The organism is Oceanobacillus sp. AG (genome assembly GCF_009746545.1).
Taxonomy (GTDB): Bacteria; Bacillota; Bacilli; order Bacillales; family Amphibacillaceae; genus Oceanobacillus; species Oceanobacillus indicireducens.
The window spans coordinates 1-42,295 of record NZ_WOWT01000036.1; the positions used below are offsets into that span (position 1 = coordinate 1).

The following is a 42,295-nucleotide window of genomic DNA, read 5'->3' on the forward strand; positions in this document are numbered from 1 at the left end:
GCCCGGCGGACGGTGACTCCTACGGGAAAAGCACGAGTCCGAAGACCCCGCAGGAAGCGGTTTTCTTCCGAGGAGGCTGAGGCCGTGCCCGTGGAAAGCATCCGTCCGCCGGGCAACTGAACGGTAATTAGAACGCCAATAAAATAAATGCACAAAATACTTACGCTGAGTGAAAGTGTTCTATTTTGATTTTTTGTGTAGAAGTTGATTATAGAAGAATAAGCAATGCTTCTCTTCATTAGAAAAACATTGCTTATCACTTTAATTACAGTACGCTTGCATGGCCATCATAAATATCGCCTTTTGTACCATCGATTGTTACGTCTTGACCGTCTTTTAGTAATTCTAAAGCATTTTCCACTCCAACGATGACTGGAATGCCAAGACTTAGACCGACTACTGCAGCATGTGAAGTTAATCCACCTTCTACTGTAATAATTCCGCCGGCTTTTTCAATTGCTGGCATCATGTCACGATCTGTACCATAAGTAACGAGAATATCGCCGGAAGAAACCTTTTGAATAGCTTCTTCTTTGTTAAGCGCAATTACTGCTTTACCGTAAGCACTTTGACGGCCGATTCCTTGACCTTTTGCAAGTACATCTCCAATGATATGGACTTTCAGTAAGTTCGTCGTACCACTTTCACCTACTGGAACACCAGCTGTAATAATTACACGGTTACCATGACTGCAAATACCGGCTGATAATGCACGTTCAATCGCAACATCTAGCATTTCGTCAGTGGAATCTGTCTTCTCCCCTTGAACCGGGTGTACACCCCATACAAGTGCGAGCTGGCGATTTACACGTTCATTAAACGTAACAGCTAAAATCGTCTGTTTCGGACGATACTTGGAAATCATACGTGCGGTATGACCGCTTTCTGTTGGAGTAATAATTGTTTGGACATCTAAGTTCATCGCCGTATGAGTTACCGACTGGCTAATTGCCTCTGTAATTGTCATTTCAACAAGCTTCGAGCGCTCGCTTAAAATATTTTTATGCTGGAGTGCAGATTCTGTTTTCAGTGCGATATTGTTCATCGTTTGGACTGATTCAACAGGATACATACCTGCTGCAGTCTCACCAGATAACATGATTGCATCCGTTCCGTCAAAGATAGCATTTGCTACGTCTGAAGCTTCTGCACGGGTAGGGCGCGGGTTACGCTGCATTGAATCGAGCATTTGTGTAGCAGTGATAACTGGTTTACCAACAAGATTACATCTTTTAATTAATTCCTTCTGTACAAGTGGCACATCCTCAGCAGGAATCTCTACACCAAGGTCCCCACGCGCAACCATGAGGCCGTCACTTACTTCTAAAATTTCTTCAATCCGGTCTACACCTTCTTGGTTCTCAATCTTAGGAATGATGTTGATCCTGTTGCCAAGATGTTCTTCCAGCACTTGACGAATTTCCAGTACATCAGATGCTCGGCGGATAAAGGATGGCGCAATGAAATCGACATTGTTTTTAATACCGAAAATAATATCTTCTTTATCTTTTTCCGTCATACCCGGAAGGTTCAACGATACGTTTGGTACGTTCACACCTTTTGTATTTTTAATTTCTCCCGAGTTTAGAGCTTTTGTTGCAATTTCATTATTTTCTTTATCGATTGAAACAACTTCTAGCTCGATCAGACCGTCATCTAGTAAAATCTTCGAACCAACTGAAACGTCATTGATCAATCCTGGATAAGAAACAGAAAACCGTTCCGCATTTCCTTCGACCTCATCCATTGCAATATAAACAGTGCTGCCAGATTGTATTTCCGCCTTACCACCTTTGAAGCGGTTTGTACGGATTTCTGGCCCCTTCGTATCTAATAGAATTGCAACATTTTTATTTCGATTCGCTGCTGCTTCACGGATGTTTTTAATACGGGCACCATGTTCCTCATAGTCACCGTGGGAGAAGTTTAATCTTGCAACGTTCATACCTGCATCCATCAATTGCTCTAATGTTTCCACCGATTCAGAAGCAGGACCAATAGTACATACTATCTTTGTATTTCTCAATGTAATTCCTCCTTGTATATGCTAAATCGACAACTCTTTCGATAAAGTGTACATTTCTTCATGAACTGTACTTGGCTTGTCAAAGATATCATGAATGGCATAGTCAACGAGATGATTATTCTCTATGCCAACCATTCTACCCGCTTTTCCATTCATTAAAAGCTCCATTGCGCGAGCTCCTAGTCTACTTGCAAGCACACGATCTGCTCCGGTAGGCGAGCCTCCACGTTGAATATAGCCAAGAACCGTTACCCGTGTTTCGAGTTGTGTCGCCTTTTCAATTCTTTTACCGTAATCAAAAGCGCTACCTACTCCTTCAGCGAGGAGAATGATACTATGACGCTTCCCGCGTTGGTGGCCGCGTTTCAAACGATCAACGATACTATCGAAGTCCTCCCTATTTTCAGGAATAAGGATACTTTCTGCTCCACCAGCTAGCCCTGCCCATAATGCAAGGTCGCCCGCGTCTCTACCCATTACCTCAATTATGTAGGTACGTTCATGCGAAGTAGCTGTATCACGGATTTTATCAATTGCTTCAATAACGGTATTCAGTGCTGTATCAAAACCGATTGTAAAATCTGTACCCTTTATATCATTATCAATCGTCGCAGGGACTCCAATACAAGGGAAGCCTTTTTTAGTAAGTGCCTCCGCACCAAGGAAGCTTCCATCTCCGCCAATAATAACGAGGCCATCAATTTCGAATTTCTTCAGCTGCTCAATTGCCTTTTCCTGGCCTGCATCAGTTTTAAATTCATCGCTTCTGGCTGAATAAAGCATCGTCCCACCCCGCTGGATAATATCTCCAACCGAGCCGATTTCCATTTTTTCGATTCGTCCCTCCATCAATCCCTGGTAACCGTACTTAATGCCGTACAATTCCAGTCCATGATAAATACCTTTACGTACGACTGCCCGGATTGCTGCATTCATTCCCGGAGCGTCGCCTCCACTTGTTAATATTCCAATTCGTTTCATCTTCTTCACCTCGAATATAGGTTTTATGAGTACAAGCATGAGTTCAACTTTTACATCTATTCTCAAGCAAGGAAAAACTGTACTATTAATTTTGTATACCCTGTATCATTTTACCTCACTACATTAAAGATAAATAAAAAACGGCAAAATAGCAATTATTTCACCGCCAAAATAACAAAAAACGCGGCGCTTGTCACTAAAAAGACAAAGCACCGCCTATTTTTTATCGATTCATGTAGTCACCAATTTGTTTATATTTTTCCCATCTTTTTTCTAATAATTCCTCTTCATCGTATGTAGCTAGTGTCTTGAGGGATTTTGATAGGACTGTATCGATAAATTTTGCCTGTTCATCGACATCACGATGTGCACCACCCCGCGGTTCCGGAATAATCTCATCTATGACATGAAGTTTCTTCAAATCGTAGGAAGTAATTCCCATCGTTTCCGCCGCGTGTTTAGCTAAACTAGCATCCTTCCAAAGGAGCGCCGCTGCTCCCTCAGGCGAGATAACGGAATAGGTTGAGTTCTCAAGCATGTGAATGTAATCTCCAACACCAAGAGCAAGGGCTCCTCCACTACCGCCTTCCCCGATGACAATACATACAATCGGGACGGTTAGACCTGCCATTTCCATTAGATTTCTTGCGATTGCCTCACTTTGCCCACGTTCTTCTGCTGCTTTTCCAGGGTAAGCCCCCTTCGTATCGATAAAACAAATAATTGGCCGATTAAATTTCTCGGCTTGTTTCATATGGCGTAATGCCTTCCGGTACCCTTCTGGATGTGGCATCCCAAAGTTACGACGGATATTTTCCTTCGTATCCTTACCACGTTGGTGTCCGATGATGGTAACTGGCTTGTCTTTATAAAAAGCAATACCAGAGACAATAGCGGCATCATCTCCAAATAAACGGTCTCCATGGAATTCGATGAAATCAGTGAATAAACGTTCGATATAATCAAGTGTCGTCGGACGCTCGCCATGTCTTGCCATCTGCACCCGTTCCCACGGTTTCAAATTCCCATATATATCATCTTCCAACACCTTTAATCTTTCTTCAAGGGTTGAGATTTCATCCGTTAAATCCATTTCGCTATCTTGTGTGATCTTTTTCAACTCGGCAATTTTTTCTCTTAAATTGACTACCGGTTTTTCAAAATCCAATACGTGCTTCATTTCTTATTCTCCACCCTTCTCATGCAACTTCAGCAACTGGGCAAGCGTATTACGCATTTCTTTCCGGTGGATTACTTTATCCAATTGTCCGTGCTTCAGCTGGAATTCGGCGGTCTGGAAATCCTGGGGAAGCTTTTCCCTGATTGTTTGTTCAATAATTCTTCTGCCTGCAAAGCCAATTAATGCACCTGGTTCAGCGAAATTATAATCACCGATAGATGCGAAACTTGCTGACACTCCTCCTGTAGTCGGATGGGTCATAACAGAAATCATTAATCCTCCTGCATCACTGAATCGCTTGATAGCAATCGACGTCTTAGCCATTTGCATAAGGCTTAGAACACCTTCCTGCATTCTTGCGCCTCCTGATGCTGAGAAAATAATGAACGGAATTTCTTCTTTTCTTGCATTTTCAACCGCGCGGGCAATTTTCTCACCAATTGCTGAACCCATACTTCCCATTCGGAAGTTCGAGTCCATTACGGCAAAGGCAGTTGGATGGCTGTCAATTAAACCTTTTCCAGTTACTACCCCTTCATTTAAGCCCGTTTTCTTTTGGTCTTTTTCTATTTTTTCTATATAATCCGGGAAGTTTAGCGGATTGGCAGAAGAGATCTCTGCATCCCATTCAACAAATGTGTCTACATCAAAGAGGCTATCAATCCGCTCCCAAGCGGTAAGTGGATGATGGTAGCCGCAGTTCGTACAGACATGCAGGGATTTCTTCACTTCTTTTCTGTAAAAGATTTTATTACATCCTTTACATTTCTGCATGAGACCTTCCGGAACATCCATCTTCCCTTGTTCACTGGGTATCGATGCATATCGTCTGCGCTTGCCAAATATATCTTTTAGCAAGATCATACCTCCTTCTTTCTAACAGCGTGCTTTGCATATCTCTTCCACATCATAGCTTATCCAAGAAGAAAATACTGTCATAATTTGTAAGCTATTCGGATTTAGTCATATAATTGATGATCTTGCTGTTTATATAACTCTTCTATGGCATCGTAATCCTTTTTTGCCAAGAGTTCCATTAATTGGTTATAAAAATGCTCATCATAATGAGCTTTTGTGATGGAACTTGAGAATTCTTCCAACAGCATCCAGATTTTTAGCAATAATTGATTATTCGCTTTTTTAAGTAAATAAGTGAAAAAAATTGTATGTTTTTCCTCAAGTACAGTTGTCTGGTTGATCGAAGCGTTCAACTTGGACCTTGCAACTTCATCCATATTCGGGCATGCTAACTTCACCGCTTCTTTTTCAATCATAGTTTTTACTTGAAGGAGTTCATCTCTTGTCCTATCTGCTAATAAAATAAATGAAGATAATAATTCCACAGACTGTAACGATTGATAGGATCTTAAAAATGTACCTTCACCGCGACGGGTTTCAATCAGCCCTAATAATTCGAGTGCACGTAATGCTTCTCTGACGGAAGATCTGCCTGCCTGTAATTTATCGGCTAATTCTCGTTCCGAAGGCAGTTTATCACCAGGTGATAGATGATTGTCTTTAATATAGACCCGTAATTCCTCTAGCACACCTTGATATACTTTTGGTTTGGAAGGATTTGACACCTTAAACATCTATCCCTTCTCAAGCTTCTTCATCTCTTATTCATAATTCCCTGTTAGTTCTCTCGTCTTCTCTGCTACTTCTTCCGGATCGACCTGAATACGGGCAACACCCGATTCCATTGCAGCTTTCGCAACACTTTTTGCTACAATTGGAGCAACACGTGCATCAAATGGTGCAGGAATCACATAGTCCTCATTCAAATCTTCGTCCGATATCAGAGAAGCAATTGCTTCTGCCGCAGCTACTTTCATCTCTTCATTAATTCTTGTTGCACGTACTTCTAGTGCCCCGCGAAAAATTCCCGGAAATGCCAATACGTTGTTCACCTGGTTCGGGAAATCAGAGCGACCAGTGCCAATCACTTTCGCGCCTGCTTTCTTTGCCTCCTCTGGCATTATTTCCGGTTCTGGATTTGCCATAGCAAAGATGATTGGATTCTTATTCATCTTCGCAATCATTCCTTCTGTAAGAGCACCCGCAACAGAAACGCCAATAAATACGTCGGCATCTTTCAGCATGTCTTCAAGCGTGCCTTCCTTCTTGTCAAGGTTTGTAAATTGGGCAACCATTTCTTTAATCTCATTCATTCCATAGCTTCTGCCGTCATAAATTGCCCCACGGGAATCTGTCATTACCATATTGCGTACACCAAAGCTCTCTAATAATCGGGCAATCGCAATCCCCGCGGCTCCTGCTCCGCTTAATACGACTTTAATGTCTTTAAATTTCTTATCGACAAGTTTAAGTGCATTAATTAAGCCTGCAACCGTAACAATTGCTGTTCCATGTTGATCATCATGGAAAATCGGAATATTCGTTTCATCCTTCAAGCGCTCCTCAATGATGAAGCAGTTTGGTGCAGCAATATCTTCCAAGTTCACACCACCGAAAGTCGGCTCCAGCAGTTTTACTGTATTTACAATCTGATCCACATCTTGAGTTGCTAAACAAAGCGGAAACGCATCAACCCCTGCGAAGCTCTTAAACAAGACAGCTTTCCCTTCCATAACAGGAAGTGCTGCTTCCGGTCCGATATTACCAAGCCCCAACACTGCTGAGCCATCACTAACGACAGCAACCATATTTCCTTTCATCGTGTAGTCGTATACACGAGACGTACGATCGTAAATTTCTTTACAAGGCTCTGCTACACCTGGTGAATAGGCGAGACTTAAATCTTTTGCATCGTTCACCTGAACTTTCGACTCAACCGATAACTTACCCTGATTCACTTTGTGCATATGTAATGCTTCATCTCTTAGGCTTGCCATGATTATAATCTCCCCTTTAAATATTCCCATATTTAGACGGTTAACGGTTCGCTTTAGTGGTCAGACCACCTGCAACTTCTATATTATATCAAATGAGAAACTTCTGTAAAGCTTCGTACAAGACTAGACTTTTCTCATGACGACATTGTCTTTTCCGAAATAAGTCCGTAACTTGTTCAAGGTAGCGCTAGATGGATGGAGGAAATAATTTTCCTTTAATTTATATGATTGATTCTGTGCTTCATTATATAAAATAATCGCTGTACCCCCTGGATGCTCTTTAGCAACTCGATCAATGACTTTAAGTGCATCCGGATTCGTTTCTTTCGTCGATTTGATGAAAATAATTTTTTCTGACTTTTGTTCAAGGTTCTCTTCATTGAAAAGTTCCATATTCTGCACAACAAATTGTAAGCGACCATTTCTTTCTTCCGCTCTACCCGTAATGGCTACAAGCTGCTCCTCCTCAAGCCAGCGCTTTACTTCCCTATACGTATCAGGGAAGATGACAGCATCCAGTGTATCCTGTTCATCCGCAATCACAAGAAATGCCATCTGTTCACCGCGCTTCGTTCGAATTTGCTTTATCTCCTGAATGATCACAACAATCTTCGTATCATTCTTTCTTAAGAGATGCTTTAGTGCAGCGAGTTGCATGTAACCACTCGCACGAAGCCTGGTACGATAATTTTTCAGCGGGTGACTGGAAATATACATCCCAACCAATTCCTTCTCATCTTGAAGCTTCTTCGCGACAGTGAAATCTTCTATGTCTACATAATTTCCTTCTAGACTAAGCTGGTTTTCAAAAAGATTGGGCTGGTCATAAAATTCACGGAATAATTCTCCTTGCTCCATCGCCTGATCAATGGAGGCAAGTAAACTTGCACGGTTGCCATACAAGTCATCAAAGGCGCCGGCAAGGATCAAGTTTTCAATCGTGGAACGCTTCACTGTTTCGCTTGGCACCCTTAGGCAAAAGTCAAACAAATCTTTAAAACGTGCCTTTCTCCTCGTCTCGATAATAGCCCTAATTGCATCCCCACCTATTCCTTTAATCGAGCGCAGTCCCATCCGGATCCGCCCCTTTTCCACTGAATACTTACCGAAACTCTGATTAATCGATGGTGGCAAAAGTTCCAGACCTATCTCATGCATCTCTTTTAAGTAAAGCTGAATTTTATCCTGCTGATTCCGAGCTGCACTTAGAATTTCGGCAAAAAAGCTTGCAGGATAATTTGCTTTTAAGTAGCTTAATTGATATGAAATCTTACTGTAAGCAACCGCATGACTACGCGGGAATCCGTAATTGGAAAAACGGACAATCCAACTGAATATTTCCTCAGCCACTTGCTTTGTATAACCATTGTTCAAGCAACCTTCAATAAATGCCTGGCGCTCTTCTTCCATGACTGCATAAATTTTCTTACTGACGGCCCGCCGTAGAATATCTGCCTCCCCTAGATTGAAACCAGCGATTCTGCTTGCGATTTGCATAATCTGCTCCTGATAAACGAGCACACCATAGGTCGATTCCAAGATTGGCTCTAAGTCTTGGTGGGGATACTCGACAGTCTGCTGTCCATTTTTCCTTGCGATATAAGTCGGGATGAAATCCATTGGACCTGGCCGGTAAAGGGCATTAACCGCAACAATATCTTCAAAATCGGTCGGCTGTAACTCTTTTAATACTCGCTTCATCCCAGCTGACTCCAATTGGAAAACTCCATTCGTCCGACCTTCCTGCAGGAGTTTAAACGTTTCTGCATCTTCGACAGGGATTTCTTCTAAACGGAGTGGTTCTTTCCGCGTATAGTTGACCGATTGAATGACTTTTTCAAGTAAAGACAGATTCCTTAGACCGAGAAAGTCCATCTTCAATAGACCAACTGCTTCGAGATCATTCATGGCAAACTGAGTTAAATAAGTTTCACCTGATCCAGTTGTAAGTGGGACGTGGTCACGTAATGGCCGTTCACTTATAACAACACCTGCCGCATGGGTTGAGATGTGACGTGGCAAACCTTCCAAACGGACAGCTATAGAAAATAATAGCTTCAACTTAGTGGATTGCTTAATATAATCCGTTAATTCCGGGAGACCTTTCATCATCTCTACTATAGAATTCGACGGCTGGGTGGCAATTTCCTTTAAAATAAATCTTGCATCTTGTTGTTCCACGTCAAGCGTCTTTATCAATTCCCTAATTAATGATCTTGCTGCAAATGTACCAAACGTAATAATTTGGGCAACATGCTCCTTACCATACTTTTCCCTGACATACGCAATGACCTCATCACGTCTCTCATCGGAAAAGTCGATATCAATGTCTGGCATCGTCTGCCTTTCCGGATTTAAGAAACGTTCAAACAGTAAATCATATTTTATAGGATCGACAGCCGTAATCCCGAGCGTATAAGCAACAAGGGAGCCAGCTGAAGAACCCCGCCCTGGACCGACAACGATTCCTTTTTCTTTGGCATAAGCAATAATATCAGCTGTAATTAAGAAATAATCACTAAAATCCATCGCCTTAATGATAGCTAGTTCATAATTTAAACGCTCTTTAATTTCTGGCGTCGTTTTCTCGTACTTTTCCTCTAGTTTCAAATAGCATTGTTCTTTTAAATAGGTATGTACATCTACCCCTTCTTTGAGCGGATAAGTTGGAAGGAATCGTTTCGTAAAATCAATTTCAACCGAACATTTCTCTGCAATTTTTACCGATTCACGAATTGCTTCAGGGAAAATTTCTCCAAGTTCTAGCTCTACTTCCTGCACAGTGCGTAAATGCTTATTCTGTAAAGCCGGAGTTGACAATTGCATATCCCACTGCCTGCTGCTTCTCATAGCAAGGAGACAATCATAACTGTATACATCCTTTTCCTCGAGATAATGGACATCGGTGATAGCTGTAATGTTGGTTGGATATGTATCAGCATAAGCCTTGAGTAGCGTAGTGGATCTCCCACCTTCTTCGATACCAATGTAAAAGTCTTCCGGTCCAAATAACCCTTCAAATGCATGCAAATACTCTTTTACATCCTGGAAACTATTCTCACTCAATTTAGAAGAAAGTTCCGTATCCTTAAGTGGTAGGATACCTATAAGTTCTGCCGAATGATTTGCTAAATCTTCCAAGGAGAGTGCCGCTCTATCTTCCGTTTGCAGAAATGTACTCAAACGCATCAGCTGATGATACCCATTATTATCCTTTGCAAGTAAGGTAAGCTTCGAAACCGATCCTTGTTCATCCGTTGCAACCGGTACAATCAAGCCAATGATCGGCTTAATTCCTGCCTTCTGACATGCCCGGTAAAAAGGAATCGTGCCGTAAAGTACTCCTTCATCCGTTAGGGCAAGTGCCGGAAATTGTAGCTCTTTCGCTTTATTTAGTAACTTTTCAATGGTAATTGTACTGTTCATCAGGCTATAGCCGCTTCTAACTTGTAAATGTATGTAAGACATACAATCCCACCTTCTTTTCACTGACTTCTATTATAACAATAATATAAGAACAAGCATACGCTTACGTATTTTTCTCCCGTTATTCTCAGGAGGCTCATAAACGCAACAATCGGCACATAAAATATTAAAGGACATGCTAAAAGGAGTGAAGCGCATCATGGAGGAACGGTTTTTCGCAGCATTTATCCATTGTTTTTTCATCGCACTTGGCGTAATCCTTGGCGGTTCGGTTATCGGGAGTATCGGCGACTTTGCAACCGGGGAAGCCCCGTTATCATCCATGACAAGAATCGCGGACCGGCTGCGCATTTGGGCGATTGTAGCAGCAATCGGTGGAACGTTCGATGCGATTGCGAATGTAGAGAGAGGTTTACTCGACGGTTCAACTTTTGATCTAGTGAAACAGGTTCTCCTCATCATCTCGGCAATGGGAGGAGTAAAGTTTGGCATCACAATTATTGAATGGCTTACCGAGAAAGGGATGTCATAAATGCACTTCCCCCCTTATTATAGACGCCCGGAATGGCAACGATTCTTCATTGGTGTTCTTGTCGGCGGCCTTATTAGTTATTTCGTTTTAATTTATATGTACGGTGTCATGTACGAAGACTTACTAGCAGAGAATTATCAGTTAGGCGAGGAAATCATTGACTTAAGGCAACAGAATAAAGTATTGCTTGAGAGCCAGGAAGATCAAGACACCGAACTAGCGATAGAAGAAATTGAAATTACGATTTCCAATCCGGATGTGTTGAAAAATGACAGCTTGCTCGTCTCCCAGTTGAAAACATTAATCAAGGAAGAAATCAGCCACCTAATTGGTACTGATATTCTTATTGTATCTTCTAATGAAGAATTACTCATCTCGGCAATTGAGAATAAAGCGTTCACAGTAGATAATGTCACGTACCATTTCTCCATTACCCGTTTGATCTTTGCTCCGAAGCTAGGAATCGTTGCTAACGCTAGTATAGCGAATTGAACATTTTTCGAGATGAATAGGAACCTATTTGTCAAAAGCCCATACGATGGAATGATAAAGTGAAACTCATTCAGTGTGGAATCCTTACCCCCACTGAATGTTAGTTGAACAGAATCAGGGATTTACGGACTTTTTATCCCCCACCTTCACATGTTGGGCTTCCTTCATGTTTAGATGTGGGGGGTATTACAGACCGTTAATGCGTGATAAAGGAGGATAAGCGCAATGGTCATACCTACAAAGTCATTATTAAATCAAAAAATTGAACAGTTGAAAAACGGGGAAAATGCATTTGCTGAATCCCCAGAACTTATTCGGTTACTCGAACGGGATGTTGCAAAGGAAAATTTGAATGTGGTGTTTGATAAGACTCCTGCTGGCTGTTGGATTATCCCCCAGCGTGAGGATCCAAAGAATTGGAAATAACCCAGACAATAAAGAAGTCTGGGTTACTTCGGATAATTTTTACAAGCTTCATCTAGATCATGGATGACCCGATCAGCATCTTCCCAATTGTAAATAGTTGCACCAGACGCCATCGGATGCCCTCCACCTTCATACTTAGCTGCGATATCATTAATGATCGGTCCTTTCGAACGGAGACGAATCCGAATCAATTCATCTTCTTCAACAAAAATGACCCATGCTTTAATCCCTTTTACATCTCCAAAGACTTGAACAAGCTGCCCAGTCTCATCTGGTGAAACTTGGAACGCTTCAAGCAACTCCTTCGTTAATTTCACTGCACAAAGGCCTGAATCATACATTTCAAATTCCTTTAAAATATATCCTTTCAAGCGGAGAATATGCGTCTCTACACTATAGAGATTCTCATATAATTCCGAACGATCGAAATGATACGTCACGAGTTCCGCAGCATATTGAAATGTTTTCTTCGTCGTACTTGGAAAAAGGAATCTGCCCGTATCTCCGACAATCCCTGCATACAGAAGTCGCGCTCCTTCATCATTTAAAACAAGCCCTTCCTCTTTCCCTGCTTCGTATAACGCATAAATCATCTCACTCGTTGAACTTGCTGTTGTATCTACCCACTGAATATCACCATAATAGTCAACATTCGGATGATGATCGATTTTTATTATTTTTTCCCCTTTCACGTACCGCCCGTCATCAACTCGCGGTGTATTCGCTGTGTCACAAACAATAACAAGTGCCCCTTCATATGTCGCATCAAGAACAGTATCCATTTTCACAAGATAGTCGAATTCAGGATCATTTTCCCCGACGATATAAACCTCTTTCTCCGGGAAAGAAGATTGAATGATTTCTTTCAACCCCGCCTGCGAACCTAAAGCATCCGGATCCGGTCGAACATGCCGGTGGATAATTATCGTGTCATTTTGTTTAATTTCTTTAATAATTGCTTGCTTCTCCATACTACAGCTCCAATCTTATTTTAGAAAATAATCATCTTATTAAGCATTCTTCTCTCTTTTAATCGGAACGAACTGGCATTATAAATGAAAACAAGTTAAAATAGACTTGTGATCGCAATGTATGGTTTCATAGAATGCATATATAGGAGAGATTGAATGATTATATTCCCTATCGGTATTGTTATTTCCATTGTCTTATATGTTTATTATAAGGTTGCAATTGTGAAAAGCAAAGATATCTTAACGCAGAAATATTTTAATGGAAGATCCCGCCTCTGTCTCGGTGCGTTCATTCTTCTTTTCGGTATCAACCAATATTTCTTTTACGAAAGTGTACTTTCCATAATCATCGGAATCGTCTTCGCCATCTTGGGCGGTATGCAAATAGTCCGCGGGTATAACGAATCGAAACATTACAAGAATGAATATCGCAGACTCCATCCATCTGAATGAAAAGTGCACCCAACAAGTGGGTGCATTTTTCATTCAGGAATTTATATAATTAAGGTGCTATGGTTAACTAAAGTTGCCTGTACTAGCCACGTCCAATCTGCACCTGGCATAGCCCAAATGGCTTACTGCTTGCGTAAGCTTCTTGCGGAATTGTTTTATCGACTGATGAGTTGAGCCATCAAAAGCCCTTTACCAATCAATATACGATCATCATATACCTCGACATCAATCTTCGCATACAATCGGCCGATTTCAAGGATTTTTGGGTGGATACTTAAATCACTATCGATTTGTACCGGTTTGGTAAAGTAAACCGTAATATTCTCAATGGTAAGATCTGCTTTCCGAGTATCCATCAATAGCCGGCTGCTCGCTTCAATAATTAGAGCGGTAAATACACCGTGCCCCAATGTACCGAGATGATTCGTCATCTGTGGAACAACTTTTGAAATAAACACATGGGGATTATCTTCACTAGCGACGATATTACTATTAATAATATCACTGATCGTCTCCCCAACTTGCGGCTGCCGCTGAATCTGCTGCATCGCTTTTAACACATCCTGCCGTGATACAACACCGGTCAACTCCCTTGATTCATCCACTACAGGCAATAGCTCAATTCCTTCCCAGACCATCGTATGGGATGCTGAAGCAAGCGATGTCTTGGGCTGGACAACATGGGGTTTCTTGCTCATCAATTTATTAATCCCCAAGTTCTCGTCTTGTCCAACAATATCTTTAGACGAAACCATACCAACAACTTGCTTTTTGCTATCAATGACAGGGAAACGTGTATGCGTTGACTCTTTATTCAGCTTATACCAATCTTTCACTTTGTCACTCGTTTTAAGATAAAATGTTTCTTCCAAAGGTGTCGCAATATCACCAACAAAAATAATTTCTTTCTTAATGAGCTGGTCATATATTGCTCGGTTGATCATCGATGCTACGGTAAACGTATCATAGCTTGTTGAGATGATTGGTAAATCCGTTTCATCCGCAAGCCTTTTATTTTTCTCGTCTGTATCAAATCCTCCAGTTATTAATACAGCTGCTCCAGCTTTTAGCGCACTATAATGCGCTTCCACTCGGTTCCCGATAATAAGTAAGGAACCTGCGTCGGTATAACGCATCATGTCCTCCAGCTGCATGGCACCGATTATAAACTTACTAAGTGTTTTATGCAGCCCTTCCCTGCCCCCTAAAACTTGTCCATCAATTATATTAACAACCTCTGCAAACGTCAGTCGCTCGAAATTTTCTTTTCTCTTCTTTTCAATACGGATAGTTCCTACCCGCTCAATTGTGCTTACGAGTCCTTGATTTTCCGCTTCTTTAATTGCCCGATATGCGGTTCCATCACTAACATCCAAATCTTTCGCTATTTGACGTACGGAGATTTTCTGGCCAACTTCCAACGATAAAATGTGTTGTAAAATCATTTCGTGCTTTGTAGCCATTGTTAACACCGCCTCATCTGTACTATACCAAAGTTTTAATTCAATTATACAGTTTAAGGCGTAATAACTCAATGTTTGTCACGAACTTTGTTTTCCTCTACAGTCTGTTCCATTACCGGTGGTTGTATCATTTGTAAAAGATTTGCAAAATTAGCTCCAACTACTGCAAGAAAGAACAACAGCCACATCGCCCAATAAGTCATCTCAAGGGTTGATGTCGCTTGTGGGATTTTCGGCCAGGCAAAATAAAGCATGAAACCAGCAAGCAGAAGTCGGAGGATTGGTTGGTTTTTCATGTGTGGCCCCTCCTTTCGTTGCTATTAGTTTATGAGGTTTAAGTATTTAAAAGAACAGAAGCAAGAATTTAGTATATTTTATGAATGCACTTGTTATAGGGATCCATCTACTAGAAAAAGCTGGTATATAGTTGAATAATTTCTTCCCCATAAAAATAAGCAATCAAAGCTCCCACCACAATATAAGGTCCAAAAGGAATCGGTTGTTTTCGCTTTACAATCTTTAAAGCGATCAATAAACTTCCAACGATCGCTCCAATCAGACAGGCTAAAAAGAAAGCGAGCAGCACATTATGTAAGCCTAAAACAATCCCGAGTACCCCAAATAACTTCATATCCCCTGCTCCCATTCCGCCCCTGCTAACTAAAATAATCAATGCTAGGAGTACACTAGCAACAACTGCTCCTGCAATCGGTGACCACCAAGGGTCGAGTGGCACAATAAAGCGCAAAATAATAAACAGCGGAAGAAAAAACAACAAAATTTTATTTTGAATGATCATATAATGGATATCTGAGACGAAGATAATCATCAGCATCGAGACGAGTAACAGTGCGGTTACAAGCTCAGCGTTCCATCCTATCGTTAGGTAACTAAGTACAAACAGAGCACCAGTAAGACTCTCTACAACAGGATAAATTACGGATATCTTTTCATTACAATTTCGGCATTTCCCTCGTTGTAATAGGTAAGATATAATTGGGATTAGTTCATACCACGTCAAGGTTTTCTTACATTTCGGACAGTAAGACCGATCATTAACGAACGTTTCACTTTTTGGTGAGCGAATCCCTACCACATTAAAAAACGACCCGAAAGTCGCACCAAACAGAAAAAATATAATTGATAAGAATAACTCCATTATGTGCACTCCCCTAAATCATAAAAAAAATAAACCTTTATGCCTGTGATTATAGCACCAATCCATAGAAATAGTTAGCTTAATTAGTAAATTTAGCAAAAAACATAAAGTGTAACTTCATTCAGTGGGGGTTTCCTTACCTCCGCCAATGAATGTTAGTTGAACAGAATCAGGGATTTGCGGACTATATATCCCCCACCTTCACATGTTAGGCTTACCTCCTGTTTAGGGGTAGGGGTATTGTAGATCGTTAATGCGTGATAAAAAAAGACTATATAAACGCATGCTGAGCATTTATATAGTCTTTATGTTTACTATTTTTCAGAAGTTTACAGTTCTATAGACTCTCCAACCTTCAAGGCTCGTCCTTCTCCAGTGTTCACCTTGCTTGCCCAAGCGTCCGCGTCTTGTTCAATCACCGGGAACGTATTGTAATGGACTGGCACACTTACTTTTGCATTGATCCAATCCGCTGCAATAAGTGCATCCTCCGGCCCCATCGTAAAGTTATCACCGATTGGAATAAATGCAACTTCAATATCATTCATTTCACCATACATCTTCAAATCGGTAAATAGCGCTGTATCTCCAACATGATAAATTGTTTTCCCGTTTGCGGTGAATAGAATTCCTCCTGGCATTCCGCCATAAATGATAGAACCATCATTGTCAGTGTAAGACGAACCGTGGAATGCTTGCGTGAATTTCACCTTACCGAAGTCAAATTCCCGGGATCCACCGATATGCATAGGATGGGTTTCAATTCCTTTTGTCCCTAAGTATACGGCGAGTTCATTCGGGGCAACAACTAACGCTCCCGTCCGTTTTGCAATTTCAAGCGTGTCCCCTACATGATCGTTATGCGCGTGAGTTAGTAAAATAGCATCTGCTTCTACAGTATTTGGATCTAAGTCACAAGCTTCATTTCCCGTAATAAATGGATCGATTAATAGCGTATGTTTTCCAGTTTCGACTTTAACGACGGAATGACCATGATAAGATACTTTCATTTACTATCTCTCCCTTTTAGAAAAAATTCTATCTATACTAAAATTAAAACATACTGTCTAAAGAATGTTAAGCGATAACAAGTTATCCATAAGAAAAGCACCGCATTAAACGGTGCCTTCTATTCCTTATTCACCTTTATCGCTGTCGCCCTTACCCATTTTCTGCTTCAGCGCTGCAAGTTCATCATCTACATCATTCGTTACTAAATCCCTGAAATCATCATCCAATGTACGGCTTGCTTGAGAAAGGTCTTCAGACGTTTCTGCTTCCGCTTCGAAACGTAATACTTTCTCTTCCATACGCTCAAAGCCTTGACGGGAATCATCACTGCTGATGGATGACATTGTACGATTCATTTTTGTTCTTGTTTTCGCAGATTCAGCACGGGCTTTCAGGGAATCCTTCTTCAATCGCATTTCATTATATTCCCGCTTCATTTCGTCAAGCTTATCACGTAGAGACTCTACATCTGCTTGGGCTTTTTCCCAAGACTCCGTGAGCGTTGCGAGTGTTCCTTCATGCTCCCGCCTATCCTGAAGTGCACGGCGGGCCAAATCGTCATTCCCCGCTTCTACTGCTTTTTCCGCTTGTTCCTGACGACGGTCCACTAATGCTTGTGTATCATTTACTTTCCGCTTTAGCATCTTTTCGTTCGCAATCTGCTTGGCAACAGCTTGCTCTGCTTCTCTGATATCTTCGCCCATATCACGCAGGAACTGATCGAGCATTTTAACGGGATCCTCTGCCCGGTCAATCATCGCATTCAGTTCTGAACTTACTACCGTCTTCATTCGCTTAAAAAATTGAAACATGTAATCTCCTCCTTGAAATATTGTTAAAATTGAATAGACAAATTGGGTCAACATCCATCTGGAACTGTTTGCTTATTAATACGAGTTTGAAATAAAAAAGGTTTCAAGAAAAATATAAAATGCTAAAAATAATTCAGAGTGCTATACTAGAAAGTACTATATATTACTTGAGGTGATTTACTTGAATACACGCATAGAAGAATTGATAAAAGAACTAAAACGGAATAACTTTGATAGTGCTTTGGTAACTTCTACAGCTAACTTCTATTATTTAAGCAATTATTATACGGATCCCCATGAGCGGGTCATTGCGGTATATGTCAGTGAAACAATTGACCCAATTATCGTTGTTCCTGCCATGGAAGTAGAAGACGCAAAAGCGGCTGGCTGGAACGATACGATCATCGGTTATCATGACCATGAAAACCCTTGGCAGTTATTAAATGATTTCCTCCGCGGCCAGGAAAAATTACCGGCATCGATGGCCATCGAACATAACCATTTCACGTTGGAACGATACAATAATCTAACGTCTTGCTTCCAAAATGTAGAATTCTTCGATTTGGAAAACATACTTGCCGATATTCGGGTTATTAAAAGTAAAAAAGAATATACACTGTTGAAGCAAGCTGCACAATATGCCGATCTCGCCATTAAAACGGGTGTAGAAGCTATTACAGAGGGTGCTACGGAACTGGATATCATCGCTTTGATTGAATATGAAATGAAAAAGCAAGGTATCCAGGAGATGTCATTTACTACGACATGCCTCTCCGGTGCGAAAACCGCTTCCCCTCACGGAACACCTGGCCAAAAGAAAATAACTGCAGGTGACATGGTTTTATTCGACCTCGGCGTTATTTTTGATGGATATTGTTCAGACATTACACGTACGGTTGCCTATAAGTCTGTTACACCGGAACAAGAAGAAATTTATCAGACAGTACTCCAAGCAAATGAAAAAGCTATTGAAGCTTCGAAGCTCGGGACGCCAGTAAATAAAGTCGATCAAGCGGCACGTGAATATATTGAATCGAAAGGATACGGTAAATATTTCAATCACCGGGTTGGTCACGGACTCGGAATTGAAGTCCATGAATATCCTTCGATGAGCAGTGATAATACGCTCGCTTTGAGAGAAGGAATGTGCTTCACCATCGAACCAGGAATCTATATTCCAGGTACTGGCGGTGTTCGTATTGAAGATATGATGTTCATGACGAAAAACGGTGCCGAGATATTAACAGCATACCCGAAAAATTTACAGATTATCGATTAAAGAAAAAGCACTGGATCCCCCAGTGCTTTTTCTTTAATTATCTAAAACCTCTTGAACATCTTTATATTCCATACCATGGGCTTTGGCAACAGCTTCGTGCGTGATATAGCCGCCGAGTGTGTTTACTCCCCTACGAAGAGCTTCATTATCCTGCACCGCTTGTTTGTATCCTTTATTGGCAATCTGCAGTACATAGGGCGAAGTCGCGTTCGTAAGACCTACTGTCGCTGTTTGCGGAACAGCTCCTGGCATGTTTGCAACTGTATAATGAACGACTCCATGTTTTACAAAGGTTGGGGCGTCATGTGTCGTAATTCGGTCACTCGTTTCAAAGTTCCCACCTTGATCAATTGCGACGTCAACCATGACCGAACCCGGTGTCATTTCCTTCACCATCTGCTCTGTGACAAGAACCGGAGCTTTTGCACCTGGAATAAGTACGGAGCCAATGACCAGATCTGCTTCTTTCACTGCTTCTTGGATATTATGTGGATTGGAAATTAAGGTCGTAATGGAATTTCCAAAAATATCATCCAGCTGGCGTAATCGATCCGGGTTTAAATCAATAATTGTAACTTTTGCACCTAAGCCAGTCGCAATTTTAGCAGCATTCGTACCCACTACCCCACCACCGATAATTGCAACTTTCCCTCGAGCAACTCCAGGAATCCCGGAAAGGAGAATCCCTTTTCCGCCTTTAATTTTTTCTAAGAATTGCATCCCGACTTGGGTAACCATTCGTCCAGCAACTTCACTCATCGGAGTAAGTAATGGTAACGAACCATTTGAGAGCTGTACAGTTTCATATGCGAGCGCGGTCACTTTCTTCTCTGTAAGTGCTTTTGTTAATTCAGGTTCATTTGCTAAATGTAAGTAAGTAAATAAAATGAGTCCTTCACGGAAGTATTGAAATTCATTTTCTTGGGGTTCTTTTACCTTGAGCACCATGTCCTGTGTCCAAGCCTCTTCCGCAGTATTCACAATTACTGCTCCTACTTCTTTGTAAGCTTCATCCGTGAAGCTTGAACCTTCTCCTGCACCTTGTTGAATAAATACTTGGTGTCCTGCCTGAATTAAGGAATAGACGCCGGATGGTGCCATAGCGACTCTGTTTTCATTATTAAGTACTTCTTTCGGTATACCGATTCTCATTCCCCGCAACCTCCTGCGTAAGCTTATTCAATACAATTTAATTGTATCAAAAAGATTGTTTTAAAGCATTAACATAATCAAACAGACAGAAAATAATTTGAAAATGACTGCGACAAAACCTCCTAGAAAAGTAATCCAAACCAAATTCATACATCGCCCCGAGAATATACGGGGCTGGTTAGGGATTTAATCCTTGCTAGAATAGATATATCGCAGTCATTTTCGTTTAGTTTTAATTAATTTATCCATGCTTATCTGCTTTTATTATTGAAATGGTGTATTCCCCGATTGTTTTCAAGCTGGTCTTCGATGACACCACTTTGGTAACTTTCATTCAACTGGTTCTTGACCGTTTCGATACCTTTTGGATCGGTGTACAGCTTCGGATGTTTATTTTTTTTATCCAAAAAGATCACCTCCTTACTGCTAGCTTGCCCAAAAGAATGTTACAATGTTGTAATTTTTATTGGCAATTATTGATTGTTTCATTACGAGAAAGGGTATATAATTAAAGTAGAGAGGAGAGATAACTATGAAATATCAAAATATTGTAATCGCTGTAGATGGTTCTGAAGCTGCTGAGAAAGCATTCAAGAAAGCAATCAAAATCGCTAAAAACAATGATGCACGCCTTGTTATCGCACACGTTATCGATTCCCGCACTTTTGCAACAGCTGAGGCATATGACCGTACACTTTCAGAGCGTGCGGAGGAATATGCGAAGGAATTATTGGATAATTACATTGAAACAGCGAGAAATGAAGGGCTTACTGATTTAGTAAGATGTATCGAATACGGCTCTCCAAAAGTAAAAGTCCCGCGTGATATTGCAGAGAATTTCAAAGCAGATTTAATCATCTGCGGCGCTACAGGAATGAACGCGGTCGAACGTTTCCTCATCGGTAGCGTTTCAGAAAGCATCACAAGACATGCAAAATGTGACGTATTAGTAATTAGATAATTTAAAAAAACAAAGAAACAAAAACAGTATTTTCATTCTATAATTTCTTAGACGTAAAAAATAGGACGAAAGGATTTTTACATCCTCTCGTCCCATTTTTTTTAGTTGCCGCTTAATCTGATTGTATCGCGGGCAATCATTACTTCTTCGTTCGTCGGTATTACGATTACTTTTACCGGGGAATGCGGGTAGTTGATGAACTGTTCTTTACCACGCACATCATTCCGCTTCGGATCCCAGTAAACACCCATGAATTCAAGTCCTGTTAAGATCTTCTCTCTGATTGTGTCACTATTTTCCCCGACTCCTGCTGTAAAGATGATCGCGTCGACACCAGACATTTTCGCAGCATATGAACCAAGATATTTGTGGATACGTTCCGCAAAAACGGTAAGCGCAAGTGCTGCCCGTTCATTTGTCTCTGACTGCTCCTCAATATCACGTAAGTCACTAGAGAAGCCGGATAATGCTAACATTCCACTTTCTTTATTTAAAACATTAATCACTTCATCCGCTGATTTCCCGGTTTTTTCCATAATATATGGGATCAAAGCAGGATCAATATCTCCTGAGCGGGTTCCCATTGTCACACCTGCAAGTGGCGTGAATCCCATTGATGTATCAATCGACTCTCCACCTTGGATTGCAGTAACACTCGCTCCATTACCAATATGGCAAGAAATTAACCGCAAGCTTTCAAGTGGTGCACCGATTAATTCAGCTGCCCGTTCAGAAACATATTTATGGGATGTACCATGGAATCCATATTTACGGATGCCGTAATCTGTATAATAATTCTCCGGCAGGCTATATAAATAAGATGATTTCGGCATTGTTTGATGGAAGGCTGTATCAAATACAGCAACCATCGGCACATTTGGTAAGATTTCCTTAAATGCACGGATTCCGGTTAAATTCGCCGGGTTATGCAGTGGTGCAAGTTCAGATACCTTTTCAATCGTTTCAATCACTTCATCTGTAATAAGTACAGAATCACTGAAATATTCTCCGCCATGCACAACACGGTGTCCGACCGCATCGATTTCATCGTATGATTGGATAACTCCTTTTTTGATGAGCGCTTCTAAAAGCATTTTAACTGCAATTTCGTGATTTGCAATATCTTGAACCGTTTTGTCTTTTTTTCCATTGGCTTCTATTTGGAAAATAGAATCAGGCAAGCCGATTCTTTCGACAACTCCTATTGCAGATACTTTTTCTTCAGGCATCTCAATCAATTGAAATTTAAGAGATGAGCTTCCAGCGTTAATAGCCAATACGTTTTTCATACCATCACTCCACCATATAAAGTTTAATTTTTATAAGTTTGAAACCAACGATTTATTTGTCCAAGTATGTCTGCCATGGCATTATGACTGGTTAACGACGGCAGCTGTACTAATAACGGCTGCTTCGGACTATTAGTCTTTACCCCTTTTTTCTGAAGAACTAAAATGCTTTTTACATTCCGTGATGATTTGAAACTTGATTCCGGTAAACGAAGAAAACTGACAATATGTGCATGCTCTTTCAAATAGCGGTTCAATTGTTCGGATTGATCACTCTCAAATACGAAATCAGGCACAACAAAAATAAGATATCCAGCTTCTTTCGTATACTTCATACTTTGCTCAATGAATAAATGATGAGCATAGGAATGTCCTTCTTCCGCTTTTAACTCATAATCTCCTGCCCGGATATCATCTGGATAAAATCCAACCGGGAGATCAGCAACGACCAAATCGACTGGATCGAGGAGTAATGGTGCGAGGCTGTCCTGATGGAAAAATTCAACTTCCTGCTGGAGAAGATTTGCGCTGCCCACTGCAAGCTGAATAAGCGTCGGATCCACTTCACTAGCATAAACTTTCAACTCTTGCTCTAATTGTTCCATGACGGTAAGGAGCAAATTCCCTGTACCACTTGCCGGATCAAAGAGACGAATTTTCTCTTTGTTCTTCATCAATTGACTTGCCAAATAAGCGACAATCATACCGATGGATTCTGGGGTCATCACATGTTGCTCCTGAACCGATCCTTTCATTCCGTTCAAGATTGTAAGCTGGATTGCTTTTTTCAAATCTTGCTTGGAATGATTGATATCCTTGAATTCATCTATTTTCTTGTCCAACTTTTTACGTAAAATATCATCAAAATCTTCATGCGGCGTTTCATAAAAAATAGTATCCATTGTTTCAGTGAGACTGTTCAAATACGGTTCATCCACATGAGCTTGAATGATTTCGGTTGTCTCGTCGAACCATTCAAAAAGTTTCTCTACGGTTGACTTTTCCATTCCCTTCCTCCATACATGTATAGTATATATTTCACACGAAAAATCTCTCCCGGGCTCCCGCCAGAGAGAGATATCGATTAATTCGCTTGTTTCACAGCTTCTAAAGCAGCGTCGTAGTCAGGATGGCTTGAAACTTCATCAACATATTCTACATAGGTCACTTTGTCGTTTGAATCGACAACAAAGATCGATCTTGCTAGTAAACGCAGTTCTTTAATCAAGACACCGTACTTCTCACCGAAGTCAGCATCTCGGTGATCGGATAAAGTGTCCAAGTTCTTAACACCTTCTGCAGCGCACCAGCGTGTTTGAGCGAAAGGTAAGTCCATGCTAATCGTTAACACGTGTACATTATCAAGCTTAGACGCTTCTTCATTAAATCGTTTCGTCTGATCGGAGCATACTCCTGTATCAATGGAAGGCACTACACTTATCAATTTGATTTTCCCTTTATAATCATCTAAGGAAACTTCTTTCAAATCATTAGCTAGAACTGTAAAGTTTGGTGCCTCGTCCCCAACTTTCACTTCTGTTCCTAATAAAGTTACTGGATCATTATGGAATGTAATTTGCTTCACTATTATCCTTCCTCCCAATTTAGTTCTCTTGTCTCTATTATGAATAATCCTCGTTCGCTTGTCCAATCTTTCACTTGGGAAAAAGCGATAAAAATTGTCGTTACCGTTTTCATTCCTTTCCATGGTGCAACCGTCCGTTAACCTCCCGCTCCCAAATAGTTTCAAATACAATTAGGCTGGAGATAACGGACGCTAGCACCCTGATCATTCAACCCAAGGATAGCAAAAGAAACCCGCGGAATGAATTTTCGTTTTATATGTCAAAATTTAGCGGATTGGTCTTTTTCACTTTTTCCTTTTTATCTTTTTTAGATCCCTTATCTTTCATGATTTTTTCTACCTTGTCGATGACTTGCGGTGTCATTTCGAGGAACTTTTCATAAAGCTGTGTATGTTGATCGAGACGCACCATTTTTATCTCATCATTCTTCACAACAAGAAAGGCGATCGGAGTTAAGGAAACTCCCCCACCACTACCGCCACCAAACGGTAGTGTTGCATCCCCTTCCGTCGACTGGGGACTAAATTCACTTCCTCCAGCCGCAAAGCCAAATCCTACTTTCGATACAGGGATAATTGTACTCCCATCAGGTGTTTCAATTGAATCTCCGATGATTGTATTTGTTTCCACTAAAGATTGCAGGCTTTCCATTGCCGTCGTCATTAAACCCTGAATTGGATGTTCTTCCATAACAAGTCCCTCCAAATTATTTACTTTTGATTATTGATCACCCGATAAATTTTTAAAAAGGTGTGTAAGCGCAATCGGAAAATACAGTCGAGTCGTGAATATAACCCTTCTCCTTGATAATTGGTTTGTACGGAAACGATTGGCTCGGAATTGAGCTTGCAATACCGCTCCAACACTTTTACCACAAGTTCCTGTCCTACCCAAAGCCATCCGGCAACCATCCCGGTAATATGAGCTTCCCCAGTACCTATCCCCGTCTCCCAGTCAACTTTTTTCACCTCTATCTTTTTTATAAATGGAAAGATTCGTTTCCAATCGACTATTTCTAACGAATGCACCTTAGCCGATTCTGTAGTGTCATTTAGATCTAGACGAGGCAGGTCAATCGTTCGCTGCCAGATGCGGATGTTCATGACAGACAGAAATAGATCGAGTTTGTGAACAACTGCCAACTCGAATCGATAGGAAAATGCAATATTTACTTTTGAACATGTGATAAAGAGTAAAAAAAGAGTAAATAGCAACAATAGCAAGGAGAATAGTATAATCCAGAACATAAGGATGCTTCCTTTTTCATTTCCAGTGATTACTCTTTAGCTTGTTCGATTATTATTTTTTTAATCATCATTCGGAATATAATTGGATTATACGATTGCCTGATGATATTATAAAATTATGAAGATAGAACGGGAGGCGCATACATTGGTGCAACGAAATCAATTATATTTCTTCTATTTAAAAGATGACGAAACAGATGCAAAAGTAGATGTGTTAGGAAAGATTGCCAGGGATAATGGCTTTGAGATTGCAGGTCATCCGAATAACGCAAGTATTATTGTAAGCGTCGGTGGTGATGGCGCTTTTCTCCAAGCTGTAAGAAAAAGCGGTTTCCGCCAGGATGCTATCTATGTCGGAATTACGCGGACCGGGGAATCTGGCCTATATTGTGATTTTGACCTCGATAATTTCGATGAAATGCTACATAGTTTGATGCATGAAGAATTGGAAGTTCGCAGATTTCCAGTAATTAAAGCACGAATCAATGATGGAACGGAGTATCATTGTTTGAACGAAGTAAGTATCCGTTCCACAATTGTTAAAACGATTGTCATTGATGTTTTGATTGATGATGTATATTTTGAGACATTCCGTGGAGATGGACTAATCGTCTCTACGCCGACCGGAAGTACGGGATATAATAAATCTGCCTATGGTGCAGTTATTGATCCACTCATTTCAAGTTATCAAGTCTCAGAAGTTGCTTCGTTAAATAATAATCAATATCGTACACTAGGCTCTTCCTTTGTTCTAAGTAAAGACCGGAAGCTAACCCTAAATGTTCAGCCGACCGGCAATGACCATCCGATTATTAGTCTAGATAATGAAGCGCATCCAATAACAAAAATTTCTTCACTCGAAGTTGATATGGACGAGACGGTCATCAAAACGGTGAAGTTAAAAAATAATTCCTTCTGGGACCGGGTAAGACGGACATTCTTGTAATCTTATCCTTAATAAAAACAGGACGCATGCAAGAAATTGCGTCCTGTTTTTGCCTTTTTACAGGCCTTGTTTTTCACGTAACTATATAATTATTGACCGCCAAATTGCTGTTGTGCTATTGTTACGAGACGTTTTGTAATTTCGCCTCCAACTGAACCGTTAGCACGGGAAGTCGTGTCTGCACCAAGTGAAACACCAAACTCCTGAGCAATTTCAAATTTCATTTGATCTAACGCTTGTTGTGCACCAGGGACTACTAATTGATTTGAATTATTGTTAGCCATGTTAGCTCACCTCCTCGGTAACTATAGATTGTGTTACTTGGAGAATTATCATACACAACTAAAATTAACAGTTCCTGGTAAATGCCCTAGTTCTTCCCTCCGAACAGTCGGAGACGGCACTTACGCTAAAATGATAACAATGTTCGGTTTCTCTTAAATTTTTACAGAGGTATACCCAGCTATTTCATGCTTTCAAAATCGCATTATAATAAATCTTCAAACTCTGTATCTTCACTTTTAGCAGTAATATAGATCGTTTCAATACCTGCGATTGCTTCTTCAATGGACGGCCCGAAATCATGGCGCGCTTCCAGTGCATTAATTTTATCACGGCGAGGTCTCGTCTTTGGTGATTTCGGTACAAAAATTGTACAGCAATCTTCATACGGAAGAATTGAAATCTCATAGGTATCAATCTCTTTTGATATGTCCACAACTTCTGCCTTATCCATCGCAATCAATGGACGGATAACTGGATAATTGGTTACTTCATTAATTGCATGCATGCTCTCCATTGTTTGACTCGCAACTTGTCCAAGATTCTCCCCTGTCGTAAGGGATAGAATATTTTCTTGTTCACAAACTGCCTCAGCTATTCGGAACATCATCCGGCGCATGATCGTCATCGCATAGCTATCCGGCATTTCACGGAAAATTTCCTGTTGTAATTTTGTAAATGGTACGATATGGACCTTGATCGACTTCCCGTAACCAACTAACTTCTTCGTAAGGTCAAGCACTTTTTGTCTTGCTCGTTCACTCGTATAAGGAGGAGAATGGAAATGGATGGCTTCAAGTTGAACCCCCCGCTTCATGGCGAGATATCCTGCAACCGGACTATCTATTCCCCCTGAGAGCAGCAGTAGCGATTTCCCAGCAGTTCCTACAGGCAATCCACCAGCTCCGGAAATATTTTCCGATGTAATGTATGTCGCTTCCTGACGTATTTCAACCTTTATCTCCACATCCGGTTCGTGAACATCAACGGTATAACCTTCTGTATTCACTAACAGATGTCCGCCTACGATCTGATTCATTTCTAAAGAACCATGCGGGAAACTTTTATCCACTCGTTTTGCTGCTACTTTAAATGTACGAGCCTCCGCTTTCTTTAATGCTTCAAGCGCCGCTTCTTTAATCTGCTCCACATCATTCTCCACTTTAAGAGCAAGCGATAAGCTGTGAATCCCAAATACTTTTCTGCAAATCTCAATAATCGGTTCCGGCTCATGGCCATTTAGGAGGACAAACATTCTACCTTGTGTTCGTTTTACTTTTACATTAGGGAAATCTTTCAGTTTGACTTGAAGGTTTTCCTGAAGTGCTTGGATAAAGCTCCGAATGTTCTTTCCTTTTAATGCCATTTCTCCGTAACGTATTAATATATGATCATATTGCATTGTAATCTACCTCAAAACTTCCTTAAATTGATGTATTGCTTCTTTTAGTGAAGCAACAAAACGTTCCATTTCTTCCTGGGTATTGTTATAGGACAAGCTGATCCGTAATCCAGAGATTGTGATCTCCCTCGGTAACCCGCAAGCAGCAAGAACTTTACTCTCATCTTTCTCTTTAGAGGAACAAGCTGATTTTGTAGAGATATAAATCTCCTTTTCACCAAGCATATGAATAATCACTTCCGGTTTAATCCGCGGTACGGACACGTTAAGAATATGTGGTGCTCCGTTATGAGGGCTATTGATCTGGACAGCCTCTATACTTTCTAGCTCATTCCATAAATAGTCATGTATCGCTTGTAGGTGGTTCGTTTGATTTTGCTGCTTTTCCTTTATCAAGCGTAATGCTCGAACCATCGATACACCCCCCGCGACGTTCTCCGTTCCGGAGCGGAGGCCGTTCTCTTGTCCTCCTCCATGGAAAAGCGGGAAAAGCGAGACTTGCTTCCTTACATACAGGATTCCCGTCCCTTTTAGACCGTGGATTTTATGCCCAGAAAAACTGCAAAGGTCAATTTGGGCTTTCTGAATATCGAGCGGAACTTTCCCAAGACTTTGAACCGCATCAACATGGAAATATAATTTAGGATAATTGCTTAATAACTTTCCTATTTTCTCAATCGGTTGGATGGTACCGAGTTCATTGTTCACATGCATAATACTTACAAGAATCGTATCCTCTCGAATCGCTTCTTTCACATCTTTTACGTCGACTAGCCCTTCCTCATCCACTGGGAGAACCGTTACTTCAAAACCTAGGGTTTCAAGACTTTGACACGCCTCGTCAACAGATGGATGTTCGACCGCTGTAGTGATAATATGTTTTCCGCGATTTTGATGTTCTAAAGCAATGCCTTTAATCGCAATATTATTCCCTTCCGTCCCACCTGATGTGAAAATAATTTCATTTGCATCAACTTGCAGGATTGATGCTGCTTGCTGTTTTGCTGTCTGTAGAAGTTTTTCTGTTGCACCTCCGAGTTGATGGATTGATGATGGGTTTGCAAAAAATTTCTCTGATGCTTTCTGGTAGCTTTCGACAACGGAGGGATCCGGGATTGTTGTCGCGCTATTATCCAAATAAATCATCAAAAACTCCTCCCTTCCTTATTATTTATTCTATATTGATTTAGATTTACGCCAAATAATTCCTTAAGAATCTTACTGCATCCAGTCTTAAAAAACAAGCCCTTTGCTTGATAATTCAAAAGAGCCCTCTCGGATCCACAATTGGAATATACCGTTACGACTTTTAGAAAACCCGCAGTCCATAACGCTTATAGCAATTAATCACTTTCATTCAGCGTAAGTGTTTTGCTCGTTCATTTAATTTGGTGCTCTAATCGCCGTTCAGTTTCCCGGCGGACGGATGCTTTCCGCGGGCTCCGCGCTGAGCCTCCTCGGAAGAAAAGCACTTCCTGCGGGGTCTCATCGTCTCCGCTTTCCCGCAGGAGTCACCGTCCTCCGGGAAACTGAACTGGTAGGGATGATTATTATGAATGGAAACTATCACCCTAAGATCGGCGTTTTATTCCTAAAATGAAAAATAGTGTTCCAAATTTGGCTTTCCCCTCGGAGCAGTCCAGACACCTCGAGACTCCTGCGGGAGGATAGGCCTGGCGAGACCCCACAGGGCGTTAGCCCGAGGAGGCTTGTCGGCCGCCCGCGGAAAGCGAGAGGTGTCTGGACTGCGGATCTCCAGAAGTAAGTTGCACACACTTACGCTGAATGAAAGCAATAAGTAGTTCATTCAAATTCGAGATGAGGACGTATATTAGATTTGTGGATACTTGCGGGTGATTCTTTTACATAATGAAAGGCTGTATAAAAGGAGATCCTTTTCATACAGCCTTTTTGCTAATATTAATCATTCACGACTAGTTGGGTTTCTTCAATGCGTTTTAAGGCACCTGGTTCAACTTGTTCAATCGCTTTTGCCGCCTTTTCTAAAGCAAGCTCATATTCATATGCGCGGAATAATCGCTCTGCCTCCACTAATTCAGCAGCAAGCATTGGATTTTTACTCCGGTAACGGTTCGCATATTGAATGACACGCTCTGTTAAATAAGCCTGATCAAGCATCATATCGATTTTTTCTTTAGCTTGTTCGATTGCATTCTCCGCTTCTAACAATGAGCGGTGGACCGCACCTGTATCTAATGGATGTTGTTCCAGCGCCTCTAATACTTTTTTATTTCTCTGTTGTGTTTCTTCTAAGCTCGTCCAGATAAAGGTTGGCACTCCCGGGATATTACTTTTACGCAAGCGGCGGTGCAATTCTTTAATCTGTCCATACATTTCCGCCAACTTATCTTTTGCCAGCAGCTCATCTTTCCTTAATGTCTGAATCGCTTCTTTAAATGTATCATGCTTTTCCTTCAAGTCATCAATCTGTCCCAAGGCGGCTTCAACTCTGCTGCGCAATTCACTATGTGCAACATCATTCGCCTCAAGACCTGCCAACACTTCTTTCAATTCGTTATTTAAAGCTTGTGTTTTCTTATCAACTGCAAGGAATTTTTCCAGTTCTTCGTCTTCTACATAATAAGCTTTCTTTAGCTCCTCTACTTCTGCCTTTGTTTCTGTAAAGGATGTATGTAGTGTCATGATTGCCTCTTTGTAAGAGGGAACATTTTGGTCCAGATAGTTCTTCGCCAAAGCCTCTTCCTCAAGCAATTCATACATTTCAGAGATTCTTTCTTCCATTTCATCGAGAACCTTTGTACCTTCCTCTAGATTACCTTCTTCAAGCGTTGTCATCACATCGATAATCCGTTGCTGATATGTACGTATTTCTTTTTCAAAATCAAGATGTTCGATATAAAAACCATCTTGTTTCATTTCTTTCATACCGGAAAGCAGTTGATCCAGTTGAGAAGAAAGTTCGTGCTTCGCTTTCTTATACACTTCAGGAAATGCGTGGATCTTCTCATCCAGTTCTTTTAACTCAACTTTCAACTCATCGACGATTCTTTTCGCTTCCATATAGTTACCGGCAGCACTTTCTTCATGGAAATTCTCTAAAGCTGCTTCCAGTTTGTCCAGCTCTGCATCGAAATACCGATCCGCTTTTGCATATTGGTAGCGGTTTTGTGATATTTGCCTGCGCAATTCACGAATTGCCGGCTCGACTTCTTCTACTTCCATTCTGCTCGACTTCTCGGATTCGAGTAATTCCTCAAGTTCAGATAAGATATTGTCGATACTTTCCTCAATCGATTGAAGGATTTCTTCTGTTTCCTTTAACACTTTCTTCGCTTTAGAAACTCGGAACTTATCTGCTGCATCTTCTGCATCCAGCAAGTGTTCTTCAATATCAGCAAGTTCTTTACCTACGATATAATCCCAGCGTTCCTTCCAAGCTTCAAATTTCTCTTGTGTCTCACCGGATAAAGTGAGATTTTTAATTTTACTGAGTTCACCGGCTACATTTCTCGCCATAATATCTAACTTCCACGCTTCCAAGCGATCCACCTGATCGTACACGCGTTTCCGTAATATTAAACCGATGACGATTAACACAATAATTGCCAAAATAATTCCAATGAATAATTCCATAGCGTACCTCCTAGCCCCATTTCAACAAGAGGATTTATACAAGTAACAGTATGTGTTCAAAAAGGAGGATAAAAAGGACCGAGGTCGGCTAAATTCGCGATTCGTATCACAACGCCGACATGAGCACTTCCTGTGCGCAAGAATTCAAATGCGGCGAAGCTCTCCGCACCGGAATGTACATCAATGGGTACATAGGAGCGGAAAAGCGAACCAACGCAGAAGTTTGATGTGTCATTTTTACCGACTTTTGAACAACCTCTAACATGTATTTAAATATATTTCATTAAATCTGTTATGATATAGTATTAATATAGCATGTAATCAGTCACTTTGGCTAAGAAAAAGAAAATTTTGTCTAATTTTTATTATTCCCCGTGAAATTTGTCTGTCAAATCCTAGTTTTCGACAATAAATTTTAGCCAGTTTTGAATGGTTTTTACGTATTTATTGACAAAAACTTCATGCGAATAGTCACCGATTACCCGGTCTTTCCATTCATTGTGTAAAATATATGGCGTAATCAACATCCCTTTCAGCTGCATGAGCAAATAATCCTTCTCATCCCCCGGCAATTTCTTTCCCGCTAGAACATTATAAAACGCCGTACGAATATGAAAGTTTTCTTTCGCTAGATAGGTGATTACCATTTCCCGCACGAACACTGAATCAAGAGTTAGTTCACGCTGAATAAAACAAGTCAATTGAAGTTTCGACTGTTTATATTGTATAATTGTGAAAATCAATTCGTTTAGCCGATCGATAGCAGACCAATTCTCCGCTGCTTCCAGTGTAGCCTCTATTGTTTTCAGATACTCTTCATAATATTTTGTAACGGCATATTCAAGCAAACCTTGTTTCCCGTTAAAATAGTAACTGACGGAAGATACATTCACTTTTGCTTTTTGGGCAATGTCTCTCACTGACGTGCCATGGAAGCCTTTTTGAAAAAACAGGGAGGAAGCAGCATGGATTACTTTTTGTTTGGATAGATTTTTCTTCAATATACTCAGCTCCTTACCTATCCAATACGACAAACTTGCTGGAAATCCTGTAACTTTCGTTCGACAGGAATTTCATCCATGTCGAAACCTGCTGATAGTTACATACATCTATCTTACTGGAAATGAAGTGCAAAGCTCAAGTCCATTCAATCGGCAAATAGAATAACGAGAAATTGAGGGGGATTATGATGTTTGAACAACTTACTTATTCAACAGATCGAATAAAAGCATATGAATTATTAATCAAACAGCTTCAAGCACTTTCTGAGGATGAGAAAGACGAGACTGCGCTGCTTGCTAATGCGTCGAGCTTATTGAATCAGTTTCTAGATCAAGTGAACTGGGTCGGATTCTACCTTTGGAAGAACGATGAACTCGTACTAGGACCATTCCAAGGATTACCGGCTTGTGTACGAATTCCATATGGTAAAGGAGTTTGTGGCACGGCGATCAAGGAGAAAGAAACCCAACTCGTTGCAGACGTCCATGCATTCCCTGGACATATTGCTTGCGACACAGCGAGTAATTCTGAGATCGTTGTTCCGATTTTACGAAACGGAGAAATATATGGTGTCCTGGACATCGATAGCCCAATTAAAGACCGCTTTGACGAAACCGATAAACATTATCTTGAGAAGTATGTTGAGGCATTGATCGCTTATCTCTAAGCAAAAAACGAGTATCTTTTTCTAGGCACTGCTCATTTTTTATGATGTATATCCGTCAACCTATTTTAAATCGCTAGAATGTATTGCTGTCTTTAATATATATCACACATGAGCTAGTTCCTGTTTTTCTATGTAAAGCTGCTTATTCATTCTAAACACCATTCTTTTTAGACGTCTAAAATGAAAATGTACGGAAACTACTAATCAACAATAGATTATTTATATTTCTAATTGACTTCCCCGCTAATAACTTATATAATATAACTTGTGTAAATTTAAGGTAGCCTTTGCGCTCAGTGCATTGCCACTAGTTTGTTCCTTATGCAGAAATAAGGGTGTATCGCGTAACTCTCTGCTGCTGGAGCGATGGTACAAGAAAAACAAACTAGCCAGTGTAATTGACGTGGTGATTTATTTTTATACAAAAATAAAATCGAAGGAGGAAATGTCTATGGCACGCTATACAGGTCCTGTATGGAAAAAGTCTCGTCGTTTTGGCATTTCATTAACTGGAACAGGTAAGGAATTAGATAAGCGCCCTTACGCTCCTGGACAACATGGTCCAAACCAAAGAAAAAAGCTTTCTGAATATGGATTACAGCTTCAAGAGAAGCAAAAATTACGTTATATGTACGGATTAAACGAACGTCAATTCCGTAACCTATTCAACAAAGCAGGTAAAATGAAAGGGATCCATGGTGAGAACTTCATGATTTTACTTGAATCTCGTCTTGATAACCTTGTTTACCGCTTAGGTCTTGCTCGTACACGCAAACAAGCTCGTCAGCTTGTAAACCATGGTCACGTTCTAGTTGATGGCCGTCGTGTAGATATTCCATCTTACACTGTTACTCCTGGTCAAACAATCGGCTTACGCGAACGTTCAAAAGATCTTGACATCGTGAAAGAAGCAATCGAAGTGAACAGCTTCGTACCAGAGTACACAACATTCAACGCAGACAACATGGAAGGTTCATACACTCGTTACCCAGAGCGCTCTGAGCTTCCAGCAGAGATTAACGAATCTCTTATCGTTGAGTTCTACTCACGTTAATATCTGCCTTATGCAATTAAATGTGTCAAACCCCTTGAAATGTTTCAATTCAGCATTTCAGGGGGTTTTTCCTTTTTATTTGTTTTGCGCCTTAATCAGCCGTAAACCTTAATAAATCCCCAAATATAATATGATCTGATAAGGACAACTCTTGTCTTGCCACATCGGAATACACTTCACAAATCTTTGTATTAACAACTTCCCCATCTTCTTTTCGATAACAAATTTTATTTTTATAAATGTATTCCTCTGACAGAAAACTTCCATCACGAAAAATAACTGGATGGTTATGATCTCTTGTGAATAGATTATGCCCAAATGAATAACGATTATCTGTACTAATCCCTAATAGGTGCAGAAGTGTTGGGCGTATATCGATTATCCCTCCTTGTGTCGTGATCGTTTCTCCCGCTTGGCCGGGGATATGAATGATTAGAGGAACTTGTTGCTGTTTCATGTGGTTAGCTATATTTATTTCCTCATCTAATAATTCACTTAAACCCTTCTCATATTTTTCCGAGATCCCATAGTGATCACCAACTAGAACAAACACCGTATTTTCGTACATACTTTCTTCCTTTAATTTTTCAAAAAACAATCCAACCGATTGATCTAAATAACGAACCGTCGTAATATAACGATTTACGACATCTTCCTCTGTATCTGCCTCGTCGATAAAAATATCCTCCTCATCTAACAAGAATGGAAAGTGATTCGTTAAGGTAATCAATTTGGCATAATATGGTTCAGGCAGATCCACTAAATAAGGAATCGATTGATTAAAAAACGGTATATCTTTTATTCCATAATTAATAGAGTTTGCCTCTGTCACTGTATAATCCTTTTTAGAGTAAAATTTATCATAGCCAAGGGATTCATACATGATGTCTCGATTCCAAAACGTTCGATCATTTCCGTGAAAAACCGCTGAATAATAATCCTTATTTTCCCTTAATAGATGCGGCAGACTATTAAAGATATTTTCAGGTTTTCTTACAAAAACAGAACCGCTTGCCAATGGATAAAGACTCGTATCGATCATCAACTCTGCATCAGATGTCTTCCCTTGTGCTGTTTGATCATAAATTTGGTTGAAATAAAAGCTATCTTTAATTAATTCATTTAAAAATGGAGTAACTTCTTCCCCATTTACTTAGTGATTAATCACGAAATTTTGCGTAGATTCCAAGGTTATAAGGATTATATTCTTCCCTTCCGCTATTCCGAATAAATCCTTTCGTTCTGAACTCTTTGGTTGTGTGTATGCTTCTAGGACATCAGCATCTGCCTCTGTAACAATAAGTGGTTGTAAAGGTGCTTTAATGCTTAACACAATATCATATAAATGGTAATTTAATAAACCAATCGACTTAACCATCTGCTCTCGATCATAGGACTCGGAAAAAATATGTACCGATTTTACGAGTCCTAAGCAAATAGTTAAAATAATAAGAAACGAGCTCGCCACAACATACTTTCTTTTTCTTTGTTTCGGTACGGCTAGGTCAGGTTTCTTTCTAAATAGAAACGGACCTATTATAAATAAATCCACGAACAATAAAATATCCCACCAGCTCATTAGCTCTAACGTGCTGCACTTAAACCGCCAACATTATCGAACTGAAAAAGAATCGGTAATGTAACAAAATCATTATAAAATCGATAGTACAGTAGATCCCCATAAAGAACTCCTGTACCTACTACTACTAATCCGAACAAAATTAATTTATTTACCCGTTGTCCAAAATAAAAACTAAAACCCATCGCTAGTAAAAGGGAACCAATGGAACCTGTCAAAATTAAAATGCTATCAAATATGGAATAAAAGCTAAGATTAAAACCGACGAAGGAAACCGTTACCGTCTTTGCCCAAAGAATACTCGTGATTAATAAAGTTAGTTGTATGCCTGTTAGCTTTTCGAGCTGTTTGTAAAGATTTCTCATATCAAACCTTCTTCATCCTATACTTTATAATGGTTTGGAGAGCAGTACATGCAGTCTCAAAATTCGCTAATGTTATATCCCCCATGAACGCAAACTGAATCCAGTTTTGTTTCAACAAATAATCGCTCTCGTAACTAATAATAATTCCTTTCGCCTTCAATTCATCTCCAATTTCTTTTGAGGAAATGGAAAGAGGAAGTGGAATGGTTAGATGCCCGGCGAATAATTCTTATCCCCCAAAAAGGAGATGTCAGCATCTGTAAGCATTCTTTTAACTGTATTTCCCATCATGGAATTATTTTCTAGATTCACTCTTTTTACAGCCTCATGTAAAGCTGCAATGAGATTAGAAGAATGCGTATATGGAACGCTGTCCATTTTGGCGTATTGACCTAAATCCAAATACTTTGGTATTTCCTTACTAGGCTCTATTCTCTCCTGATGGAAAACAATCGCTAACCCTGGATAAGAACCAAGTCCTTTTCCACTTACTGTAGTGGCAAGATAAACATCCTTTAAGTCAACTGGAACGATCCCAACCGAACTGCAAGCATCTACGCAGAATTTTACATGATGTTTATTTGTTAATTCTTTCAAACGGTCCAAATCGTAAAGATAGCCTGTCGATGTCTCGCAATGCACAGTCCATAGCCAATCGACATCAGGATGTGCTTCAAGAAAACATTCAATCTCTTCTATTATTATTTTTTTATTCCATTGCTTTTCTATCTTTCGTACGTAAATTCATCCGTTCCGCATGATCGATTAACCGATATCCAAATTCCCCATTAGCGAGGATAAGCCCTTTTCCCGAAAGTTTTTTTAGATGAGCAGCAACTAAATCATTAGCTAGTGTCCCAGTCCCAACCACAATTTGTGCATGTTCAGCATTCACAAGTTCGCATAGTCTTTCGCGAACTATTTTAATATTTTCCATAAAGTCACTAGAACGATGAGAGATAGGCGGGTTATAAAATGCTTGTTCTACCTCTTTCTTTATCGCCACTGGTCCGGGCAAAAAGTTTAATCGTTTTGATTGGGTCTTCCCCGTCATCATTTTCCGAAATACTTTTGTTGAAGTTTCAAATTTTTCTCGCGTTAAGAACATTGGTTGAAACATCGCTTCCTCTGTTCCAACCATTGGACCAAAGGTTCAAAACCAATCCTTTTATATAACTTAATTTGACGATCTGTTCCAGAAATTAAAGCCATATTATAATCTTTTTCCAAACAATAACGCACAAGAAGTTTGACCAATTGATAGAATACCCGACTCTTTCGATAACTTCTTTTTATGGAAAGTAAACGTACCTCACAAGGGTTGGCATCATTCGGCAAGTATTCATCTAAATCAGCTAACTTTCGATCAAGGGAGAATGGACGATTTGCCCGTACGGTAATATCCCGATGACCTCTTCTCCATCCTTCGCAATGAAGTAGATATTTTCCTTATCAAATTTATCTATTAAACGCTGACTCTGATTTTGCGCGTGCTGTGGGATTTCCTCTACAAATGTTTCATAATTTAATTGATAAATCTGATCCATTTCGTCTGGATCTGCTGCTATTTTATATGTTAAGGTATGCCGCTCCATTTTTTTGCCTCCTCTAACGTGTAGAAAAAATTATTTTCTTGTAAGATGGGGGATAAAAACAATAATTAATAAGATGAATAGACCAATTTCAAAATAGTATTCTCCTAATATCCATGCTGTTACAGGAATCGATAGCATCGCAATTAGCCCGGAAACAGTAAAATTTTGTATAAGCAAATAGCTAATTCCAACAATTAGACCTAAGACAATTATAGCTATTGGTATAAAGAATAATGTGGACGCTAAATAAACGACAACTCCTTTTCCACCTCTCCCTCCAAGATGGATCGGCCAGATGTGTCCAAACAATAGAAAAAATGCACTTACCAATAGCATTATTTTATTTTCTGGAAAAAGAAGACTAGTTAAAGAAAGTGCAATCATAACCTTGGCAATATCGATAAAGAGGGTATATAAAAACCCTTTCTTCCCTAGTTCTCTTCCCGCATTTCTCGCTCCCGCATTACCGCTGCCTAGCCTTCTAATATCTTGTCTAGTCATCCATTTCGTTATATAATAAGCGCCATTCACGCTTCCCATACAGTAGGAAAGCAGAGCAACCAATGTAATATTCAGAACTGTATTCCCCCTTACAACTCTCTAATATACCTGCATGCTTTACAGCTTCTTGTCTATTAAACAGTTATTGAAAATTTCTATTTCATTGTAATATCACACAAAAGGTAATTCAAGGTCAATTTAACTATTATCAAAAAATAAAAAGATACGCCTTCCCTATGAAAGACATATCTTTTTTGATTTAACCTAACTAAATTATTTTGCTAATGCAAGTTTAATGTGAGCCAAGTGATGCTCCTCATGCCAGGCTAATTTGGCTACCTTGGTTGCAACGGTTATTTTCCCGTTTATTTCATGTGTAAAGGTTCGTTTTAATTGATCTTCCGTTAAGCTATTTCCCAAAGCTACAATCCGCTCATTGATCCCTTCTAACATTTTAATAGAAGGTTCTACAGGGAGTTCTGTATCCGGTTGAACTGCCCACTCATCTTGAATGAAGTTTGGTACGGTTGGATTATCATCTGTCAAAGCAAGTTTTAACCGTTGGAACATGTTCAACTGAGAGTCTGCAATATGATGAACGAGCTGCCTGACGTTCCAACTACCATCCCGATACGTTTTGCTTAGTTCCTCACCATTCAATGAATCGACGGTTTCTCTTAATCGACCCGTATATGACTCAATTTGCTTTAACCATTCTTGAACATTTTCTAATGTTACCTTTTCCGGAACTTCTAATTCACCAATTGGGAACATGACATCCTTATTCAAAACGCTTCTCCCCCATCCTATAAGTAATCATAATCTATCGATCTTCTATTCTTAGCGTACCAACAACCCAGTTAAGCGTCAAATAAGTTTCAATCCGTCAAGATTACTCCAGCAAAATATCCGCTTAGTACTTCCTTTTCATGTTGATTCACACATGTAAACGTTGCCATAATGGAAAATCGATTATTCTTTTTCTTTTCCAATTCCTCGATTGTTACTTCACAGCTAATTGTATCTCCGGTGAAAACAGGTCTAAAGAAATTCAAATTTCATTGTACGAGCTAATACGTTATAGTCTCCCCCAACCTTCGTCGGCAATGTAGCAGTCAGCAACCCTTGAACTACTAACCTTCCAAGTTCATCGGGCTCCGTATGATGGTCTCCTTCATCTTTAGATACTGTTGTAAACATTGCGACATCTTTTTTGTGAATGTCCGTTCAAAACGGATGATATCTCCAATTTGTAAATCCAAGTAAATCTCCTCCCGTAGTATTCGTATCTTAGCAATATCATACCTTTCTTAATGCTGGTCTGCAAAAAGCCACCAATATAATGTACTAAGAAAGCCTAACAAACTTGTAATGCAGATGATGATTAAACTGCTCCAACTGATGATGTTTTCTCCCGTTAAACCACTGTAGAGTGCCGGTACCGCCCATGGAAAATATTCACCGTGTCCTACAGCTGCAACAATTTGAGAAGAAATAAGTGTAATAATGACAAAGCCTACCGGAGCTAAATATCCACGACTATAACTTGCAAAGAAAGCAACAGGAGTACTTAGAACAATGGTTAACATAGTAACGATTAGTATGACATAAAGACTCTGCATCACAATGGCTGAAGACCATTGTGGAAGTCCTACGATCCACCCAATAAAAAAACCGACAGTCACTCCCGCTTTCACCATCTGCTTTATTGCTTCATGAGCCGGATCATACTATTTGCATGTGCCGCTATCATAACAATATTCTCCTGTCCCTAATTCAGTAGATGATTTGTTGCAATAATACACCCTAAAACCTCTAAGAATAATCCAATTCTCTCCAATTACATAACATAAAATAGTGCGGAGCTTTTTTAATAGCCCGCACTAATATTATAAGTACTATTCAACTTCAATCATATATTCATCATGCTCATGAAGATCTGCGTCATCTTCAACATGAATGACAAGCTTATACGTTCCTGGTTCGGTAAATTCGTGAGCTGCAATGTACTCTCCAGCTACTGTTTCTTCAGCATCAACCCAAGCTGTATTCTCATCGTCTCCTTCTGGGGCAATTTCATAACGAACGATTGCATCTTCCATTGCTTTATCTTCCAACTGTAGATGGACAGTCAGATCAATTACTTCATTCGTTTGAACGGTATCTGGCTCCATGAAGTGCAAATGGAAGCCGTCTGTATGAGCGTTGTGTTCATGATGTGCGTGATGTCCAGATTCCCCTGCTGCTTCACCGCCATCACCGACGATAATGGATTTAAGTGGCATCGTATGCAAACCACGAGCAGTCGTGTGGGCATATATTTCGTACGTACCATCTTCCGGGAAAGTCACTTCTGCCGTATATCTTCCGTCTTCTGTATGTATACCGTCTATTTCGGAACTGTCATCTTCATCACCTTTTAACCAATACTCAAAGTTCACTTCATCCGCATCCTCAACAAGCTCGTCTCCATAGCTGACAATAGCTTCAAGTTCGACGGTTTCTCCTGGTTCAGCAGTTTCCGGAACATTGAACTCTACTTCAAGCGCAACTAACTCATCCGTTCCTTCTGTTACTTCCTCCTTTTCCCCATTTCCACACGCTGAAAGTAAAAGAATTAATACGATAATAAATGGCGTAATGATTTTTTTCATATAAATCCTCCATATCAATTTTTCTTGTTTCTTATGCTTGAAAGTACATTAATACCAGGCTTGGCTGGTAATGATTGTCGTCTGTAGTAGGAAGTCACGGCAAATAGCTTGTTCTCCTCATCCTTTTGTTCTGGTAAGGGAAAACAGAATTAAACAAGTTCTAACGACACCTAATATAACCTTATCAAAGAAACGAACCCCTTTCAATGGCAATTCATGAACAGTTTGTGTCAAGCTTTTCTCGGTATCCTTTTCACTCCAGTATTTTTGGCAATCTATTTTGTGCCTTCAAGCAGCTTTTTGGTAATGAGAAAAATAAGCAAGCCGATTAAGTATCAAAAATCCAATTCTGTTATCTCCATACACATGATGAACTTTAATATGATTAAACAAACAGAACGGTTCCATACATTCTATCTCTTGCATGAAAATATGGATAAATTCATTTTGACAAATATTATGAGGACATTTATCGCGTGAACTGGAGGTGATAGCAATGAACGAGAAAACACTAAAAAATCTTTCATAACTTGGAAGAACTTAGCATGGTCCCTGAACAATTTTTGGCTGTGAATCCCGCCTAAAACATATTATGGACGAAGAATCAGCTAAGCACGAAGCTGAACTCTGGGCACAACCGAAGAAAAAAGGGAGAAAGAATAGCTAAAGAAGTAATAACGCAGCGCCTTTTAGCAAATGAAGCGTACGTTTAACATATTATGGAAATAACGGATCTGATAAAAGAAGAAGCTCTTGAAATCCAGCATAATATGGATAAATAAGAACAAGAGAGGCTTATAAATCTTTAATAAGTGAAACAATCATATTAATGAGCATATGATTGTTTCACTTTTTACTCCATTATGGTTCATTTTCAATACTTTTCCTTAAATGATGCTGTTATGACCTCTATCGTAATCTAGGCTAATCCCAAATTCCTTATCTAGAATTTATAATAGAATCAGGCATTGTTTTACCCCAAATTTTTAATTCCAGTTTCTAGTATTTCCATTTGCAACAATGTCTGTTCGTCTGTAATCGTTTTTTCTTTTCCATTTATGATGGCTTCATATAAATCATCATAAACTCTTCCATAATCGCCATTTACAGATGTCACTTTTTCTTCATGGATACCTTCTTCATCCATATATGTTAGTACACCGTAATGTTCTATTGTATCCACACCAAAATCTTTATTATTAGGCACTCAACTTTCGCAGAGTAAAAATGACATCTAACCTTTATCTGGTAAAGTACTTTTGGAAATTCATTATGGACCTTGACATCTGCCTACTATAAAAAAGAAAAACACCTCCACTTTTGGTATAGTTT

At 40.0% G+C, this 42,295-nt stretch carries 47 protein-coding genes and 2 pseudogenes; 10 read left to right on the forward strand and 39 right to left on the reverse strand.

Annotated features, from left to right (window positions below; genetic code table 11):
- From GN217_RS19065 to dnaE, 8 genes are all read right to left on the reverse strand, one after another.
- Nucleotides 1–239, reverse strand: a 239-nt coding sequence (locus tag GN217_RS19065) for a hypothetical protein (protein WP_232334473.1), incomplete at its 3' end; no start/stop codon positions are given.
- Nucleotides 240–265: 26 nt separating this feature from the next.
- Complete coding sequence (gene pyk, locus GN217_RS16200; RefSeq protein ID WP_156857697.1) at nt 266–2,026, reverse strand: pyruvate kinase; 1,761 nt, start codon at nt 2,024–2,026, stop codon at nt 266–268.
- Between the two features lie 21 nt (nt 2,027–2,047).
- The gene (gene pfkA, locus GN217_RS16205; protein WP_156857733.1) at nt 2,048–3,007 is read right to left on the reverse strand and encodes a 6-phosphofructokinase; all 960 of its coding nucleotides are present in this window, start codon (nt 3,005–3,007) and stop codon (nt 2,048–2,050) included.
- 223 nt (nt 3,008–3,230) lie between these two features.
- Nucleotides 3,231–4,187 (reverse strand): acetyl-CoA carboxylase carboxyl transferase subunit alpha, encoded by a 957-nt coding sequence (gene accA, locus GN217_RS16210; RefSeq protein WP_156857698.1) that lies wholly within the window; start codon nt 4,185–4,187, stop codon nt 3,231–3,233.
- 3 nt (nt 4,188–4,190) lie between these two features.
- Nucleotides 4,191–5,045: an acetyl-CoA carboxylase, carboxyltransferase subunit beta gene (gene accD / locus GN217_RS16215; protein WP_156857699.1), complete on the reverse strand. Its 855-nt coding sequence runs from the start codon at nt 5,043–5,045 to the stop codon at nt 4,191–4,193.
- Between the two features lie 101 nt (nt 5,046–5,146).
- Nucleotides 5,147–5,779: a FadR/GntR family transcriptional regulator gene (locus GN217_RS16220; RefSeq protein ID WP_232334474.1), complete on the reverse strand. Its 633-nt coding sequence runs from the start codon at nt 5,777–5,779 to the stop codon at nt 5,147–5,149.
- 27 nt (nt 5,780–5,806) lie between these two features.
- Nucleotides 5,807–7,042: an NADP-dependent malic enzyme gene (ystJ, locus tag GN217_RS16225; RefSeq protein ID WP_156857700.1), complete on the reverse strand. Its 1,236-nt coding sequence runs from the start codon at nt 7,040–7,042 to the stop codon at nt 5,807–5,809.
- Between the two features lie 123 nt (nt 7,043–7,165).
- Nucleotides 7,166–10,510 (reverse strand): DNA polymerase III subunit alpha, encoded by a 3,345-nt coding sequence (gene dnaE, locus GN217_RS16230; RefSeq protein WP_156857701.1) that lies wholly within the window; start codon nt 10,508–10,510, stop codon nt 7,166–7,168.
- Between the two features lie 157 nt (nt 10,511–10,667).
- Here dnaE and ytrH point away from each other — a divergent pair, with 157 nt between their 5' ends.
- The 3 genes from ytrH (at nt 10,668) to GN217_RS16245 (ending at nt 11,918) form a co-directional block, all read left to right on the forward strand.
- On the forward strand, nt 10,668–11,000 hold the full coding sequence (gene ytrH, locus GN217_RS16235) for a sporulation membrane protein YtrH (RefSeq protein ID WP_156857702.1): 333 nt from the start codon (nt 10,668–10,670) through the stop codon (nt 10,998–11,000).
- On the forward strand, nt 11,001–11,492 hold the full coding sequence (gene ytrI, locus GN217_RS16240; protein WP_156857703.1) for a sporulation membrane protein YtrI: 492 nt from the start codon (nt 11,001–11,003) through the stop codon (nt 11,490–11,492).
- 225 nt (nt 11,493–11,717) lie between these two features.
- Entirely contained in the window at nt 11,718–11,918 is a 201-nt protein-coding gene (locus GN217_RS16245; protein WP_156857704.1) for a YtzJ family protein, read from the forward strand.
- Between the two features lie 23 nt (nt 11,919–11,941).
- Here the strand turns inward: GN217_RS16245 and GN217_RS16250 are convergent, their stop codons facing one another.
- The gene (locus GN217_RS16250; RefSeq protein ID WP_156857705.1) at nt 11,942–12,889 is read right to left on the reverse strand and encodes a DHH family phosphoesterase; all 948 of its coding nucleotides are present in this window, start codon (nt 12,887–12,889) and stop codon (nt 11,942–11,944) included.
- 156 nt (nt 12,890–13,045) lie between these two features.
- Between GN217_RS16250 and GN217_RS16255 the strand changes: the two genes are divergently transcribed.
- Entirely contained in the window at nt 13,046–13,342 is a 297-nt protein-coding gene (locus GN217_RS16255) for a YtpI family protein (protein WP_156857706.1), read from the forward strand.
- A gap of 155 nt (nt 13,343–13,497) precedes the next feature.
- Here GN217_RS16255 and GN217_RS16260 read toward each other — a convergent pair whose 3' ends face one another.
- The 5 genes from GN217_RS16260 to GN217_RS16280 all read right to left on the reverse strand — a co-directional run bounded on the left by GN217_RS16260 (nt 13,498) and on the right by GN217_RS16280 (nt 17,787).
- A complete protein-coding gene (locus GN217_RS16260) occupies nt 13,498–14,805 on the reverse strand; it encodes a DRTGG domain-containing protein (protein ID WP_156857707.1) in 1,308 nt (435 codons plus the stop codon).
- A gap of 68 nt (nt 14,806–14,873) precedes the next feature.
- Nucleotides 14,874–15,101, reverse strand: a complete 228-nt coding sequence (locus tag GN217_RS16265; protein ID WP_156857708.1) for a hypothetical protein — start codon at nt 15,099–15,101, stop codon at nt 14,874–14,876.
- A 110-nt stretch (nt 15,102–15,211) separates the two neighbouring features.
- Entirely contained in the window at nt 15,212–15,964 is a 753-nt protein-coding gene (locus GN217_RS16270; RefSeq protein ID WP_156857709.1) for a prepilin peptidase, read from the reverse strand.
- A gap of 329 nt (nt 15,965–16,293) precedes the next feature.
- The gene (locus GN217_RS16275) at nt 16,294–16,974 is read right to left on the reverse strand and encodes a metal-dependent hydrolase (RefSeq protein WP_156857710.1); all 681 of its coding nucleotides are present in this window, start codon (nt 16,972–16,974) and stop codon (nt 16,294–16,296) included.
- Between the two features lie 126 nt (nt 16,975–17,100).
- Nucleotides 17,101–17,787, reverse strand: a complete 687-nt coding sequence (locus GN217_RS16280) for a PspA/IM30 family protein (RefSeq protein ID WP_156857711.1) — start codon at nt 17,785–17,787, stop codon at nt 17,101–17,103.
- A gap of 181 nt (nt 17,788–17,968) precedes the next feature.
- Between GN217_RS16280 and GN217_RS16285 the strand changes: the two genes are divergently transcribed.
- Nucleotides 17,969–19,066, forward strand: a complete 1,098-nt coding sequence (locus GN217_RS16285; RefSeq protein WP_156857712.1) for a M24 family metallopeptidase — start codon at nt 17,969–17,971, stop codon at nt 19,064–19,066.
- Nucleotides 19,067–19,099: 33 nt separating this feature from the next.
- Here the strand turns inward: GN217_RS16285 and ald are convergent, their stop codons facing one another.
- Both ald and GN217_RS18785 read right to left on the reverse strand, forming a co-directional pair.
- On the reverse strand, nt 19,100–20,218 hold the full coding sequence (gene ald, locus GN217_RS16290; protein WP_156857713.1) for an alanine dehydrogenase: 1,119 nt from the start codon (nt 20,216–20,218) through the stop codon (nt 19,100–19,102).
- A 251-nt stretch (nt 20,219–20,469) separates the two neighbouring features.
- On the reverse strand, nt 20,470–20,625 hold the full coding sequence (locus tag GN217_RS18785) for a hypothetical protein (protein ID WP_198042699.1): 156 nt from the start codon (nt 20,623–20,625) through the stop codon (nt 20,470–20,472).
- Between the two features lie 125 nt (nt 20,626–20,750).
- Here GN217_RS18785 and GN217_RS16295 point away from each other — a divergent pair, with 125 nt between their 5' ends.
- Nucleotides 20,751–21,179 carry a universal stress protein gene (locus tag GN217_RS16295; protein WP_188855572.1) on the forward strand — a complete coding sequence of 143 codons (429 nt, stop codon included), beginning with the start codon at nt 20,751–20,753 and terminating at the stop codon, nt 21,177–21,179.
- Nucleotides 21,180–21,280: 101 nt separating this feature from the next.
- Here the strand turns inward: GN217_RS16295 and GN217_RS16300 are convergent, their stop codons facing one another.
- The 5 genes from GN217_RS16300 to GN217_RS16320 all read right to left on the reverse strand — a co-directional run bounded on the left by GN217_RS16300 (nt 21,281) and on the right by GN217_RS16320 (nt 25,301).
- Nucleotides 21,281–22,468, reverse strand: coding sequence for an acetate kinase (locus tag GN217_RS16300; protein WP_156857715.1), 1,188 nt, complete (start codon nt 22,466–22,468; stop codon nt 21,281–21,283).
- Nucleotides 22,469–22,491: 23 nt separating this feature from the next.
- Nucleotides 22,492–23,475, reverse strand: coding sequence for a class I SAM-dependent methyltransferase (locus tag GN217_RS16305; protein WP_156857716.1), 984 nt, complete (start codon nt 23,473–23,475; stop codon nt 22,492–22,494).
- Between the two features lie 77 nt (nt 23,476–23,552).
- Nucleotides 23,553–24,053 carry a thiol peroxidase gene (tpx, locus tag GN217_RS16310; RefSeq protein WP_156857717.1) on the reverse strand — a complete coding sequence of 167 codons (501 nt, stop codon included), beginning with the start codon at nt 24,051–24,053 and terminating at the stop codon, nt 23,553–23,555.
- A gap of 253 nt (nt 24,054–24,306) precedes the next feature.
- Nucleotides 24,307–24,744, reverse strand: a complete 438-nt coding sequence (gene ytfJ, locus GN217_RS16315; RefSeq protein ID WP_156857718.1) for a GerW family sporulation protein — start codon at nt 24,742–24,744, stop codon at nt 24,307–24,309.
- Nucleotides 24,745–24,764: 20 nt separating this feature from the next.
- Nucleotides 24,765–25,301, reverse strand: coding sequence for a DUF2953 domain-containing protein (locus GN217_RS16320; RefSeq protein WP_156857719.1), 537 nt, complete (start codon nt 25,299–25,301; stop codon nt 24,765–24,767).
- Nucleotides 25,302–25,419: 118 nt separating this feature from the next.
- On the opposite strand from GN217_RS16320, the gene GN217_RS16325 reads away from it, so the two are divergent.
- The gene (locus tag GN217_RS16325; protein ID WP_198042700.1) at nt 25,420–26,247 is read left to right on the forward strand and encodes an NAD kinase; all 828 of its coding nucleotides are present in this window, start codon (nt 25,420–25,422) and stop codon (nt 26,245–26,247) included.
- Nucleotides 26,248–26,336: 89 nt separating this feature from the next.
- Here the strand turns inward: GN217_RS16325 and GN217_RS16330 are convergent, their stop codons facing one another.
- From GN217_RS16330 to refZ, 5 genes are all read right to left on the reverse strand, one after another.
- Nucleotides 26,337–26,531: an alpha/beta-type small acid-soluble spore protein gene (locus GN217_RS16330; RefSeq protein WP_156857721.1), complete on the reverse strand. Its 195-nt coding sequence runs from the start codon at nt 26,529–26,531 to the stop codon at nt 26,337–26,339.
- Between the two features lie 203 nt (nt 26,532–26,734).
- Nucleotides 26,735–27,931, reverse strand: a complete 1,197-nt coding sequence (gene thiI, locus GN217_RS16335) for a tRNA uracil 4-sulfurtransferase ThiI (protein ID WP_156857722.1) — start codon at nt 27,929–27,931, stop codon at nt 26,735–26,737.
- A 6-nt stretch (nt 27,932–27,937) separates the two neighbouring features.
- The gene (locus GN217_RS16340) at nt 27,938–29,077 is read right to left on the reverse strand and encodes a cysteine desulfurase family protein (protein ID WP_156857723.1); all 1,140 of its coding nucleotides are present in this window, start codon (nt 29,075–29,077) and stop codon (nt 27,938–27,940) included.
- A 774-nt stretch (nt 29,078–29,851) separates the two neighbouring features.
- Nucleotides 29,852–31,546: a septation ring formation regulator EzrA gene (gene ezrA / locus GN217_RS16345; protein ID WP_156857724.1), complete on the reverse strand. Its 1,695-nt coding sequence runs from the start codon at nt 31,544–31,546 to the stop codon at nt 29,852–29,854.
- 395 nt (nt 31,547–31,941) lie between these two features.
- On the reverse strand, nt 31,942–32,547 hold the full coding sequence (refZ, locus tag GN217_RS16350) for a forespore capture DNA-binding protein RefZ (RefSeq protein WP_156857725.1): 606 nt from the start codon (nt 32,545–32,547) through the stop codon (nt 31,942–31,944).
- A 188-nt stretch (nt 32,548–32,735) separates the two neighbouring features.
- On the opposite strand from refZ, the gene GN217_RS16355 reads away from it, so the two are divergent.
- Together GN217_RS16355 and rpsD are read left to right on the forward strand one after the other, a co-directional pair.
- The gene (locus GN217_RS16355; RefSeq protein WP_156857726.1) at nt 32,736–33,215 is read left to right on the forward strand and encodes a GAF domain-containing protein; all 480 of its coding nucleotides are present in this window, start codon (nt 32,736–32,738) and stop codon (nt 33,213–33,215) included.
- Nucleotides 33,216–33,666: 451 nt separating this feature from the next.
- Nucleotides 33,667–34,269, forward strand: a complete 603-nt coding sequence (gene rpsD, locus GN217_RS16360) for a 30S ribosomal protein S4 (RefSeq protein ID WP_156857727.1) — start codon at nt 33,667–33,669, stop codon at nt 34,267–34,269.
- 91 nt (nt 34,270–34,360) lie between these two features.
- Here the strand turns inward: rpsD and GN217_RS19070 are convergent, their stop codons facing one another.
- From GN217_RS19070 to GN217_RS16405, 12 genes and pseudogenes are all read right to left on the reverse strand, one after another.
- Nucleotides 34,361–35,383 carry an LTA synthase family protein gene (locus GN217_RS19070; RefSeq protein WP_370459815.1) on the reverse strand — a complete coding sequence of 341 codons (1,023 nt, stop codon included), beginning with the start codon at nt 35,381–35,383 and terminating at the stop codon, nt 34,361–34,363.
- 39 nt (nt 35,384–35,422) lie between these two features.
- Nucleotides 35,423–35,848 (reverse strand): LTA synthase family protein, encoded by a 426-nt coding sequence (locus tag GN217_RS19075; protein WP_232334475.1) that lies wholly within the window; start codon nt 35,846–35,848, stop codon nt 35,423–35,425.
- A 5-nt stretch (nt 35,849–35,853) separates the two neighbouring features.
- On the reverse strand, nt 35,854–36,213 hold the full coding sequence (locus tag GN217_RS19080; RefSeq protein WP_232334476.1) for a hypothetical protein: 360 nt from the start codon (nt 36,211–36,213) through the stop codon (nt 35,854–35,856).
- 207 nt (nt 36,214–36,420) lie between these two features.
- On the reverse strand, nt 36,421–36,957 hold the full coding sequence (locus GN217_RS16370) for an aminotransferase class V-fold PLP-dependent enzyme (RefSeq protein WP_156857728.1): 537 nt from the start codon (nt 36,955–36,957) through the stop codon (nt 36,421–36,423).
- A complete protein-coding gene (locus GN217_RS16375; RefSeq protein ID WP_156857729.1) occupies nt 36,923–37,354 on the reverse strand; it encodes a PLP-dependent aminotransferase family protein in 432 nt (143 codons plus the stop codon). Before GN217_RS16375 ends, GN217_RS16370 begins: the two co-directional genes overlap by 35 nt.
- Nucleotides 37,312–37,551 carry an N-acyl amino acid synthase FeeM domain-containing protein gene (locus GN217_RS19570; RefSeq protein ID WP_445321688.1) on the reverse strand — a complete coding sequence of 80 codons (240 nt, stop codon included), beginning with the start codon at nt 37,549–37,551 and terminating at the stop codon, nt 37,312–37,314. Before GN217_RS19570 ends, GN217_RS16375 begins: the two co-directional genes overlap by 43 nt.
- A 17-nt stretch (nt 37,552–37,568) precedes the next feature.
- On the reverse strand, nt 37,569–37,808 hold the full coding sequence (locus GN217_RS16380) for a lysophospholipid acyltransferase family protein (RefSeq protein WP_156857730.1): 240 nt from the start codon (nt 37,806–37,808) through the stop codon (nt 37,569–37,571).
- Nucleotides 37,809–37,838: 30 nt separating this feature from the next.
- Entirely contained in the window at nt 37,839–38,348 is a 510-nt protein-coding gene (locus GN217_RS16385) for a glycerol-3-phosphate acyltransferase (protein WP_156857735.1), read from the reverse strand.
- Between the two features lie 234 nt (nt 38,349–38,582).
- Complete coding sequence (locus GN217_RS16390; protein WP_156857736.1) at nt 38,583–39,083, reverse strand: YfiT family bacillithiol transferase; 501 nt, start codon at nt 39,081–39,083, stop codon at nt 38,583–38,585.
- A gap of 104 nt (nt 39,084–39,187) precedes the next feature.
- Nucleotides 39,188–39,571 (reverse strand): annotated as a pseudogene (locus tag GN217_RS16395) (FAS1-like dehydratase domain-containing protein).
- A 48-nt stretch (nt 39,572–39,619) separates the two neighbouring features.
- The gene (locus GN217_RS16400) at nt 39,620–39,931 is read right to left on the reverse strand and encodes a hypothetical protein (protein ID WP_188855559.1); all 312 of its coding nucleotides are present in this window, start codon (nt 39,929–39,931) and stop codon (nt 39,620–39,622) included.
- A gap of 276 nt (nt 39,932–40,207) precedes the next feature.
- The gene (locus GN217_RS16405; protein WP_156857732.1) at nt 40,208–40,963 is read right to left on the reverse strand and encodes a FixH family protein; all 756 of its coding nucleotides are present in this window, start codon (nt 40,961–40,963) and stop codon (nt 40,208–40,210) included.
- A gap of 216 nt (nt 40,964–41,179) precedes the next feature.
- Here GN217_RS16405 and GN217_RS18790 point away from each other — a divergent pair, with 216 nt between their 5' ends.
- Nucleotides 41,180–41,443 carry a hypothetical protein gene (locus GN217_RS18790; RefSeq protein WP_198042701.1) on the forward strand — a complete coding sequence of 88 codons (264 nt, stop codon included), beginning with the start codon at nt 41,180–41,182 and terminating at the stop codon, nt 41,441–41,443.
- 493 nt (nt 41,444–41,936) lie between these two features.
- Here the strand turns inward: GN217_RS18790 and GN217_RS16410 are convergent.
- A pseudogene (locus GN217_RS16410) lies at nt 41,937–42,170 on the reverse strand (NAD(P)-dependent oxidoreductase); the annotation flags it as partial.
- Nucleotides 42,171–42,295 lie beyond the last annotated feature (125 nt).

Excerpts from the sequence above, each read along its gene's own strand:
- pfkA (WP_156857733.1), bottom strand. The coding sequence starts at position 3,007 with ATGAAACGAATTGGAATATTAACAAGTGGAGGCGACGCTCCGGGAATG.
- accA (WP_156857698.1), bottom strand. The coding sequence starts at position 4,187 with ATGAAGCACGTATTGGATTTTGAAAAACCGGTAGTCAATTTAAGAGAA.
- GN217_RS16220 (WP_232334474.1), bottom strand. The coding sequence starts at position 5,779 with ATGTTTAAGGTGTCAAATCCTTCCAAACCAAAAGTATATCAAGGTGTG.
- ystJ (WP_156857700.1), bottom strand. The coding sequence starts at position 7,042 with ATGGCAAGCCTAAGAGATGAAGCATTACATATGCACAAAGTGAATCAG.
- dnaE (WP_156857701.1), bottom strand. The coding sequence starts at position 10,510 with ATGTCTTACATACATTTACAAGTTAGAAGCGGCTATAGCCTGATGAAC.
- ytrH (WP_156857702.1), top strand. The coding sequence starts at position 10,668 with ATGGAGGAACGGTTTTTCGCAGCATTTATCCATTGTTTTTTCATCGCA.
- ytrI (WP_156857703.1), top strand. The coding sequence starts at position 11,001 with ATGCACTTCCCCCCTTATTATAGACGCCCGGAATGGCAACGATTCTTC.
- GN217_RS16245 (WP_156857704.1), top strand. The coding sequence starts at position 11,718 with ATGGTCATACCTACAAAGTCATTATTAAATCAAAAAATTGAACAGTTG.
- GN217_RS16250 (WP_156857705.1), bottom strand. The coding sequence starts at position 12,889 with ATGGAGAAGCAAGCAATTATTAAAGAAATTAAACAAAATGACACGATA.
- GN217_RS16255 (WP_156857706.1), top strand. The coding sequence starts at position 13,046 with ATGATTATATTCCCTATCGGTATTGTTATTTCCATTGTCTTATATGTT.
- GN217_RS16260 (WP_156857707.1), bottom strand. The coding sequence starts at position 14,805 with ATGGCTACAAAGCACGAAATGATTTTACAACACATTTTATCGTTGGAA.
- GN217_RS16265 (WP_156857708.1), bottom strand. The coding sequence starts at position 15,101 with ATGAAAAACCAACCAATCCTCCGACTTCTGCTTGCTGGTTTCATGCTT.
- GN217_RS16270 (WP_156857709.1), bottom strand. The coding sequence starts at position 15,964 with ATGGAGTTATTCTTATCAATTATATTTTTTCTGTTTGGTGCGACTTTC.
- GN217_RS16275 (WP_156857710.1), bottom strand. The coding sequence starts at position 16,974 with ATGAAAGTATCTTATCATGGTCATTCCGTCGTTAAAGTCGAAACTGGA.
- GN217_RS16280 (WP_156857711.1), bottom strand. The coding sequence starts at position 17,787 with ATGTTTCAATTTTTTAAGCGAATGAAGACGGTAGTAAGTTCAGAACTG.
- ald (WP_156857713.1), bottom strand. The coding sequence starts at position 20,218 with ATGAGAATCGGTATACCGAAAGAAGTACTTAATAATGAAAACAGAGTC.
- GN217_RS16295 (WP_188855572.1), top strand. The coding sequence starts at position 20,751 with ATGAAATATCAAAATATTGTAATCGCTGTAGATGGTTCTGAAGCTGCT.
- GN217_RS16300 (WP_156857715.1), bottom strand. The coding sequence starts at position 22,468 with ATGAAAAACGTATTGGCTATTAACGCTGGAAGCTCATCTCTTAAATTT.
- GN217_RS16305 (WP_156857716.1), bottom strand. The coding sequence starts at position 23,475 with ATGGAAAAGTCAACCGTAGAGAAACTTTTTGAATGGTTCGACGAGACA.
- ytfJ (WP_156857718.1), bottom strand. The coding sequence starts at position 24,744 with ATGGAAGAACATCCAATTCAGGGTTTAATGACGACGGCAATGGAAAGC.
- GN217_RS16320 (WP_156857719.1), bottom strand. The coding sequence starts at position 25,301 with ATGTTCTGGATTATACTATTCTCCTTGCTATTGTTGCTATTTACTCTT.
- GN217_RS16325 (WP_198042700.1), top strand. The coding sequence starts at position 25,420 with ATGAAGATAGAACGGGAGGCGCATACATTGGTGCAACGAAATCAATTA.
- GN217_RS16330 (WP_156857721.1), bottom strand. The coding sequence starts at position 26,531 with ATGGCTAACAATAATTCAAATCAATTAGTAGTCCCTGGTGCACAACAA.
- thiI (WP_156857722.1), bottom strand. The coding sequence starts at position 27,931 with ATGCAATATGATCATATATTAATACGTTACGGAGAAATGGCATTAAAA.
- GN217_RS16340 (WP_156857723.1), bottom strand. The coding sequence starts at position 29,077 with ATGATTTATTTGGATAATAGCGCGACAACAATCCCGGATCCCTCCGTT.
- ezrA (WP_156857724.1), bottom strand. The coding sequence starts at position 31,546 with ATGGAATTATTCATTGGAATTATTTTGGCAATTATTGTGTTAATCGTC.
- GN217_RS16355 (WP_156857726.1), top strand. The coding sequence starts at position 32,736 with ATGTTTGAACAACTTACTTATTCAACAGATCGAATAAAAGCATATGAA.
- rpsD (WP_156857727.1), top strand. The coding sequence starts at position 33,667 with ATGGCACGCTATACAGGTCCTGTATGGAAAAAGTCTCGTCGTTTTGGC.
- GN217_RS19075 (WP_232334475.1), bottom strand. The coding sequence starts at position 35,848 with ATGAGCTGGTGGGATATTTTATTGTTCGTGGATTTATTTATAATAGGT.
- GN217_RS19080 (WP_232334476.1), bottom strand. The coding sequence starts at position 36,213 with ATGAGAAATCTTTACAAACAGCTCGAAAAGCTAACAGGCATACAACTA.
- GN217_RS16375 (WP_156857729.1), bottom strand. The coding sequence starts at position 37,354 with ATGGTTGGAACAGAGGAAGCGATGTTTCAACCAATGTTCTTAACGCGA.
- GN217_RS16380 (WP_156857730.1), bottom strand. The coding sequence starts at position 37,808 with ATGGAGCGGCATACCTTAACATATAAAATAGCAGCAGATCCAGACGAA.
- GN217_RS16385 (WP_156857735.1), bottom strand. The coding sequence starts at position 38,348 with ATGGGAAGCGTGAATGGCGCTTATTATATAACGAAATGGATGACTAGA.
- GN217_RS16390 (WP_156857736.1), bottom strand. The coding sequence starts at position 39,083 with ATGTTCCCAATTGGTGAATTAGAAGTTCCGGAAAAGGTAACATTAGAA.
- GN217_RS16400 (WP_188855559.1), bottom strand. The coding sequence starts at position 39,931 with ATGCAGAGTCTTTATGTCATACTAATCGTTACTATGTTAACCATTGTT.
- GN217_RS16405 (WP_156857732.1), bottom strand. The coding sequence starts at position 40,963 with ATGAAAAAAATCATTACGCCATTTATTATCGTATTAATTCTTTTACTT.
- GN217_RS18790 (WP_198042701.1), top strand. The coding sequence starts at position 41,180 with ATGAACAGTTTGTGTCAAGCTTTTCTCGGTATCCTTTTCACTCCAGTA.